The organism is Mucispirillum schaedleri ASF457 (genome assembly GCF_000487995.2).
GTDB lineage: Bacteria > Chrysiogenota > Deferribacteres > Deferribacterales > Mucispirillaceae > Mucispirillum > Mucispirillum schaedleri.
Window position 1 is genome coordinate 555,001 of record NZ_CP097562.1, and the last position, 57,671, is coordinate 612,671.

The 57,671-nt window shown below is 31.6% G+C and carries 47 protein-coding genes and 1 rRNA gene (2 of these 48 only partly in view); 23 read left to right on the forward strand and 25 right to left on the reverse strand.

The window, feature by feature from the left end; genetic code table 11:
• Positions 1 to 482: ribosomal RNA gene (locus tag N508_RS02680) — 16S ribosomal RNA — on the reverse strand (it extends 1,067 nt beyond the left edge of the window).
• A gap of 413 nt (positions 483 to 895) precedes the next feature.
• Between N508_RS02680 and ileS the strand changes: the two genes are divergently transcribed.
• The 11 genes from ileS (at position 896) to putP (ending at position 15,919) form a co-directional block, all read left to right on the forward strand.
• The gene (ileS, locus tag N508_RS02685) at positions 896 to 3,685 is read left to right on the forward strand and encodes an isoleucine--tRNA ligase (RefSeq protein WP_023274855.1); all 2,790 of its coding nucleotides are present in this window, start codon (positions 896 to 898) and stop codon (positions 3,683 to 3,685) included.
• A complete protein-coding gene (gene lspA, locus N508_RS02690; protein ID WP_023274856.1) occupies positions 3,686 to 4,210 on the forward strand; it encodes a signal peptidase II in 525 nt (174 codons plus the stop codon). It begins immediately after the preceding gene.
• Position 4,211: 1 nt separating this feature from the next.
• On the forward strand, positions 4,212 to 6,713 hold the full coding sequence (locus tag N508_RS02695; RefSeq protein ID WP_076653963.1) for a BspA family leucine-rich repeat surface protein: 2,502 nt from the start codon (positions 4,212 to 4,214) through the stop codon (positions 6,711 to 6,713).
• Between the two features lie 386 nt (positions 6,714 to 7,099).
• Complete coding sequence (gene purH / locus N508_RS02700) at positions 7,100 to 8,662, forward strand: bifunctional phosphoribosylaminoimidazolecarboxamide formyltransferase/IMP cyclohydrolase (protein ID WP_023274858.1); 1,563 nt, start codon at positions 7,100 to 7,102, stop codon at positions 8,660 to 8,662.
• Positions 8,663 to 8,680: 18 nt separating this feature from the next.
• Entirely contained in the window at positions 8,681 to 9,958 is a 1,278-nt protein-coding gene (purD, locus tag N508_RS02705; RefSeq protein ID WP_023274859.1) for a phosphoribosylamine--glycine ligase, read from the forward strand.
• A gap of 6 nt (positions 9,959 to 9,964) precedes the next feature.
• On the forward strand, positions 9,965 to 10,465 hold the full coding sequence (gene purE / locus N508_RS02710) for a 5-(carboxyamino)imidazole ribonucleotide mutase (protein WP_347342709.1): 501 nt from the start codon (positions 9,965 to 9,967) through the stop codon (positions 10,463 to 10,465).
• Positions 10,465 to 11,037, forward strand: coding sequence for an L-threonylcarbamoyladenylate synthase (locus N508_RS02715; protein ID WP_023274861.1), 573 nt, complete (start codon positions 10,465 to 10,467; stop codon positions 11,035 to 11,037). The genes purE and N508_RS02715 overlap by 1 nt, the downstream gene beginning before the upstream one ends.
• Positions 11,038 to 11,213: 176 nt before the next feature.
• Positions 11,214 to 12,152, forward strand: a complete 939-nt coding sequence (locus tag N508_RS02720) for a DDE-type integrase/transposase/recombinase (protein ID WP_023274862.1) — start codon at positions 11,214 to 11,216, stop codon at positions 12,150 to 12,152.
• Between the two features lie 150 nt (positions 12,153 to 12,302).
• Positions 12,303 to 12,665, forward strand: a complete 363-nt coding sequence (locus N508_RS02725) for a cytochrome c3 family protein (protein WP_023274863.1) — start codon at positions 12,303 to 12,305, stop codon at positions 12,663 to 12,665.
• A 660-nt stretch (positions 12,666 to 13,325) separates the two neighbouring features.
• The gene (locus N508_RS02730) at positions 13,326 to 14,264 is read left to right on the forward strand and encodes a DDE-type integrase/transposase/recombinase (RefSeq protein ID WP_023274864.1); all 939 of its coding nucleotides are present in this window, start codon (positions 13,326 to 13,328) and stop codon (positions 14,262 to 14,264) included.
• A gap of 143 nt (positions 14,265 to 14,407) precedes the next feature.
• The gene (gene putP / locus N508_RS02735) at positions 14,408 to 15,919 is read left to right on the forward strand and encodes a sodium/proline symporter PutP (protein ID WP_023274865.1); all 1,512 of its coding nucleotides are present in this window, start codon (positions 14,408 to 14,410) and stop codon (positions 15,917 to 15,919) included.
• A gap of 545 nt (positions 15,920 to 16,464) precedes the next feature.
• Here putP and N508_RS02740 read toward each other — a convergent pair.
• From N508_RS02740 to alaS, 3 genes are all read right to left on the reverse strand, one after another.
• Positions 16,465 to 17,697: a M16 family metallopeptidase gene (locus N508_RS02740; RefSeq protein ID WP_023274866.1), complete on the reverse strand. Its 1,233-nt coding sequence runs from the start codon at positions 17,695 to 17,697 to the stop codon at positions 16,465 to 16,467.
• A 98-nt stretch (positions 17,698 to 17,795) separates the two neighbouring features.
• The gene (locus N508_RS02745) at positions 17,796 to 18,272 is read right to left on the reverse strand and encodes a chemotaxis protein CheX (protein ID WP_023274867.1); all 477 of its coding nucleotides are present in this window, start codon (positions 18,270 to 18,272) and stop codon (positions 17,796 to 17,798) included.
• Between the two features lie 99 nt (positions 18,273 to 18,371).
• The gene (gene alaS, locus N508_RS02750; RefSeq protein ID WP_040636557.1) at positions 18,372 to 20,996 is read right to left on the reverse strand and encodes an alanine--tRNA ligase; all 2,625 of its coding nucleotides are present in this window, start codon (positions 20,994 to 20,996) and stop codon (positions 18,372 to 18,374) included.
• Between the two features lie 416 nt (positions 20,997 to 21,412).
• Between alaS and N508_RS02755 the strand changes: the two genes are divergently transcribed.
• Entirely contained in the window at positions 21,413 to 21,787 is a 375-nt protein-coding gene (locus N508_RS02755) for a helix-turn-helix domain-containing protein (protein WP_023274869.1), read from the forward strand.
• Positions 21,788 to 21,840: 53 nt separating this feature from the next.
• Here N508_RS02755 and pckA read toward each other — a convergent pair whose 3' ends face one another.
• Positions 21,841 to 23,445 (reverse strand): phosphoenolpyruvate carboxykinase (ATP), encoded by a 1,605-nt coding sequence (gene pckA / locus N508_RS02760; RefSeq protein WP_023274870.1) that lies wholly within the window; start codon positions 23,443 to 23,445, stop codon positions 21,841 to 21,843.
• 224 nt (positions 23,446 to 23,669) lie between these two features.
• Positions 23,670 to 24,554, reverse strand: coding sequence for an AraC family transcriptional regulator (locus N508_RS02765; protein WP_023274871.1), 885 nt, complete (start codon positions 24,552 to 24,554; stop codon positions 23,670 to 23,672).
• A gap of 159 nt (positions 24,555 to 24,713) precedes the next feature.
• Here N508_RS02765 and N508_RS02770 point away from each other — a divergent pair, with 159 nt between their 5' ends.
• Positions 24,714 to 25,661: a DUF362 domain-containing protein gene (locus N508_RS02770; RefSeq protein WP_023274872.1), complete on the forward strand. Its 948-nt coding sequence runs from the start codon at positions 24,714 to 24,716 to the stop codon at positions 25,659 to 25,661.
• Between the two features lie 75 nt (positions 25,662 to 25,736).
• Here N508_RS02770 and N508_RS02775 read toward each other — a convergent pair whose 3' ends face one another.
• Positions 25,737 to 27,122, reverse strand: a complete 1,386-nt coding sequence (locus N508_RS02775) for an anaerobic C4-dicarboxylate transporter (protein ID WP_023274873.1) — start codon at positions 27,120 to 27,122, stop codon at positions 25,737 to 25,739.
• Positions 27,123 to 27,542: 420 nt separating this feature from the next.
• Here N508_RS02775 and N508_RS02780 point away from each other — a divergent pair, with 420 nt between their 5' ends.
• Positions 27,543 to 27,965 (forward strand): Hsp20/alpha crystallin family protein, encoded by a 423-nt coding sequence (locus N508_RS02780; RefSeq protein ID WP_023274874.1) that lies wholly within the window; start codon positions 27,543 to 27,545, stop codon positions 27,963 to 27,965.
• Between the two features lie 81 nt (positions 27,966 to 28,046).
• Here N508_RS02780 and N508_RS02785 read toward each other — a convergent pair whose 3' ends face one another.
• The gene (locus N508_RS02785) at positions 28,047 to 29,075 is read right to left on the reverse strand and encodes a lysozyme inhibitor LprI family protein (RefSeq protein ID WP_023274875.1); all 1,029 of its coding nucleotides are present in this window, start codon (positions 29,073 to 29,075) and stop codon (positions 28,047 to 28,049) included.
• Positions 29,076 to 29,264: 189 nt separating this feature from the next.
• Between N508_RS02785 and N508_RS02790 the strand changes: the two genes are divergently transcribed.
• On the forward strand, positions 29,265 to 30,527 hold the full coding sequence (locus tag N508_RS02790; protein WP_251930649.1) for a response regulator: 1,263 nt from the start codon (positions 29,265 to 29,267) through the stop codon (positions 30,525 to 30,527).
• Positions 30,528 to 30,952: 425 nt separating this feature from the next.
• Here the strand turns inward: N508_RS02790 and N508_RS02795 are convergent, their stop codons facing one another.
• The 4 genes from N508_RS02795 to N508_RS02810 form a co-directional block, all read right to left on the reverse strand.
• Positions 30,953 to 31,243, reverse strand: coding sequence for a hypothetical protein (locus N508_RS02795; RefSeq protein ID WP_023274877.1), 291 nt, complete (start codon positions 31,241 to 31,243; stop codon positions 30,953 to 30,955).
• Positions 31,244 to 31,303: 60 nt separating this feature from the next.
• Positions 31,304 to 31,723, reverse strand: a complete 420-nt coding sequence (locus tag N508_RS02800; protein WP_023274878.1) for a C-GCAxxG-C-C family protein — start codon at positions 31,721 to 31,723, stop codon at positions 31,304 to 31,306.
• A gap of 116 nt (positions 31,724 to 31,839) precedes the next feature.
• On the reverse strand, positions 31,840 to 33,279 hold the full coding sequence (locus tag N508_RS02805) for an alanine/glycine:cation symporter family protein (protein WP_023274879.1): 1,440 nt from the start codon (positions 33,277 to 33,279) through the stop codon (positions 31,840 to 31,842).
• A gap of 90 nt (positions 33,280 to 33,369) precedes the next feature.
• Positions 33,370 to 34,734 (reverse strand): flippase, encoded by a 1,365-nt coding sequence (locus tag N508_RS02810; protein WP_347342705.1) that lies wholly within the window; start codon positions 34,732 to 34,734, stop codon positions 33,370 to 33,372.
• A gap of 95 nt (positions 34,735 to 34,829) precedes the next feature.
• Between N508_RS02810 and N508_RS02815 the strand changes: the two genes are divergently transcribed.
• From N508_RS02815 to N508_RS02830, 4 genes are all read left to right on the forward strand, one after another.
• Positions 34,830 to 35,963, forward strand: a complete 1,134-nt coding sequence (locus N508_RS02815; RefSeq protein WP_023274881.1) for a DegT/DnrJ/EryC1/StrS family aminotransferase — start codon at positions 34,830 to 34,832, stop codon at positions 35,961 to 35,963.
• A 529-nt stretch (positions 35,964 to 36,492) separates the two neighbouring features.
• On the forward strand, positions 36,493 to 37,953 hold the full coding sequence (gene glgA, locus N508_RS02820) for a glycogen synthase GlgA (protein ID WP_023274882.1): 1,461 nt from the start codon (positions 36,493 to 36,495) through the stop codon (positions 37,951 to 37,953).
• A gap of 67 nt (positions 37,954 to 38,020) precedes the next feature.
• Positions 38,021 to 40,399, forward strand: a complete 2,379-nt coding sequence (locus tag N508_RS02825; protein WP_023274883.1) for a hypothetical protein — start codon at positions 38,021 to 38,023, stop codon at positions 40,397 to 40,399.
• 227 nt (positions 40,400 to 40,626) lie between these two features.
• Positions 40,627 to 41,187 (forward strand): hypothetical protein, encoded by a 561-nt coding sequence (locus tag N508_RS02830; protein WP_023274884.1) that lies wholly within the window; start codon positions 40,627 to 40,629, stop codon positions 41,185 to 41,187.
• A gap of 548 nt (positions 41,188 to 41,735) precedes the next feature.
• Here N508_RS02830 and N508_RS02835 read toward each other — a convergent pair.
• From N508_RS02835 to N508_RS02855, 5 genes are all read right to left on the reverse strand, one after another.
• Positions 41,736 to 43,526, reverse strand: coding sequence for a WD40 repeat domain-containing protein (locus N508_RS02835; protein WP_023274885.1), 1,791 nt, complete (start codon positions 43,524 to 43,526; stop codon positions 41,736 to 41,738).
• Positions 43,471 to 44,019, reverse strand: coding sequence for a YqiA/YcfP family alpha/beta fold hydrolase (locus tag N508_RS02840; protein WP_023274886.1), 549 nt, complete (start codon positions 44,017 to 44,019; stop codon positions 43,471 to 43,473). Before N508_RS02840 ends, N508_RS02835 begins: the two co-directional genes overlap by 56 nt.
• Before the next feature lie 10 nt (positions 44,020 to 44,029).
• Positions 44,030 to 45,259 (reverse strand): M20 family metallo-hydrolase, encoded by a 1,230-nt coding sequence (locus N508_RS02845; RefSeq protein WP_023274887.1) that lies wholly within the window; start codon positions 45,257 to 45,259, stop codon positions 44,030 to 44,032.
• Positions 45,256 to 45,945: a nickel pincer cofactor biosynthesis protein LarB gene (larB, locus tag N508_RS02850; protein WP_023274888.1), complete on the reverse strand. Its 690-nt coding sequence runs from the start codon at positions 45,943 to 45,945 to the stop codon at positions 45,256 to 45,258. Before larB ends, N508_RS02845 begins: the two co-directional genes overlap by 4 nt.
• A 161-nt stretch (positions 45,946 to 46,106) precedes the next feature.
• Positions 46,107 to 46,991, reverse strand: a complete 885-nt coding sequence (locus tag N508_RS02855; protein ID WP_179077821.1) for an IS30 family transposase — start codon at positions 46,989 to 46,991, stop codon at positions 46,107 to 46,109.
• Between the two features lie 369 nt (positions 46,992 to 47,360).
• Between N508_RS02855 and mnmA the strand changes: the two genes are divergently transcribed.
• From mnmA to N508_RS02875, 4 genes are read left to right on the forward strand one after another with little or no spacing between them, the layout of a single operon-like run.
• The gene (gene mnmA / locus N508_RS02860) at positions 47,361 to 48,419 is read left to right on the forward strand and encodes a tRNA 2-thiouridine(34) synthase MnmA (RefSeq protein ID WP_023274892.1); all 1,059 of its coding nucleotides are present in this window, start codon (positions 47,361 to 47,363) and stop codon (positions 48,417 to 48,419) included.
• Between the two features lie 24 nt (positions 48,420 to 48,443).
• A complete protein-coding gene (locus N508_RS02865; protein ID WP_023274893.1) occupies positions 48,444 to 48,935 on the forward strand; it encodes a YajQ family cyclic di-GMP-binding protein in 492 nt (163 codons plus the stop codon).
• Positions 48,936 to 48,946: 11 nt separating this feature from the next.
• Positions 48,947 to 49,735 carry an EFR1 family ferrodoxin gene (locus N508_RS02870; RefSeq protein WP_023274894.1) on the forward strand — a complete coding sequence of 263 codons (789 nt, stop codon included), beginning with the start codon at positions 48,947 to 48,949 and terminating at the stop codon, positions 49,733 to 49,735.
• Entirely contained in the window at positions 49,716 to 50,297 is a 582-nt protein-coding gene (locus N508_RS02875) for a hypothetical protein (RefSeq protein WP_023274895.1), read from the forward strand. The genes N508_RS02870 and N508_RS02875 overlap by 20 nt, the downstream gene beginning before the upstream one ends.
• 366 nt (positions 50,298 to 50,663) lie before the next feature.
• Here the strand turns inward: N508_RS02875 and lpxB are convergent, their stop codons facing one another.
• From lpxB to N508_RS02915, 8 genes are all read right to left on the reverse strand, one after another.
• Positions 50,664 to 51,782, reverse strand: coding sequence for a lipid-A-disaccharide synthase (gene lpxB / locus N508_RS02880; protein WP_023274896.1), 1,119 nt, complete (start codon positions 51,780 to 51,782; stop codon positions 50,664 to 50,666).
• 18 nt (positions 51,783 to 51,800) lie between these two features.
• Positions 51,801 to 52,781: a hypothetical protein gene (locus N508_RS02885; RefSeq protein WP_040636491.1), complete on the reverse strand. Its 981-nt coding sequence runs from the start codon at positions 52,779 to 52,781 to the stop codon at positions 51,801 to 51,803.
• Positions 52,782 to 52,785: 4 nt separating this feature from the next.
• Positions 52,786 to 53,814: a pilus assembly protein PilM gene (gene pilM / locus N508_RS02890; protein ID WP_023274898.1), complete on the reverse strand. Its 1,029-nt coding sequence runs from the start codon at positions 53,812 to 53,814 to the stop codon at positions 52,786 to 52,788.
• 27 nt (positions 53,815 to 53,841) lie between these two features.
• A complete protein-coding gene (gene hisI, locus N508_RS02895) occupies positions 53,842 to 54,162 on the reverse strand; it encodes a phosphoribosyl-AMP cyclohydrolase (protein WP_023274899.1) in 321 nt (106 codons plus the stop codon).
• A gap of 16 nt (positions 54,163 to 54,178) precedes the next feature.
• A complete protein-coding gene (hypE, locus tag N508_RS02900) occupies positions 54,179 to 55,171 on the reverse strand; it encodes a hydrogenase expression/formation protein HypE (RefSeq protein WP_023274900.1) in 993 nt (330 codons plus the stop codon).
• Between the two features lie 7 nt (positions 55,172 to 55,178).
• On the reverse strand, positions 55,179 to 56,264 hold the full coding sequence (gene hypD / locus N508_RS02905) for a hydrogenase formation protein HypD (RefSeq protein ID WP_023274901.1): 1,086 nt from the start codon (positions 56,262 to 56,264) through the stop codon (positions 55,179 to 55,181).
• On the reverse strand, positions 56,242 to 56,475 hold the full coding sequence (locus tag N508_RS02910; protein WP_023274902.1) for a HypC/HybG/HupF family hydrogenase formation chaperone: 234 nt from the start codon (positions 56,473 to 56,475) through the stop codon (positions 56,242 to 56,244). Before N508_RS02910 ends, hypD begins: the two co-directional genes overlap by 23 nt.
• A 374-nt stretch (positions 56,476 to 56,849) precedes the next feature.
• Positions 56,850 to 57,671, reverse strand: partial view of a DDE-type integrase/transposase/recombinase gene (locus tag N508_RS02915; RefSeq protein ID WP_023274864.1) — the 3' portion only. Its footprint extends 117 nt past the window's final position; 822 of the gene's 939 nt are visible here — the last part of the coding sequence; the start codon falls outside the window, past its right edge; it ends in the stop codon at positions 56,850 to 56,852.

The window sequence follows — 57,671 nt, forward strand, 5'->3', positions numbered from 1 at the left end:
AATACATACACAGTTACTTATAGGCATTTTCTTCCCTGTCGAAAGAACTTTACGACCCGAAGGCCTTCGTCATTCACGCGGCGTCGCTGCGTCACTCTTACGAGCATTGCGCAAAATTCCCCACTGCTGCCTCCCGTAGGAGTCTGGGCCGTGTCTCAGTCCCAGTGTGGCCGGCCACCCTCTCAGGCCGGCTACCCATCGTCGCCTTGGTAGGCCATTACCCTACCAACTAGCTAATGGGACGCGAGTCCATCTTTCAGCGTCAGGTCTCCCCAACTTTTCCTATATAAACATGCACTTATATAACTCATCCGGCATTAGCTCACCTTTCGGTAAGTTGTTCCAGTCTAAAAGGCAGGTCACTCACGTGTTACTCACCCGTGCGCCGGTTTAATCATCCCCGAAGAGACTTTCTCCCTGACTTGCATGTGTTAAGCACGCCGCCAGCGTTCGTTCTGAGCCAGGATCAAACTCTCCATACAAATTATTGTATTCCAAAAAAATTCTTACCTAACTAATTACTTAAGCTGTCTATCACAATTTAACCTATTCTATTGTCAATACATAATCCCTTAAATATAAACAGGGTCACATAACCTAATACTTTTTTTCATTATTGTCAAGAACTTTTTTAAATAAGTTACTCAAAACTTTATATAAAAATTCTTAAAACAATATTAAAGCCACATCTTTCTATATTAAACCAAGAATATCAGCAGCTTCTGTATCAAGGGAAAGTATATATAACAAAACTTTTTTATATTGTCAATATATTTTTTTACATCATTTTAAAATTTTTGGATGACATATAAAAAGCCTTGATTATAATATAATAAAATGGTAAAAATATACTTCTATAATTTTACCTTTGTTATTGTTTTAAGGAGAATATATAATGACAAATTACAAAAATACTCTTAATTTACCTAAGACAGAGTTTCCTATGAAAGCAAACCTTGCTGAACAGGAACCTAAAAGACTGCAAAAATGGGAAGAAAATAATGTATATGATAAAATACAGCACTCAAGAAATGGATGTCCTGAATACATTCTGCATGATGGTCCTCCTTATGCTAATGGTAGTATTCATATTGGAACAGCTTTAAATAAAATATTAAAAGACTTCATCATAAAAATCAAAACTGGACAGGGTTTTAAATCACCTTATGTTCCCGGTTGGGACTGCCATGGTCTGCCAATTGAGCTAAAAGTTGACCAAGAGTTAGGTGAAAAGAAAAAAGATATGACTGTTGCACAAATCCGTAAAGTATGCAGAAACTATGCAGGCAAATATATTGATATACAGAGAACTGATTTTAAAAGGCTTGGTATTTTTGGTGTATGGGATAAACCATATATCACTATGGATTTTGAATATGAAGCAACAACTCTTGCTGAACTTTATAAATGTTATAAAAAAGGCGAAGTATATAAAGGGTCTAAGCCTGTTTACTGGTGCCATTCATGTGTTACTGCCCTTGCAGAAGCAGAAGTTGAGTATGCTGACCACACATCTACATCTGTTTTTGTAAAATTTCCACTTGATGATAATGCAAAAAATAAGCTTGGTATCAGCGGTGAAATATCTGCTGTTATATGGACCACTACCCCATGGACTCTGCCTGCCAATGTGGCAATAGCTGTAAACAGAGATTATGAATATTCCATTATTAAGATAAATGAAACAGAAAACAGTAACTTATCAACAGGTGAATATATTATAGCTGCAAAAGAAATGCTTGAAAATTTAGCGGAAACATTCAAAATCGCAGGATATGATGAAGTAAAAACAGTTAAAGGTTCAGAGCTTGAATATCTTAATGCACGCCACCCATTTTATGAAAGAAACTCTGTGATAGTTTTAGCTGACTATGTTACTCTTGACGCTGGCACTGGTCTTGTCCATACTGCACCAGGACATGGACAGGACGACTATGAAACAGGACTTCGTTATAATTTAGATATATTATCTCCAGTTGATGATAATGGTATATTAAGAAATGTTGGTATATTTGACGGAATGAATATTAATAAAGCTAATAAAGAAATAGTTGCATATATGCAGAAACATGGCTCACTGCTTGCTCAAAATGATATATCTCACTCATATCCACACTGCTGGAGATGTAAAAAACCTGTTATTTTCCGTGCAACTCCACAATGGTTTATTTCTATGAGTGAAAACAGCCTAAGAGAACGCACTCTTGATGCTGTAAAAAATAAAGTCAAATGGATACCTTCATGGGGACAGAACAGGATTCAATCTATGATTGAAAACCGCCCTGACTGGTGTATTTCCCGTCAAAGATTATGGGGTGTACCTATTGCATTTATTACATGCCATGACTGCGGTGAAATAATATTTAATGATGAAATAGAAAAGACAACAGTAGAAGCATTTGAAAAAGAAGGTGCTGATGCATGGTTTGAACATGATGAAGCATTTTTCTTAAATGGTATAACAAAATGTCATAAATGTGGCTCTACACATCTTAAAAAAGAAAAAGATATTCTTGATGTATGGTTTGATTCAGGAACAAGCCATGCAGCAGTATGCGAAAAACGCCCAGAACTTGGCAAACGAGCTAATATGTATTTAGAAGGAAGCGACCAGCATAGAGGCTGGTTCCAAAGCTCTATTTTAGAAAGTATGGCAACAAGAGGTGTGCCACCATTTGATGAAGTATTAACTCATGGGTTTGTTGTAGACGGCAATGGAAGAAAAATGTCTAAATCCCTTGGCAACACTATTGCTCCAATGGATATTATTAATAAATACGGCACAGAAATATTAAGGCTGTGGGTTGCCGCAGAAGATTATACTGAAGATGTGCGTATTTCTGAAGATATAATTAAACGCATTACTGAAAGCTATAGAAAAATCCGTAATACTGCAAGATACATATTAGGCAACTTAAATGATTTTGACCCTGATAAAGATATGCTTGAATATGATAAACTTATGGAGCTTGATAAAAACATATTAGGCAGATGGCAGCTTGTGAAAGCAAAAATATATGAATCATATAATATATACCAGTTCCATGGCTTTTATCATGGGTTTTTAAACTTCTGTATTAATGATTTATCATCATTTTATTTAGATATAATCAAAGACAGAGCTTATTCGTCTAAAAATCATTCTTATGAAAGACGCTCTGCACAAACTGCCATGTTTACTTTAATCAAAGAAACAGCTGTTGTAATTAATCCAGTTTTAAGTTTTACTGCTGATGAAATATGGGAATATCTGCCAAAATGGAATGATAAAAAAGAATTTGTATTTGAAGAATTTTTCCCAAAAGTAGAAGATTATAAAATTGACTATAAGTGGGGAATTATAACTAATGTTCGCAAAGAAGTTAATAAAGCATTAGAAATTGCCCGTGCTGATAAAGTCATAGGTCATCCGCTTGATGCAGAAGTTATCATTTCTGTTAGTGAAGATATGGCAAAACATTTAACAGTAGATGAAGGTCTTGAAAGAATGTTTATTGTTTCAAAAGCTGTAGTTGTTACTGGAAATATTGAAAATGCTTATGTGTCAGAAGACGGGCAGATAAAAGTATTAGTGCAGCCATGCAGTGCACCAAAATGTGCCAGATGCTGGACTCATTCTGATACTGTTGGTAAAGATGAAACTCATATAGAAGTATGCCAAAGATGTGCGGAGGCTTTAAAATAGATGAGTTTTAATGCTAAACTTAAAAATATATGGCAAGAAATTGTTAATAAAAAAAAATATCTGCTGTTTTTTACTCTGCTTCCATTAGCAGCAGATATTATAACAAAAAATATTATTAAATCAACAATGGAGCTTTACAGTGCAGTGCCTGTAATTGATGGGTTTTTTAACATAGTATATGTTTTAAATCCGGGAGCTGCTTTCAGCTTTCTTCATGATATGAATGAAAACTACAGGCAGTTATTTTTTGTAACTGTAACAATAATTGCAATATTCATAATACTTTATATTTTTGCATTAGAAAAATCAAAGGCAGGTAATACAGGATTTGCTCTTATTTTAAGCGGTGCAGCAGGCAATTTAATTGACAGGATATATATGGGAAAAGTTGTAGATTTTCTTGACTTTTACTATTCATCATACCATTTTCCAGCATTTAATTTGGCAGACAGCTGTATTACTATTGGGGTATCATTAATTATTATAGATATGCTTTTTATTAATAAAAAGAAATGGGAAAAATAAAATGCAAAATACACAAAATGAATTCATAATATATAAAGAAATTCAAAAAAACACTATGCTTAAATGGCTTTTTGATAGTAAAATTAAGCATACTACAGAAGATGAGTTTTTTAAAGAATGGCAGGAATATGTAAAAAATGAGAATATGGAAAGGGTATATCTATTAGAACCTTTAGAAGCTAAAAGCGTAAAAAACCTGCATTGGAGAGATAGGCTGACAATGGCACAATTCATATTCCTTCATCCTGTATATTTTTCTTATGAATATTATGAGTTTATTTTGCAATTTATTCACGATAAAAAATATTTAAATATCCTGCTTTATCTTTTGTGTATAAGTAAAAAAAACCAATTAGAAGAAGTAAAAAAGTTATTTTTGCTTTTAGCGGATAAGGGTGCAAATTTAAATACTTTATTTTATTATAAAATGTCATACGACCACAAATTTGAACCACTTGTTTTTAATCTCGTTTCTGATTATGAATATCGAGACAAAAAGCAAAAGCCTAAGCAGCTTGAGGTTTTACGCTTTCTTTTAGAAATTGGAGCTGACCCTAATATAAAAAATATTGAAGGAATGAATTTATTACACTATGCAGTAGATACTGATAGTAGTTTTGCACAAGTAGTCATAGAGAGCGGTAAGATAAAAGACATCAATGAAAGGGTTGATAAATACAGAACAGACATGTATCGTGATGAAACAGCATTACATATTGCGGTTTTTGATAAACAATTAAGCACTGTAAAAGCACTCATTAATGCAGGAGCTGATGTTAATGCTATCAATAAGTGGGGAAAAACGCCACTAGAAATGAGTGAAAGCCAAAGCATAAGCAAAATCATTCAAAAAGCAGGTGGAAAAACTCTTGTAGAGCTTTTAGAAAGCGAAGAAAAAGCAAAAAATTGTAAAAATTCTATATGGGAAGAAAGTGAAAAAATAGGTAAAAACAAAAGAAAAAACGAAATCATATTTCAACAAAATGCAATCTACTATGATACAATCCATAATGAACCTCTTTGGAAGATTTTTATAGAAGTAAGCGACGAATATCTTGAAAAATTAAGTCCAATTTATTATATCTATACCAAGAAAGATTTAGAAAAACTAAAAAGCGGTGATAAATACAAGCCAAACAAAAGAGATGAGTTAAAGGCTTTAGTAAAAGATGAAAGTATAAATTTAAAAGATATTGATATAAGTCTAATTACAGATATGAGTTTTGTTTTTTCTGATAGTGAAAGGAAAGATTTTAGCGGAATAGAAGATTGGGATATGAGTAAAGTTACTAATACAAACTATATGTTTTACAATGCTAAAAACTTTAACCATCCATTAAACAAGTGGGATATGAGTAATGTTAGCAGTATGAAAGGTATGTTTTACGAAGCCCAGTCTTTTAACCAACCCCTAGATAAATGGGATACAAGCAATGTTACAAATATGAGTAAAATGTTTCATAAAGCTTTATCATTTAACAAGCCTATAGAAAACTGGGATGTATCCAATGTTAGAGATATGGGCGGTATGTTTGGTGAAACAGATGTATTTAACCAGCCATTAAATAAATGGGATACAAGCAATGTTACAAATATGAGTAAAATGTTTCATAAAGCTTTATCATTTAACGAGCCTATAGAAAACTGGGATGTATCCAATGTTAGAGATATGGGCGGTATGTTTGGTGAAACAGATGTATTTAACCAGCCATTAAATAAATGGGATACAAGCAATGTTACAAATATGAGTGAAATGTTTTATAAGGCTAAAAAATTTAATCAGCCTTTAGAAAACTGGAATGTATCCAATGTTAGAAATATGTATGGTATGTTTTATGAAACTTTATCATTTAATCAACCATTAGCTAAATGGGATATAAAAAGTGTTGAAAATATGAAATTTATGTTTTCTTATGCTAAATCATTTAATCAAAATCTTGATACTTGGGATCTCTCTAAAGTGAAAAATAAAGAATTTATTGCTGATAGAAAAAAAGTAAAGCTTAACATTCCTATTCCTACAAAACAAAGCAGTGCAAATGAAAAGCTTTTAAAAGCAATTCTTCGTTCAAATGTGGATAACTTCCATAAAGCAATTAAAGCGGGAGCAAATATTAATGAACCTATTGAAGTGATAGAAGATTATGACGACTGTGAAGAATATGAGGGATGCAGTTTTCTAGCTGTAGCACTTGATAAGGCACTTTATCATCTCACTTACTTTAATCATGGCAAAAGAGGGAAATTTAATAAAGAAAAATATGAAAAAAAATATGCAAAAGCTTTTGAGATTTTAAATACTTTAAAATCTATAAATCCTGATGAGAGTGGTATAGAATGTAGTGCAGCTGATAGACTAGACTCTATCATAGAAACAAGAGAGATGGAGCTTTATGATGACCCTGCCGCATATGGGTATGCAGATTTTGAAGATAAAATGAGTAAAGATGAATGGTTAGCATGTGACCCTGTAAAAGAATATTTGGAAAGTTTTGAGTTTTAATGCAGAGTTACCCAAATAAGCCATATAATCAATACAGCAAGAGAATTGAGCCTGTTTCCATGTCATACTGAAAGTGATAAGGCGAAGTATCTAAAAGAGAAGATAATTTAAATATATTATACATTACTGCAACAATATATAATTTAGATTTTTCGCATGTAAAATCAGGCTCAAAATGACTTATATGAAAAAATTTTAGAGTAAGTCCAGATATAATATAAAAAATAATTATATGTTTTATAAAAACTTAAATAACTGCTTCAATTATCACAATAGTTTTTAGATTTTACAATTAAAGTAATACTGTCTAATCTGTTATTGCAATTTATATTATAATAATATAAGATATTTCTGATTTATTTTTAAATATTTATAGAGGGTAAAAAATGCTAAATAAACCAAATTACGCCTTATTAAGCGTATCAGACAAAACAGGTATTGTAGAATTTGCTCGTGGCTTACATGACCTTGGTATTAAATTGCTATCTACTGGCGGCACTGCAAAAGCTATTAAAGAAGCTGGTATACCAGTTACAGAGGTTTCTGAATTTACTGGCTCACCAGAAATTTTTGATGGCAGAGTAAAAACACTTCACCCAAAAGTTCATGGTGGCATATTAAATATTAGAGATAATGATGCTCATCAAAAAACAGCAAAAGAAATGGATATTAAAAATATTGATATTGTAGCTGTAAACCTCTACCCTTTTGAAAAAGTAGCAGGAAATCCATCATCTACATTAGAAGAAATTATTGAAAATATAGATATAGGTGGTCCTGCAATGGTAAGAAGTGCAGCAAAAAACCATGCTTATGTTACAATTGTAGTTCACCCTCACGATTATAAAAAGATATTACAGGAAATTAAAGAGCAAGGCTCTACATCTATTGAAACAAGGCGTGTTTTAGCTGCAAAGGCATACAGCCACACTGCATTATATGATACTGTAATTTCAAACTATTTAGGCAGAAAATTTCAGCTTAGATTTAGAGAAGAATTTACTGTTGGCGGTAGACTTATACAAACTATGAGATATGGTGAAAACCCACACCAAGACTCTGCATTTTATAAAGAACCTTTAATGAGCGAAACTGGTGTATGCTATGCCCAGCAGCAACATGGTAAAGAGCTTTCATTTAATAATATAGTAGATTTAAACTCTGCAGAAGAATTATTAAAAGAATTTAAACGCCCTGCATGTGTTATTATCAAACATAACAACCCTTGCGGTGTTGCTGAAGCTGATACATTAAGCGAAGCATACGATAAAGCTCTTGCATGCGATCCTGTTAGTGCTTTTGGTGGTATTTTTGGTTTAAACAGAGAAGTTGATGAAGATGTAGCTAAAAAAATAGCAGAAATATTCGTTGAAGTAGCAGCTGCGCCATCTTTTAGTGAAAAAGCTGTAGAGATACTTTCTAAAAAACCAAGTATCCGTATTATGATTATGGAAGAAATTGACGGCAGAAGTTCAGAATATGATGTAAAAAAAGTTACAGGAGGCTATCTTCTGCAGGATAGAGATTTACATTCATTTGATGATTTTAAATCACTGCCATGCCCTACTAAACGCAAACCAACTGATGAAGAATTACAGTCATTAGAATTTGCATGGAAAGTTGCAAAACATGTTAAATCTAATGCTATTGTATATGTTAAAGGAAGTGCTGCTATTGGTGTTGGTGCTGGTCAAATGAGCCGTATAGATTCTACAAAAATTGCATATATGAAAGCTGAGCAGGCTTTTGGTAAAGATGCAGTGAAAGGTGCTGTTATGTCAAGCGATGCATTCTTCCCATTTAGAGATAATATAGATGCAGCTGCAGCTTATGGAATAACTGCTATTGTTTCCCCTGGCGGCTCTGTAAGAGATGAAGAAGTTATTCAGGCAGCAAACGAGCATAATATTGCAATGATTTTTACAGGCATACGCCATTTCAGACATTAATATGACAGGTGTAAAAAAATGAAAATACTTGTAATTGGTTCAGGTGGCAGAGAACATGCAATAGTGTGGAAATTAAGCCAGGACGACAGAGTAGAAAAAATATATGCAGCACCCGGAAACGGTGGAACTGCATGCGAAAATAAATGCGAAAATGTAAACATAAAAATTAATGACTTTAATGCATTAATTAAGTTTGTTAAAGAAAACCATATTGATTTAACAGTTGTTGGACCAGAAGACCCTTTATCAAACGGTATTGTAGATGCTTTTGAAAAAGACGGGCTTTTAATATTTGGACCTAATAAAGCAGCCGCACAAATGGAAGCTTCAAAAGCTTTTGCAAAAGATGTAATGAAAAATGCAGGTATTGCAACTGCTGACTATAAAGAATTTACAAACTATGATGAGGCTGCAGCTTATGTTAATAAAAAAGGTGCTCCAATTGTTGTAAAGGCAGACGGACTGGCAGCTGGTAAAGGTGTAACTGTTGCTGCAACAATAGAAGAAGCACTGAATGCCTTAAAAGAAATATTTGTAGATAAAATATTTGGTGCGGAAAATAATGTTGTTGTAATAGAAGATTATATGGATGGCGAAGAAGCTACATACCTTGCTTTTACAGATGGAAAAAATATTATTCCCCTTTCTGTAAGTCAAGACCATAAAAGAGTTTATGATGATGATAAAGGTCCAAATACAGGTGGTATGGGAGCATATACACCCGCTCCAATTTGCGACAACAAAAAAATGGAGCATGTAACTAATAAAATAGCTTATCCAATGATTAAAGAGCTTGAAAGGCGTGGCATTATATATAAAGGTGTAATCTATGCAGGTCTTATGATTAATGGTGACAGTATAAAAGTTGTTGAATTTAACTGCAGATTTGGTGACCCTGAATGTCAGGTAGTGCTTTCCCGTATTGAAAGTGGCTTTGTAGATGCTCTCACTGCTTCTGCTAAAGGCAGCCTTGATGGTGTAAAAGTTATAAATAAAGATATGACTGCTGCATGTGTTATATTAATTTCAGGCGGCTATCCTAAAGATTATAAATCAGGGTATGAAATATCCGGTATAGCTGATGCTGATAAAATAGAAAATATAAAAGTTTTTCATGCAGGGACAAAAGCAGATAATGACAGGATTTTAACAAGCGGCGGCAGAGTGCTCTGCGTTACTGCTATCAGCAAAGATTTAAAATCAACTATTGATAAGGCTTATGAAGGTGTTGCAAAAATATCTTTTAAAGATATGGCTTTTAGGAAAGATATTGGTAAAAAAGGACTAAATAAATAGGAGAATATCATGGCAAAAGTTGGATTAATAATGGGTAGTAAATCTGATTTTGATATTGTAAAAGAAAGTATTGATACATTAAAGTTTTTTGGTGTGGAATGTGATGTAATAGTTTCATCTGCTCACAGAACACCAGAGCAAACTATAGAATGGACAAAATCAGCAAAAGCAAAAGGAATATCTGTTATTATTGCTTTTGCAGGTGCAGCAGCTCATTTAGCTGGTGTAGTTGCTTCAAAAACTAACCTGCCAGTTGTTGCAGTGCCTATTGCTTCCACAACTTTAGGGGGGTTAGACAGTCTGCTTTCTTCTGTGCAGATGCCCGGTGGAATACCTGTTGCTACTATGGCAATAGGCAAAGCTGGTGCTAAAAATGCAGCTATTTATGCCTGCCAGATTATTGCATTACATGATACATTGCTTTATGAAAAATTAGAGCTTTATAGAAAAGAAATGGCTGATAAAATAGCAAAAGATAATGAAACTCTTAAATCTTTAATTGATTAATGTTAGTTTTAAAAGAAAATATTGATAATCTGGCAGAAGTGTTTAATATCTCTGCCAGAGAAAACATACCTTTAATTTTCCCAACTGATACAATATATGGTATTGGTGCTTCTATATCTAGTATATTAGCAAATCAAGAAATATATAAAATAAAAAAAAGACCAGAACATAAACCTTTTCCAATACTTGCAGGCAGTTTTGAACAGGCAGAATTAATTGCTGATTTTAAAAGCTTAAACAGCACTAATTACAAATTTATATGCGAAAATTATAATAAATATATAACTTTTATTATTAAAGCAAATGAAAGCCTGCCAGATATTTTTAAAAAAGATAATAAAGTGGCTGTCCGAATACCAAATAAAAAGATATTATGCAAATCACTATTACTGCATGGGTTTCCAGTAAGTGCAACAAGTGTAAATGAAAGCGGGCAGAATTTTTTAAACAATATTTCATATATTATTAGAGATTTTGATAAAATAAAATTATTTATTGAAGGCTGCACTATACAAAATATCAGTTCATCAATATACGATATAAGTGGTGAAAATATAGTAAAAATAAGATAATTGTGCAGCTATTGTTGTTTTTTAAAACAATAAAACATTATTTATAAATTAATCTTTTAAAATATTAAATCTTGTAAGATTATGAGACATATGTTACAAAAATAAGTATAAAAAATACCTCTTAGTATATAGTATAAAATTAAGCAAAAAACTAAACTAAACTAAGAGGTATCACAATGAATAAAGTGATAATAACAGAAGAAATGCGATTTCGTCAACGGTTATGTGAGTATGCATTAAAAAAAGGAGCAACGAAAGCAGCCCGCAAATATCAAGTGAACCGTATGTTTGTATACAGGCATTTAAAGAAATATGATGGAACAGTTCAGAGTTTATCTTTTAAAAGTCGTAGACCAAGAAACAGTCCAAATAAGCATAGTAAAGAAGAGCTTGATTTAATATTTAACACATATGCCGAGCATGGTTTGTATGGTAATGCGGAGGTATATGTCAGACTTCTAGAAATTGGTTATAATCGTAGTTTTGGCAGTATGTGTATGCAGATAAGGAAGAAAGGCTTAAAGTCATTAAACAAGTCAAAAAAGAGCTATACAAGATATGAACCAATAACAGGTCAGTATATAGGCGACAAGGTTCAGATAGATATAAAATATGTTCCACAGGAATGTATAATGTTTTCCAGCTATGGTAAAAAATATTATCAGATAACAGCGATAGATGAATACAGCAGAATGAGAGTATTAGAAATAGTAGAAGAAAAAAGCACATTTGAAACAGGTAAGTTTTTAGACGAACTGGAAAGTAAATTTGGCTTTCCACTAAAAACAATTCAAGTGGATAATGGCTATGAGTTTGTAAATGATAAGGAAGTTACAAACAAGAAAAGCTATTTTGAAGAGACAGCTGAAAAGAAAGGATATACTATTAAACGAATAAGACCTTATTCACCTTGGCAGAATGGAAAGGTGGAAAGAAGTCATAGAGAGGATGGAAAAATTTTATATGCAAATAATAAATTCTATTCCAAAGATGAATTAATTAAGGCTCTTAAACAGCATGAAGATAGATATAATAATACTGCTAAAACATGCTTAAATTTTAAATCTCCATATGAGATTGTTATTGAAAATAAATTATTGCTTGATTTATATTAAGTTAAGATTTATTTTTTACTAAAAGTGTAACATTTGTCCTGTTAGTTAAGAAATTAATCTTTTAAAATATTAAATCTATGATTGACATATATTATGAAAAAGAGTATATATAATTAATGTGTAATATACTAAAGGAAAAGGAGATTGATTATGAAAAAAGTTATCTTACTGACTATGGCTGCTCTTTTTGCATTTGCTGCTCTTGCTTATGCTCAAACAGTTCCAGCTGACAAACTTCAAATTAAACTTAATGAAGCTTGGAATGTTAAACCACAAACTCAAAAAGGTGTTCTCTATAACCATGAGCCACACATTAAAGCATTAAACAATAAATGCGATTCTTGTCACAGTTCACCACAAGGTGCTACAAAAATACAAGTACAAGGTGAAATTAAAGGTGCTAATGCTAACAACGGAGCACACAAATTCTGCTGGACTTGCCATGATAACACACCAAAACCTAATAAAACTCCTGGCAAAACTTGTACAAAATGTCATACACTGCCTAAATAAGTGATTTTAAATTAATTTTTTAATATAAAACCTGCTTTAATGAGCAGGTTTTTTTATGATTATCAATATTATACTATCATATAAAAAGGTATTTAATAAAATATTTATTCAGCATATATATAATGTCTTAATAAATTTGCAATTTGTATTAAATTATTATAACCCCCTATACAGCAGAAATTAATTTTTATACTACTGTAAGAAAATATATCTTGTATTTTTATTCTTTTTTGTTAGATAATTCTCTATATTTCAAGCTCAATATTGACACACTGTTTTCACACTATAAGTCATTTTGAGCCTGATTTTAAAGGAGAAAAATCTAAATTATTCTTTTATTACAGCAGTGCATAATATATTAAATTATATTATTTTTAGATACTTTGCCTTTTAGGCTCAGGACGAACCGTCTGAAAGTAAGCAAACTAATAACCATCCTATAAAATTATTTAATTATAAATAGGCTGATGATATATTTTATGAGAACTTAAAAATATTATTAATACATAACTATCACATTTTTAGAAGTTGCCAGTTTATAAGTCAGAATAAAAATGTAAGAGTATAAGACATATGTTACAAAAATAAGTACAAAAAAATACCTCTTAGTATATAGTATAAAATTAAGCAAAAAACTAAACTAAACTAAGAGGTATCACAATGAATAAAGTGATAATAACAGAAGAAATGCGATTTCGTCAACGGTTATGTGAGTATGCATTAAAAAAAGGAGCAACGAAAGCAGCCCGCAAATATCAAGTGAACCGAATGTTTGTATACAGGCATTTAAAGAAATATGATGGAACAGTTCAGAGTTTATCTTTTAAAAGTCGTAGACCAAGAAACAGTCCAAATAAGCATAGTAAGGAAGAGCTTGATTTAATATTTAACACATATGCCGAGCATGGTTTGTATGGTAATGCGGAGGTATATGTCAGACTTCTAGAAATTGGTTATAATCGTAGTTTTGGCAGTATGTGTATGCAGATAAGGAAGAAAGGCTTAAAGTCATTAAACAAGTCAAAAAAGAGCTATACAAGATATGAACCAATAACAGGTCAGTATATAGGCGACAAGGTTCAGATAGATATAAAATATGTTCCACAGGAATGTATAATGTTTTCCAGCTATGGTAAAAAATATTATCAGATAACAGCGATAGATGAATACAGCAGAATGAGAGTATTAGAAATAGTAGAAGAAAAAAGCACATTTGAAACAGGTAAGTTTTTAGACGAACTGGAAAGTAAATTTGGCTTTCCACTAAAAACAATTCAAGTGGATAATGGCTATGAGTTTGTAAATGATAAGGAAGTTACAAACAAGAAAAGCTATTTTGAAGAGACAGCTGAAAAGAAAGGATATACTATTAAACGAATAAGACCTTATTCACCTTGGCAGAATGGAAAGGTGGAAAGAAGTCATAGAGAGGATGGAAAAATTTTATATGCAAATAATAAATTCTATTCCAAAGATGAATTAATTAAGGCTCTTAAAAAGCATGAAGATAGATATAATAATACTGCTAAAACATGCTTAAATTTTAAATCTCCATATGAGATTGTTATTGAAAATAAATTATTGCTTGATTTATATTAAATTAAGATTTATTTTTTATTAAAAATGTAACATTTGTCCTGTTAGTTAAGAGCCAGTTTATAAGTCAGAATAAAAATTTGTTTACATAATCAATAAAATTATGATAGTATTATAGCTTAATCATAAATAAACTGGAGTTTTTAATGAATAACTGGATGACTTATGCTGCATTTATACTATACTTTTTAATACTAATATTTATGGGTATTCATTTTTATTTTAAATCCCGTAAACTAGAAGACTATTTATTAGGCGGCAGAGGTATGGGCAGCTGGGTAACAGCACTTTCTGCACAAGCAAGTGATATGAGTGGATGGCTTTTAATGGGACTTCCCGGAGCAATTTATCTTGCTGGTATGAACCAAATATGGATAGCTGTCGGACTTATTATTGGAACATTCTTAAACTGGATTTTTGTTGCTGCAAGGCTTAGACTTTATACTGGTGAAACTGGCTCAATGACATTATCATCTTTCCTTGGCAAAAGGTTTAATGACCCTACAAATTCTTTAAGGCTTATATCTTCAGTTATTACATTATTATTTTTTACTGTTTATGCTGCTTCTGGTCTTGTTAGTGCAGGTAAACTGTTTGAATCTATGTTTAATATAGATTATACAACAGCAGTAGTGCTTGGTATGGCTGTAATGATATTTTATACACTTTTAGGTGGATTTTTAGCAGTATGCTGGACAGATTTATTTCAAGCACTGCTTATGGTGTTTGCAATAGTAGTTCTTCCTTTTATTGCATACAACAGCATTGACCCAGATACAATGACAAAAGCATTTGCTGCAAAAGATGGCACATTTAATCCTATCCCACAAGGAGCAGCCATTGCAGTAATATTATCTATCATTTCAAGTGCTGCATGGGGGCTTGGATATTTTGGACAGCCGCATATACTTGTTAGATTTATGAGTGTAAAAAATATTAAACTTCTTCCACGCTCTATAACTATCGCTATGGTTTGGGTTTTCATTTCACTTACGGGTGCTGTTATTATTGGTCTTTTAGGAATACCTTTATACAAAGAGCTGCCAACTGGTGATGAAGAAAAAGTGCTTATTTATATGATAAGAGATTTTGTGTCTCCTTATTTTATTGGTGTGCTTCTAGCTGCAATTTTAGCAGCAATTATGTCTACTATTTCATCTCAGATGCTTGTATGCTCATCAACATTAACAGAAGATATTTATGCTAATGTTATTAAGCCAAAAGCAAGCAGTAAAGAGCTTTTGTTTGTAAGCAGGATATTTGTACTTATAATATCAATTATTGCACTTATTCTTTCTTTTGATAAGTCAAGCAATATATTCCAGCTTGTAACATTTGCATGGGGAGGATTTGGTGCAGCATTTGGACCAGTTGTGCTTATGGCTCTTTATTCAAGAAAAGCAACATGGTATTCTGCTCTTGCTGGCATGGTTGTAGGAACAATAGTTATGCTTACATGGTATTTTACTGGATTAAATAAATATATGTATGAAATTGTGCCGAGTTTTTTAGCAAATATTGTTGTAATGTTTATAATCAATTATTTTAAACCAAATACTAATAAAGATATAGATGATGAATATAATAGAGTTCAACAGTATTTAAAAGATGGATATACTCCACCAAATAAAGATGGTGAAGCTGACTGCTGCAATTAAAGAAACAAATTTTTAAGATGCCTAGACTTACCAAAAAAAATTATACAAAGCTATATAAGCAGGCAGGCAAATCAAGTTTAAATTATATCTTTACTTGCAGCAAATATTGTAAGATAATTTAAGCTAAATTAGGTTTTATATAAAGCGTGATGTATAAGCGAAGTATCTTAAAAATAAATACTCTAAATATGTTATACTCTATTGCAATATGAATAATTTAGATTTTTCGCCTGTAAAATCAGGCTCAAAATGACTGCTGTATAAAATTTTTAGATAACTCTAAACTGTTACCTTTTAAATACCCATTACACTTGATACATTTTATCTTTGGTGAAATTAATAATAAGTGTATATGGTTATAACCATTATTCTTTTTAAATATCTATTATACTTTTCTTGACATTTATTATAGATTATTTTTCTTCTATGTTTAGATGTAAAGATTATTTGATACAAGCATAGCCATTTGCTCTATGTGATAAACTATATTACATAAAAAAGGCGGTATAATTACCGCCTTAATAATGTTTATATCAAACCATATATTATTCATTTGATGTAATGCCAAAATACATTGGACCACTTGTCATTTTTTTTGCAGCAGCAACAATATCTGCTTTTGTAACTTTATCTATACCATTTTCATAATTTAAATGATAATCTTTAAAATCAAGCACATAAGCATAACCTATATTTTGAGCAAGAGAAGAAACATTTTCTTCTTCAAAAATATTTTTACTTTTCAGCCTGTTTTTTGCTTTTTCTATACGGCTTTCTTCTATATTGCCAGAAGCAATGTTATTTATAATCTCCATAGCTTCATTTCTAAATTTTTCACCATTGCCGCGAGGCACAACAGCCATTGCTCCAAAAAGACCATTATAGTGATTAAAAAGCCCGATGTCTGTAACATAAATTGCTGTGTTATTTTTATTTTTTATAATCTCATTTAAAAGAGAATATTCACCACCTGAAAGCACTTCTGCAAAAACTTCTTCTGCATATACTGTATTTATATCTTGAGCTCCTGTAGGAAAAGAAAATACAGCATAATCTACATTTACATCTGCTTTAAAATTTTTATCTATTGATTTTGTAAATGTAACTTTATTTTCTCCCTGATATAGCTTACCAGCAGGCACATCTCTTGTCTGGTTAAAATATTTTGCAGCTAAATCAAGAGCCTGTTTCTTTTCAATATCACCAACAATAACTAATGTCATATTCTGCGGATGATAAAAGCTGTTATAATAATCAACTATTTCCTGCCTTGTAAAAGCACTTACAGTTTCAGAAGAGCCAATTACCTGCCTTGCATAAGGTGTTCCTTCAAATAACGATGCCTGTAAATCCTGCCACATTTTATAAGATGGGTCATCATACTTTCTATTAATTTCCTGTAATACAACTGGCTTTTCCCTGTCTATCTCTGACTGCAAAAGAAGTGCATTAAATACCATATCACTTACTACTTCATAAGCTGCTTCTGCTTCATCTGCAGGTATTGTTACATAATAATTAGTAACATCAAGGCTTGTAAAAGCATTATTATATCCACCCTTAGCATCAAGATATTCATCTATTTCACCAGATTTGAATTTTTTAGTGCCATTAAAAAGCATATGCTCTAAAAAGTGAGATATACCTGACAACTTGTCGTTTTCATTAACAGAACCTGTTTTTATCCAGCATTGAACAGATACAACTTTAACACCCGGCACCTTTTCATATAATACAGTCAAGCCATTATCAAGTTTTGTTTCAATAGGTGCACTCATTACATTCTCCGAAAAAATAAATATTAAAAAAAGAGCGGTTGTTATCACCGCTCTATATCTATTATTAAAACATTTCATTAAATTACTCTTTTATATGATTAGTCCGCATCTGGACGAGGTTTTAATGCTACTTCAATAACAAATTCCTGCTCACCAACTTTAAATTTAACACCAATACATACAACATTACTTGGCCTGTTAATAGTGTGGTTTTTACCAGTGATAACATTAGGAATACCTATGTTATATTTATAACCCTGCTCAGCAAACACCCTTTTAGAACCGCCAGCAATCATATTAACAAACTCACCAATTGCATCTACAACATCTTTGCTCATATTTTTTTTAGGCTCACCAAGAAAACCAGACACAATGTCTAATGCAAGCTTTTCAGGAAAGCTCACCACAACAAATCCTGACATTTTACCAGCTATGCCAATAACTCCAGAAATATCGTATGCCATTTTATCATCTTGTTTAATATATACTTCGCCTTTTTTGGCTTCAATACCCGCCATTGTAGAAAGAACATTCAATGTTGCGGTAATGAAAGGGTTAATCATTTCAGCTTTCATCACAATCTCCTAATAATTATCTTTGCATTAATAAATCAATATATAATATTACATTAAATATGTCTACAAAAAAACATATTTTTTTTTATTTTTTTTAGACTATATCAAATCATATATTTTATCCAGTGCTTCTGGAAGCTTATCAATATGCTTTGTGCCAGCTTGAGCCATATCAGCTTTACCGCCGCCAGAGCCACCTGCTGCTGCTGCAATTTCTTTAACTATAGCTCCAGCATTATATTTATCTGTTAAATCTTTTGACACACCGCATATAATTACTGCCTTATCTTCATCAGTCTCTGCACCAATTACAATAATACAGCTGCCTAATTTATCCCTGCCTGCATCAATCACTTCTCTCATTAAAGGGATATTAGACTTTTCAAATAATATTCGTGCAACTTTTATTCCATTAATTTCTTTCACATTTTTAAATATAGTATCTGTAATTTTTGGAACAATACGCTCCCCTGCTGCTTTTACTCTCTTTTCAAGTGCTTTATTGTTTTTAAGTATATCAGCAACTCTTTCGGCTGCTTCTGCAGGCTGACATTTTAAAACAGTAAGCACTTGTTTCATACTTTTATCCATGTCTGAAAGATATTTAAATGCCTTATGGCTTGTAACAGCTTCTATTCGTCTCACACCTTGTGCAACGCTTGATTCTGAAAGTATTTTAAAAAGTCCAATTACACCAGTTCTATCCACATGGCAGCCGCCGCAAAGCTCTTTTGAATAGTTTGCAATCTGCACAACACGCACTTCTTCTCCATATTTTTCTCCAAATAGTGCAGTTGCTCCTTCCTGCATAGCATCTTCAAGTGTTTCTATTCTTTTATGAACTGGATAGTTAGCTGTAACAGCTCTATTTACTTCCATCTCAATTTCATCTATCTGCTCAATTGTTAAAGCCTGATAATGAGTAAAGTCAAAACGCAGTCTTTCATCATTAACAAGAGAGCCTGCCTGCCTTGCATGGTCTCCAATGATTTTTTGCAAAGCTTTATGTAAAAGGTGTGTGGCAGTATGATTATATTCTGTATACTGTCTAATAGTTTCATCAACTTCAACTTTTACATTATCCTGCTCTTTAAAAAAGCCTTTTAATACTTTACCCCTGTGGATAATCATATCGTTTAATTTTAAAGTGTTTTCTATTTTAAAAAGACTGCCTTCACTGCCAGAAATTATGCCTTTATCCCCTGCCTGACCACCGCCTTCTGGATAGCTTGTAGTAACATCAAGGATAATGTCAACATTATCCCCGTCCTGCACTTCATATACTCTTTTATCATTTGATACCATAGCTAGAATTTTACCGCTTGCAATAAGCCCTGCATAGCCGCCAAATTCTGTAACAATATGACCACTTAATTCCTTTAAAGCATCAGAAGTGCCGCATGCAGCAATACCAAGTGATGATGCTTTTGCACGCACCTGCTGCTGTTCCATCATTTTATCAAAGCCTGCCATATCAAGAGAGTAGCCTGCATCTGCTACTATATCTTCAAGTAAGTCTACAGGAAATCCATAAGTATCATAAAGTTTAAAAATATCTTCTCCGTCAATAATTTTTGATGATTTATATTTTTCAAGCAGTTCTTCTTCAATAATTTTCATACCTGTTGCAAGAGTTTTTCCAAAACTTTTTTCTTCTGTTTCAACAGTTTTTGTGATAAATGATTTTTTATCTGTAAGCTCAACATAATGGTCTTTCATAAAATCTACCACATACCCGCATACATTATAGAAAAATTCATGCTCTAAACCAAGCATTTTACCATGACGCATAGCCCTTCTCATAATTTTTCTTAATGTATACCCTCTTTTTTCATTAGAAGGCAGAACACCATCACCAATTAAAAATGTTGTGCTTCTTGAATGGTCTGCTATAACTCTCAAAGATATATCTGTCTGCTCGTCTTTGCCATATTCTACACCAGCAAGGCGTGCAGTATAATCTATAATAGGTCTGATTAAATCAGTTTCATAGTTGCTTTGCTTATTCTGCATTATAGCTGCAATTCTTTCTAAACCCATGCCAGTATCTATAGATGGTTTTGGAAGTGGAGAAAGATTACCTTTTTCATCTCTGTTAAACTGCATAAATACTAAATTCCAAAGCTCTAAATGCCTGTCACAGTCGCAGTCTGGGTTACAGTCTGGTCTTCCGCAGCCAACACTTTCCCCTTGGTCTATAAATATTTCAGAACATGGACCACATGGACCAGTATCGCCCATCTGCCAAAAGTTATCTTTTGCACCTTTTCTGTAAATTTTATCAGATGAAAGCCCTGCAACTTCCTGCCATAAATTAAATGCTTCATCATCATCCTGATATACTGTTACAAATAATTTTTCTACAGGCAGTTCTAATTCTTTTGTTAAAAATGTCCATGCAAAATTAATTGCATCTCTTTTAAAATAATCACCAAAAGAAAAGTTGCCAAGCATTTCAAAAAATGTATGATGCCGTGCAGTTCTACCCACATTTTCCAAGTCATTATGTTTACCACCTGCTCGCACTACTTTCTGGCATGATGCAGCTCTTTTATAGTTTCTTGTTTCCTTGCCAAGAAAAATATCTTTAAACTGGTTCATACCTGCATTTGCAAAAAGCAGTGTTGGGTCATCATGTGGCACAAGACTTGATGATAAAACAACTGTATGGCTGTTATCTGCAAAATACTTTAAAAATGCAGCTCTTATCTGGCTGCCTGTCATCTTTTTCATATATAGTCTCCATAATTATCATAACATAATTATATATCATTAAACAGCGATTAGTATTTTATTATATTTTTATATAAATGTGTAGCATAATTTACAGAAAATGCAAGTAAAAGATACTGCTGTATAAATATTTGACAGTATCTCAATAAAATTGCAGTATTTGTATTAATAAGATTATACTTATTTCTTACAATTAATATTTTGAACTTTTTAAAACACTATATGTTTTTAGATATTTCGCTTAAAAGCTCAGTATTGACATACAGTTTTCACATTATATGTCAAATACTTATCACATAAAAGAATACTAAACTATAAGTTTATATAATTCTACTGTAAATCGGTTGATTTATTATTATAATTAAGATGTAATATATCATAATCAAAATATAAATGGAGATTAAAATATGAAAAAAAGTTTAGGAAGTATTTTAACAGAATTACGGAAACAAAACAATATGACACAAGCTGATTTAGCAGAAAAAATGTGTGTTACAGATAAAGCTGTTTCAAAATGGGAGAGAGATATTTCATGCCCTAATATAGAAACAATACAAAAACTTGCTGATTTTTTTAACATACCTGTAAATGAATTATTAAGTGCAAAAAGCAGCAGTAAAAAAAATAATATAATAACCCTTATATTTAATGCTGTTGCACTTGCAATGGGAATATCTGTATTAGTATTAATGATAATGGATAGTATAGATATTAAAAATGCTGTAATAATGCTTGCAGCTGGGTTGGGAGCATTAAGCATTAATCTTTTAAAAAGTAAATAAGGCGTGCATTTTTGCACGCCTTATTATTTATATAAAATTGTGTAATTTTATACTTATGCTTTTGGAGCACCTTTTAAAACTTCACTTGTCATATCATTTTCAGGATATTTTTTGAAGTTTTCAATAAATTTAGATGCTAACTCTTTAAGAGCTGCATTATATTCTGCTTGGTCTTTCCAGCCTTTAGATGGGTCTAATATTTCTGGATTAACACCCGGAATTGCATTAGGAATACCAAATCCAAATACTGGACAATCATGGAAACCACCTTTATCAACTTCACCATCTAATATAGCATTAACAATAGCCCTTGTATCTTTAATAGAGAAACGCTGACCAACACCATATTTACCACCAAAAAGACCAGTGTTAACAAGATAAGCATTAACACCATTAGCTTTCATTTTTTCAGCTAAAATTTTAGCATAGAAGAATGGGTGGAATACCATAAAAGGCTCGCCAAAGCATGTAGAGAAAGTAGCTGTTGGCTCTTTAACACCTTTTTCAGTGCCTGCAACTTTTGCAGTATAACCAGAAACGAAGTGATACATAGCCTGATTTAAGTTAAGTTTTGCAACTGGTGGAAGAACACCAAATGCATCATAAGTTAAGAAAATAATATTTTTTGGCTGTCCGCCTTTATTATCTGGAGAAATTCTTGGCATTTGAGAAAGTGGATAAGAAGAACGAGTATTTTCAGTTAATTTATCACTGTCTAAATCAACTTCTCTAGTAATTGTATCATAAACAACATTTTCTAATATTGTGCCGTAAGAATGAGTAGTTCTGTAAATATCTGGCTCCATTTCTTTAGAAAGTTTAATAACTTTCGCATAACAGCCGCCTTCTATATTGAATACACCTTTGTCATTCCAGCCGTGTTCATCATCACCAATAAGAACGCGTTTAGGGTCAGAAGAAAGTGTAGTTTTACCAGTGCCTGAAAGACCAAAGAAAATAGCAGTATCGCCTTTTTCACCAATGTTTGCAGAGCAGTGCATACTCATAATTCCTTGTTTTGGCAGATAGTAGTTCATAACAGTAAATACTGATTTTTTAAGCTCACCAGCATACTGAGTGCCGCCTATTAAAACTACTTTTTTAGCAAAGTTTAACATAATAACTGTGCTTGAACGAGTGCCGTGTTTTGCTGTATCTGCTTGGAAATTAGGAAGATATATAACTGTAAAATCAGCTTGAAAACCTTGTAATTTAGCTAAATCTTTTTCGCATATAAACATATTGCGTGCAAACATATTATGCCATGCAAATTCGCCAATAACACGAACTTTTAAACGGCATGATTCATCTGCACCAGCATATAGTTCTTGAACAAATAACTCTTTGCCATCGCAAAAAGCCATCATATCATTATAAAGAGTGTTAAACTGTGCTTCGTTTGCTTCTTTAGCAGCTGAAGAATCCCAGTTTACATCTTTTTCAGAAGTAGCTTCTCTAACAACATATTTATCTTGAGCAGAACGCCCTGTATGTGCACCAGTTTCAAAAACCATTGCACCGCCTTTTACCACATGACCTTCACCGCGTTTGATAGCCTCTTCATAAAGAGCTTCTGTCGGCATATTTAAATAGATTGCTTTTGGATTATTAATCCCATAGGATTTTAAGTAGTCTGTTGAAGCATTGTAGCTGCTCATAGTGTCATCCTCCAATATAGTGACTGAATTTATATTTATAAACAGTCCTAATTTCATTATAAAAAGTAGTATAGTATATTATTGAAATAAGGTCAACAATATTAAGTAAAAAAAGAAAAATTTTTCTTAAATAACAAGACAAAATTACAAAAACAAGAATTACTAATAAATTAAGCTAAACTAAGCTGGACTTACCCAAAATTTTTGAAATACAGTCCGCACTGTTACTGTTTATTTTTTGGTGTTACACTAAACATTCTTTTATATTCTCTTGTAAACTGGCTTATGCTTTCATACCCTACTTTAAAAGCTGCTTCAGAAACAGTAGCATTTTCATACTTAATAATGCGAGAAGCTTCCAAAAGCCTTAAAGACTTCTGATACTGTATAGGGCTTAATGTTGTAACCATTTTAAAATGGCGGTGAAATGTAGCTGGCGACATATTTACCATTTCTGCTAAATCATTTATGCTGTAATGATTATTATAATTTTCTTTTAAATAATTAATAATTTTTAATATTTTATTATTCTGGCTTGAAGTAATTGCAAAAGAAATAAGTTTTTCCCTTAATTCAGTTTTCAGTAGAAAATAATACATTTCTTTAAGCATAAGCGGCGATAATACTTTTATATCATTATATGACTTATTCAATAAATCAGCAAGCCTTATAAAGCTGTCAATAATATCATTACCAGCTTCTATTTTGCCAAGGCTTGAATATGCATGGGTCATAGATGATATATCCACATTATCAAGTGAATATATAACTTCTGTCATAAGCTGCATATTAACTGCAAATACCATAGCAATATAAGGAATTTCCTTAGATGCTTTTAATACATAGCTGGAGCATGGCATTGGAGTGCCTTGAAATACTATCTGACCTTGTTTATAATCTATTATTTCACTGCCTGCAGAATATCTTTTTTCTCCCTGAACAGAAAAGATTAATAAAGGCTGCTGTAAACATACTTCTGACTGAAATGGAGCATCACGCTTCACAATCAAAAGACCATCAATATTTGTAGTATAAGACTTAGATTCAGGCATTAATGGAAGCAGTTTATCTAATAATTTATATTTATTTTTTTCAAAGTAGCTGTTCAATGTATCCTCGTTTTATTATTATTTAGTATATATTATTTATTATGAAAGTCCACCCATTAATAGAATTATGCAAAAAAATAACAGTATTGTATCTTTTTTATAGTATATTCATATATTATATTATACTATAAAATGAAAGTATATATTCAGGGGGCTTGTATGGCAGACATTTCAAGAAGAAATATATTAAAAGCAGGTCTTATTACACCGGCAGTGTTATCCAGCATTACAGTTGATGATTTATTTGCACAGGAAAATACATCTACTGTATACATGACTAAAGATTTAAGTCCTGAAGGTCTTAAAAGAATATATTCATATATTAATAAGGAAATCACTGGAAAAGTAGCAGTAAAACTGCACACAGGTGAGCCACATGGTCCAAATATTATACCACCAGTATGGGTTAAAGATTTTTTAACTGTTATAAAAAATCCAACAATTGTAGAATGTAATGTGCTTTATCCAAGTCCAAGACAAAACACAAAAGGTCATTTAGAAACACTTAAAACTAATGGCTGGACATTTGCACCTGTTGATATTATGGATGCAGATGGGGAAGTAAACCTGCCTGTAAAAGGTGGAAAACATTTTAAAAATATTGCATTTGGCAAAAATATATTAAACTATAACTCTATGGTAGTGCTTACCCACTTTAAAGGTCATGCAATGGGCGGCTTTGGCGGCTCATTAAAAAACATTTCCATAGGCTGTGCTTCTGGCAAAACTGGAAAATCTCAGCTCCATGAAGGAATGTGGGGTGCAACTGGTAAAAAATTTATGGAAAATATGGTTGAAGGCGGCAAAGCAGTTATAGACCATTTTGGAAAAAAAATAGTGTTTATAAATGTTATGAGAAATATGAGTATAGACTGCGACTGTGCAGGCACATCAGCTGCAAAACCAACAGTGCCAGATTACGGCATACTTGCTTCTACTGATATTTTAGCACTTGATAAAGCATGTGTAGATATTATTTATAATATGGAACATAATGCAGGTAAAGATTTAATAGAAAGAATAAAATCTCGTCATGGACTTCGTCAGCTGACTTACATGAAAGAAATGAAAATGGGAAATGATAATTATAAAATAGTAGAAATATAAGTATCTTGAATATTAATTAAATCAGCTTATAAAAATACTGCAAAAGCGGAAGTTTTAAAAACTTCCGCTTATCTTTTACTGTGGTGCAGCTGTAACAGCAGGAACACTTCCAAATAAATCTATTGCAAATGGAGCAACTAAAAATCCAAGAGCAACAGAAAGCACTATCATCAAAACACCTGTTACTAAAAATGAGTGGTTAAATATATATTTACCAATTCTAGTTGAACCGGTATCATCCATTTGAACTGCCCCTAATAATGTAGGATATGTAGGAAGTATAAATAATGCAGAAACTGCAGCAAATGAAGCAACAATTATATATACATCACCATTATTTTCAGGAGTAATGCCAAGTGCTATAATAACAGCTGGAATAATTGCTTTTGCTGTTGCTGCCTGTGAATATAAAAGCATAGCAGCAAACATCAATGCAACTGCAAGCATAAATGGATAAGTCCCAACAACATCCTGTGCTATTTCAGTAATACCCTCAATATGTCCCCTTACAAAAGTATCGCCAAGCCATGCAACACCTAAAACACATATTGCTGCTGTCATACCTGAACGGAATGTGCTTGTATCTACTAATTTTGAAACATCAAGTTTACATGCAATTGTTATAATTGTAGCAATAGCAAGCATAAAGCTGATAATCGCATGGTCTCTTTTCATAATAACAGGGTCAATCCATTTTAAAGCATCACTTATTGCACTTGCATAAATAACAACTGCAATAACACCTAACAGGAAAATTAATACAGAAAGTTTTGCCCCTTTTGGAAGCTCTTTATCTTGAACTGAAGCATGTGTTTTTTTAATAAGACCAGCAGCAAGTCTTTCTTGATATACAGGGTCATCAGAAAGTTTTAAATGAGTAAACTTATTAACAATAAATGCTGCTATCATACAGCCTAAATAAGTAGTAGGAATACATATGGATAATAAAAGCGGATAGCTTACACCAAGCGGCTCAAGCACACCACTTAAAAATATAACAGCAGCACTTACAGGAGAAGCTGTTATAGCAATTTGAGAAGAAACAACTGCCAGTGCCAGTGGAGCTGAAGGTTTAATATTCTGCTCTTTTGCAACTTCAACGATAACTGGTATCATAGAAAAAGCAGTATGCCCTGTTCCCGCAAATAAAGTTAAAAGATATGTAACTGTTGGTGCAAGATAGTTTATCTTTTTAGGGTTTTTTCTTAATGCTCTTTCTGCAATCTGAACAAGATAATCAAGCCCCCCAGCAACCTGCATAGCAGTAATTGCAGCAATAACTGACATAATAATTAAAATAACATCCCATGGAATAACACCCGGAGACATACCAAGACCAAGGGACAGCACAACAACACCCAAACCCCCTGCATAACCTATGGCTATACCACCAAGGCGAACACCTAAAAATATAGCAGCCAATAGAACTATAAACTGCAAAACTAACATAAAAGTATCCATAAAACACCTTTTAAAGATAAATTTTTTTAAATTATAAAATAAAGTTATATTTTATAATTATTTTTATGTTGTAACATAATTGAAATATTTGTCAACATATTTTTCAAAGCATTTTTTTACATATTTTTATATATTTTCACATTGTGTAATAATATAAAATATTTTAATTATTTAAACACAACTTTAAAAATTAAATTTTAATGTATTTACAAAAACTATTATCCAAAAATATAATATAGACATATTTTATATAAATGTTAATATTTATAAAGTAATCAACATATTTCTTGTTTAATATAAATAATTTAAGCTTTTTATAAAAAAATAGCACTCACCACTTGACAGTGCTAATAATTTTTATATATTTAGCTTTATAAATCATAAAGCTAGAAACACATTATATATAATAAGGAGAAAAATATGTTACCAGTAATTTTTAACAACCAGCTTTTTAGAGATTTACTCAATAATGATTTTACAAAAGATATGGAGAAAGTATTTCGCAGAAACGAATGTGATTTAATGAAAACAGATATTAAAGAAAATGACAGTAGTTTTGAAATCCATATCGATTTACCCGGCTTTAAGAAAGAAGAAATCAATGCGGAATTAAAAGACGGCTACTTAACAGTAAGCACAAGTAAAAATTTGGAAAACAACTCTGAAGATGGTAAATTCATTTTAAGAGAGAGATACAGCAGTAATTGTTCAAGAAGCTTTTATGTAGGCGATGCAGTATCTGAAAACGATATACATGCTGCTTTTGAAAATGGAATTTTAACAATATCCATACCTAAAAAAGAACCAGAAGAAGCACCTAAAAAAATGATTAATATTAAATAATATTAAATCATATACTAACACTCAAACAAAAAAGCCTTTTTGACACTCTCAAAAAGGCTTTTATTTTATATTAAAATAGATTTATCTGCATATAAAACTGCCATCTTTATCTGCTAAATTATACTTTTCTAAAAGATATACTGTATAATAAAGTAAACTTGAAAGCCTGTTATTCATACTATCATATACACCTGAATAATAAAACATTATCTCATCATAATATTTACCAAACACAGCTTTTACTACATCACTTAAAGCAAGCCCTTTTTCATAATCTCCAGTATATTTTATACCCTGCATAGAAAGCATATAATAAGACATAAATAAATCTCTGCCTAATATCCTTAAATTCCCATTATTTGCAGCAATAGTCATAGGAAGAAACATTATACCAAGAGAATATGCTTTTTTAATCTCCATTTCTTCTAAAGCAGTAAAATTTTCTTTATTTGAACGGTATATTTTATTACGATACTGTATAAAATCATCTGCAATTTTTCCAATTTTTTTGACCGATTCTTTATCTGATAAATTTTTTGCTTTTGCCATATAACATTCTTTCATAGAATAAAAAAGCCTGTCCATATAAGATATTTCATTATTTAAACATACTGCTTTTTCTATTGGAAATTCTGCCCTGCTGCAGTCAAAAGACGGCTTATATGTTTTTTGAAACTTTAATTCTTTAAACTCTTTGCCATAAGAGAAAATAGAAACAACATCACCTTTCTTATTTATAATACTGTCATAATATGATAAAAACGAAAAGCATTCACTTTCCTTTATCTTTTTTATTGTTTTATCATTAAAAATAATCTGCTTTTCATTAACAGGTATAAAAAAAGATATATCATCACTTTTATAACTAATACCATCAAGCTGCCCTTTATTATCTAATACTGCTTCTCCATTAAGGGAAAGTTTTTCATTGCTTTGTTTATAAGAAACAAAAAGCTGATGATTCATACCATATTTTTCTGTGTTTGATTTATCATAACTTGTTTTTAAAAGAAATATGTCCGTAGAATAACATTTTGATACAGGCTCAGAAAATACTATATATGGTATAAAGAAACACATAAAAATTATAGAAATATATACTCTAAACATAATATTCCCCACATTTATATATTTATATTAAATTATTAAAAATACAATGTCAAATATTAATTTATTATATTATCCTGATTTTAAAATCTAAAATATTTTACTTACATTTTATAAATACTCTTTTATTATTTGTAAAAGTGTGATAGAGTATATATCTTGTAAATATAACTCGTGGAGTATCATAAAAGCATGGAGCAAAAGGAAAAAAAGACTAAAATCCTTGCTGTTGATGATGACCCTGTTATTCGTGGTCTCATTAAATCTATCTTTTTGAACAGCAAATTTGATGTTAATGAAGCTGACAGTGGAGAAATGGCTCTTGAAATCCTGCCTGATATTATGCCTGATATAATTCTGCTTGATATAATTATGAGCGGTATGGATGGCTTTGAAGTTTTAAAATCTATACGAAGCAATGAAAAATTAAAATATATACGCATTATTCTGCTTTCTTCTAAAAATAATATAGATGAAAGGTTAAAAGGCTATGACCTTGGCACTGATGACTATATGACAAAACCTTTTGTTGGAAATGAGCTGCTTGCAAAAGTAAATGTATTTGCAAAGTTGAAACATTCTGAAGAACGCAATTTATCATTAACAGAGCTTGTTAATAGTGAAATCAAAAAACGCATGGAAAAAGAAAAATATATTCAAGACCAGAAAAGACTTATTTCTATGAGTGATATGATTATCTCTATTGCCCACTACTGGCGGCAGCCTTTAAATGCTCTTGGAATTACTGTGCAGGATATATATGATGCTTACACCCATAATGAACTTACAGAAGATTATCTTAAAGAAAGTGTAGACCAGTCAATGCGTCATATTGCTTTTATGTCTAGTATAATTGATTCTTTCCAAAGTATTATTGATGCAAAAAATGATAATGTTTCAGAAACTGTGCATATACCAGCACTTCTTAGGGAAGCCTTAGTTTCTATTAAAGATATGCTTGACCTTTCAGATGTAAAATGCACTATTAATGGTTTAGATTATCTTAAATATGCAGATATTTCTACAATTGATTTAATTGTAGAAACAGAGCATGCTGCATTAAAGCAGATTATAACAAAAATAGTTATTACTATTAATCATCTTATACAAAATTATCAGGAAATGTGTGTTGATAATAAATTTCATGGTCTTATTAAAATTAAACTATATACCACAGTGGAAAAAATAATTATTCAGGTGCAGGGAAATGGTGTGCAGTTAAATGATAATGAAATATCTCATTTTTTTGACCCATATTATGCTCTTGGAGAAAACAGATTTGATAACAAAAGCTTAGGTCTGTTTTTTACAAAAATGCTTGTGGAACAGCACTGCAATGGGAAGCTTTTTATTAAAAAAGAAAACGATGTAAGTATTTTTCAACTTGAAATTCCGTATTCCCCCCCCCAATCATCAAGCAGCATGATTATTGATACTATTAACCATAACATATAAAAACAATGATAAATAAAATATCAAGGCTTTTCAAAAGGTTTATGTAAATAAAGATTACTAGACTTACTAAAAAAAGTTGCATAACAGTAATATAATGAACTTATAAAGTAAATTAGGTCATACTGAACCTTATCAAAGACGAAGTATCTAAAAATCTAGATAACTTAAACACATTATACACTGCTGCAATATATGTAATTTAGATTTTTCGCCTTTAAAAAATCAGGCTCAAAATGACTGTAGCGGGGATAAGTCCAACACTATTATTTGACTTGCTAATTAACAGCAAAATATATTTTTTAACTAATTATTATAATACATTTTTATACAGTATCTAAATATTTTTTTACAATATTTAGATATTAAAACAAAAAATTCATAACTATAATAATATAAATAAATTTTAAAAAATACTCTATTTTATATTATTTGTCTGTAATATAGTCATCATTAATATAATTATCATAGGAAAGAGTTTCTACAAGATTTTCCACTTTATCAAGAGCAGCATATATTGCAGCATTATCTTGAAGAGAAAAGTCATCAGTTGCAAACTCTGTATTATCCATCATAATTTTTAATTCTTCCACAGACCGCTGCAAAGATAATAAATTCCCTTGAGCTTTTGCCATCAGCTCAACTGCATCTAAAAGAACATCAAATTCATCTGATTCTAAAATAGTATAAGCATCTGTATTAATATCTTTTGTTTCCATAATATCTCCCTGTAATAAATACATTACACTATACTTTTTAGCAAAAACAATGCCATAATATTAACTTTCACCTTCTCTAAAAATTAAATTATTAACAATATATACAGCAGTTTCTATACAGCCATCACAGCTTTTTAAAACTTTGCCTGTTCCAACCCCTTTTATCTCTTTGCAGCTCATAGAACCAACAAGGTCTATAAATTGATTATTTATCTGTGATACAAGACGGTATGTTTTTGTTTTTGTGCGGGTTTCTGCATCTTTTCCACCGCTGTTGCATATTCCTGCAATGATAACTGCTGCTGTTAATGCACCACAGCTGCCCTGCAGATTACCCATACCAGCACCAAAACCTTCGCTTATTTTAAATAAAACATCTTCATCAATATTTAATTTATCTGCAAAGGCAAGACATACTGACTGGCAGCAGTTATTGCCCTGCTTGTGTAACTTTAATGCTTTTTCTGTAATTTTATCCATACTTACGCTCTTATCTTTTTAAAATAATGTTTTTTATAACATTATAAATATATTTTTTCAATAAAAAAGCCTGCAAATTTGGCTTTACAGGCTTATAAATATATAAAATAAAAATATTATTTTACAGAGTCAGCATCACTTCCATCCCATTGAGTTACTGCATCAGTTTCTATTTCAGGAATATCACCTTTTATGTAAACTGGTATTTTTTCTTGATTCCATTGTGATATGTAATTATTTAATAAAGCTGTAACAGGTTTATAAAGCATAACAAGCACAATAATATTGATTAATGCCATAAAGCCCATTAAAAAGTCACCTAAATTCCATATTGTAGTAAGATTTGCAATAGAACCGCCTAAAACAAGCATCAATGTCATTACAACAACTATGTAGTATGATAATTTACTGTCTTTTATAGCAGTTACACCTGTCTGAATATAGAAAAAATTACCTAAAATTGAGCTGAATGCAAATAATACCACACATAAAGTAATAAATAATGAGCCAAACTGACCAAAATGAGTATTCATTGCATACTGCATAAGGTTAATCCCTTTTAATTCACCTATTTTAGCCATAGCTTCTGGAGAAAGTAAAAGAATAAAACCTGAAACTGAGCAGATTATTAATGTATCAGTAAATACTGAAAACATTTGAATAAAACCTTGACGAGCTGGGTGAGTTGTTGTAGCAGCTGCTGCTGCATGTGGAGCACCCCCCATACCTGCTTCATTTGAGAAAAGACCTCTTCTTAAACCAGTTGCCATTGTATGCCCTATTGCACCACCAAAAGCAGCTTCTGGCATAAATGCCTGAGTAATGATTACATAAAATACATGTGGAATCATTGTAATATTCATTAAAATAACCACTAAACCAAACAGTATAAATGGAATAGCCATAACAGGCACAATATATGTGCATGCTTTAATAATGGCTGTTCGTCCCGGGCTTAATAATATAAATGCTATGATAATTGATAATACAATACCTGTAATGCTTGGGTCTAAATTATAAGAACTTAATGCCCCAGCAATAGTATTTGCCTGCACACCATTAAATGCTGTATAAGTTAATATCATAATTACTGCAAATATTAAAGATAATACAGGAAGTTTTAATTTACTGCGTATGTAAAAAGATGCACCTCCAACATACTGCCCAAGAGAATTTTTCTCTTTATAAAGCTGTGCAAGAGTTCCTTCTGCAAATGCTAATGCAGAGCCAAATAATGCCATCATCCACATCCAAAATAATGCACCAGGACCGCCCACAGATATTGCCACCATAATACCTGCCATATTACCTGTGCCAACACGGCTTGCTGTGCTGATTGCATAACTTGCAAAACCAGATGTTCCGCCACCATGATGCTTAGCAAATAACAAACTACCTGCATGAAATACATACTTAAATTGTGAGCCTTTAAGTAAAACTGTAAATAATATTGCTACAACAATAAATACATAAAACACTATATTATTAAAAAGTATTTCTGTGCCTGTTGTAAGAAACTTATCAATAGATGCTATTAATGTTGACTGTGCTTCCATCTTTCCTCCAATTAAAATAATAGAATAGAATACATAATTTGCCGCTGCTTTGTCAAATAAAATCAGAAAATTTATAATAAAAATTAATATTTAAGGATTATTTGGTTCTTTTTTTAATAAATTAAGAATATATATAAATGGTAAAAATATGCTAGATAATTTTATAAAAAATAAATGTTTTGTATCTTTAAAAAATAAGTCTATTAAGAAAAAAGAAATAAATGATGATATTAAAACAGCAGCACTAAACCCTTTTAAATAATAAAGGCTGCCTAAAATATAATTTAAAATGATAATAAGTATAAATGACAAAACACTTCTAAATAACAAATGCTTTAACTTATTTTCTATTATAAAACATTTACTTGATATTACATAAAAAGATATAAATGGAACAGACCATATTGTTAAAGCTAAAACTATACTAGACTGAATATATTTTTCTCCATAAAGGATTTTTATAATAAATGGAGATAATAATGCAGCAAATAATGCCATTAAAATCAAAGGAATTGTTGTAACATAAAAAAGAGTTTTTATTCGTTCCTTATATTCTTCTTCACTTATTTGCTTTGCCTTAACTATTGCAGGAAAAAAAGCTGTCATTAAAACAGCAGGCACCATATACCATATCTCTGTAAGCCTTGCAGCAGCACTGTAAATACCTGATGCATAATCAGAATACATACTACTGATAAAAATAACAGTAATTTTTTGGTAAAATGTGTAAAAAAACACTGCTGCAAATAATGGAACAGCACTTTTTAATATATATTTTATATAAAATATATCTATATACCAGCCTGATACCGTATAATTTTTATATTTATACATTAGTATAACTGTTAAATAAAGCACTGCATAGTCAATAAAAACTGCAAATGCAAAATATATAACTGGAGCTTTAAATATTATTAATATTACTTTTAATAAAGATGATAAACTATAGCTTATCATTCTTGCAATAGATGTATATTTTGCCTGAGCATTTATTAAAAAAATACATGAAAAAACAGAAAATGGCTGAAATAAAACGGCTCCAGCTATTATTAATACAGAATAAAGTTTATCGCCATTATAATTTATTAAGCAGTATATGACTGTAATGCTGTAAACTATAAAAGCCACTGCAAATTTAATAAAAAGTGCTGAGCCCTGAATGCCGCCCTGTTTTTCTGCATGCTGCATCATATCTTTCATAATAATATCATCAATACCAAGAGATACAATAATAACAGAAACTGCATATACAGCTGTTGCAAAAGCAATAATGCCATACATTTCAGGACCTAAATATCTGGCAACTGCAATGCCTACAATAAGTGAAGCAGTAAGAGAAAAAATATAATCTCCCATCTGCCACGAAAAATTAGACAGATATTTTTTTAAACCTTCGCTTGATAATCCAGATTGTAAATATATATTATTTAGTATCTTTTTTATATCACACCTAATAAATTAATATTTTTAGCAATTTTACATTTTATACTATTGAAAAGCAAGCTAATATATGATAGTCTAAAACATTAATGAAAAATAAGGGGTGAATTATGAACAGGCAGATTCCGTTTGCAGATTTAAAATCACAATATAATGCTTATAAAGAAGAATTAGATAAAGCAGTTCTTGATGTTATGGGTTCATCTATGTATATCATGGGTCCAGAAGTTGAAAAATTAGAAAAAAACTTAGCAAATTATGTTGGTTCAAAATATGCATTAAGTGTTTCTTCTGGCACTGATGCACTTTTACTTGCTCTTATGGCTTATGATATAAAAGCAGGTGATGAAGTTATCACTACACCATTTACATTTATTGCAACAGCAGAAGTTATTGCATTAGTTGGTGCAAAACCAGTATTTGCAGATATTGATGAAAAAACATATAATCTTGATGTAGAAAAAGTAAAACCACTTATTAATGAAAGAACAAAGGCTATTATTCCTGTATCATTATACGGACTTCCTGCTGATATGGATAAATTTTATGAACTTGTAAAAGGCACTAATATTAAACTTATAGAAGATGCCTGCCAAAGCTTTGGTGCTGTAGATAATGGTAAATACAGCTGCAACTATAATAGTTTAGGCTGCACAAGTTTCTTCCCATCTAAACCACTTGGCTGCTATGGTGATGGTGGTGCGGTATTTACTAATGATGACAAAGAAGCAGAAATGATTGCAAGCCTTAGAAACCATGGGCAGATTGCAAGATATAAACATAAATATATTGGAATAAACGGCAGGCTTGATGCTGTGCAGGCAGCTGTTCTTAATGTTAAACTTGCACATTTTAAAGAAGAAATTGCTGCAAGAATAAAAATAGGCAGCGATTACACTGCAAAAATTAAAGCTGCATATAAAGGCGATATTTCTGACATAATTACTCCATATATACCTGAAGGTAAAGTCAGTGTATATGCACAGTATTCTATTAGAGTAAAAAACAGAGAAGAAGTTGCTAAAAAACTTAATGAGCAGGGTATCCCTACAGCTATTCACTACCCTATTCCTTTACATATACAGGAATGTTATGCAGGCTGCGGATTTAAAGAAGGCGATTTGCCAATCAGTGAAAAAGTTTCAAAAGAAATTATGAGCCTTCCAATGAGTGCATTTTTAAAAGCTGATGACCAGGATTATATTGTAGAAGCTTTATGCAAAGCAGTTTTGGAAACAAAATAATCTAATTTATTTATAAATTTCACTTATTATAAATATATGAGCAGGTGCTTAATATGCCTGCTCTTTATCTCTCATAACATAGATAGTTACTTCGGTTATTTCATTCTCTCAGGAATACATATTTTTATTTTAGGTAAAATCTAAAAACGATTGCAAAAAAATGAATAAATAAAAAAGTGGTTGTTAAAACTCTTTAAAAGAAATATTATTTTTTAGCCAAAAAAATAAATGTGAAGTAATGAGAATAATAAACTTATATATGAGTTTATTAAAAAGAAAACTGATATTAAAAACTTTTCAACTGCTTATATAAAAAAATACAAGACTGGATGAATAATTATGCTGGAAAATTATTTAATTATAAATCGGCTAATGATATTTTTTTATGAGAACTTAAACAACTGCTTAAACTTTCGCAATTGTTTTTAGATTTTATATTTTACCAAAAAATTAATGTATAGCCTTGTAATATAAAAATATATATGGTATCTTAATAAACATAATACTATGTTTACTTTCAGGGGGTAATATGAGTAAAATTAAAGTTTTATTTGTTGCAAGTGAAATAGAGCCTTATGCAAAAACAGGTGGTCTTGCAGATGTTTCTTCTGCACTGCCAAAAGCATTAGCTGGTAAAGGGATTGAAGTAAAATCTGTTATGCCCCTTTACTCAAAAGTAAATAGAGAAAAATATAAACTTAAAAAAGTTATGGATATGGCTTGTGTTCATATGGGAAACTGTGAAGAATGGTTTAGTGTTTATCATACTAATGAGCCTTATGGCAATGATGTATATTTCATAGAATTTAGCAAATATTTTGACAGACCGGGCATATATCATGAAAGTTTTGGAGAATATTCTGATAATCCTTACAGATATGCTTTTTTCTGCCGTGCTGCTATGCAGCTTGCAAAAGATTTAAACTTTCAGCCAGATATTATACACACTAACGACTGGCAGACTGGATTTATACCATATTATTTAAAATGCGGTGAAGACGCTTTTTTCTGGGGCACTCGCTCAGTGATTACTATACACAATATTGGTTATCAGGGCAGCTTTGATACAAGTGTAGTTGATTATGCAAAAATATATCCACAGGATTTTAATGCAGGTGCTTTTGAATCCTTTGGCAGATTAAATATTTTAAAAGGCGGTATCGCTTTTGCCGATAAAATAACAACTGTAAGCCCTACTTATGCCCATGAAATAATGGGTCCCATAGGCTCTGGTGGTCTTCATGACCTTCTTCGCAGCCGCTCTGCTGATTTATGCGGTATATTAAACGGTATTGATACAAATGTATGGAATCCTAAAACTGATAAATTAATACCGAAACAATATGATATTAAAACATATAAAACTGGTAAAAAAGCAAATAAAAAAGCACTGCAAAAAATGTTTGATTTAAATGATGCTCCAAATGTGCCACTTTTTGGTTTTATTGGCAGGTTTGCTTCACAAAAAGGACTTGGTCTTTTAGCAGGTGCTGTAGAAAGAGCAGTTAGTTCTATGGTATGTCAAGTGGTTATACTTGGCTCTGGTGATGAAGATGCACAGTGGTATTTTGGCGGGCTTCCTGCAAGGTATCCCGGCATAATAGGTGCATACATTGGCTATGATGAAACACGCTCCCACTTAATAGAAGCAGGAAGTGATTTCTTCCTTATGCCTTCCCTTTATGAGCCATGCGGTTTAAACCAGCTTTACAGTCAAGTATATGGCACACTGCCTATTGTGCGTGCAACTGGCGGGCTTGATGACACTATTGACCAGTATGATGAATATAATGGCACAGGAACAGGCTTTAAATTTTATGATATTGACCCACAGGCTCTTTATAACACTATGGGCTGGGCAGTTTCTACTTATTTTGACAGACCAAAACATATTGATAATATGATAACACAGGCTATGAAAAAAGATTATTCATGGTCTATCCCTGCTGACTTATATATAGGTATATATAAAGAACTTTCTGGCAAATAAATGTAAATATTTCCCTGCCTTTATTCAGGCAGGGTTTTATTATATATAGTATATGGAGTAAATGCTTATGCTCTTTAAAAGCAATGGCAAATTTATAGATGATGTAACAGACAGTTTTAACAGGTTTGGTTTACAGACAAAACTGGCAGAAAAAGGGGTATCTAAAAACACTCAGAAATTTGAAATGTATGATTCTATACATGATTCTGGGTATGTTGCTGTAGCAGTTGATAAACCTTTTGGTAAAAATGCTGCAAAAGAATGGGATAACTTAATAGAGAAAGACCTTATTCCTACACTTATAAATGAAAATAATGCAAATACTAACCCTGCATCTGCCTTAATAGTGCCTTCAAACGATATAGATATGGTAGAACAGCTTTTAAAGCAAAAAGGGCTTTCACCTACTGTATATCAGCTTTTTCCGGGCTATGTAGTAGCAGGAATAAACAAAAAAGATACATCTAAAATAGTAAATGAATATCTGGAAAAACATAAAGAAAATAAAAAAGAAGAGAATGAAACAGCAGAAGAAAAGCAAACAGAAATGCCATCTGCTGATATAAAAGAAACAAAAAAAAAAGAATTGCCTGTTAAAGAAACAGATAAAAATAAAGATACTGCAAAACAAAAAGAAGATATGCTTGCAAATCTTTCTAATATGAAAGAAACTAATAGCAATAGTTCAGATATAAAGCAAAATAAAAACAATAAAGCAGCTGATACTAAAAAAGAAACACCATCACACAAACCATTATCTACTGCTAAAAAATTAGCAGCAGCTGCACTTTTAGGCACAACTTTAGGGCTTGCTGCAATAAGTGCACCTGATATTAAAGATAAAATAGATGACTATATGATGAGCCCTGAAGAAAAAACAGAAAGAAAAGTATTAGACAATGCAGCAAAAAAATACTTTGAAGATATAAAAAACGGGTTTCCAGAAGATAATGAACTTTTAAAAATAATAGCAGAGAATCCACAGCTGGCTCAAGAATATATTAATGAACTTGCAAATACTCCAGTGCAGACTTATGCTTTAAGAAACAAAGCAGCTGACCCAAATATTTTACGAGAAAAAGCATCATCTGATGATGAAGCAGTCCGTGCTGCTGTTGCAGAAAACCCAAATACTCCACCAGATGTTTTAGAACACCTTGCAAAAGATAAATCAAATAATGTGCTTAAAGCTCTTGCTAAAAATCCATCTGTTTCTAAAAATATGATGGAAGATTTAAGCAATTATTCAGGACTACACAGTGATATGCTTGAGAACCCCGCCATTACACCAGAAATTATGCGAAAAATATCCGCAGGTAAAAACAGGGACTGCGATTTTAATAAAAAATATATGTCAAATCCATGCTTATCTATTGAAGAAATACTTTATAATGTGAATAACCCAGATGAATGTGTCCGTATGGGGCTTGCTGCAAATCCAAAAACACCACCCAAAGCTATTGCAGCTTTATCTGAAGATAAAAATCCCCTTGTAAAAAATACTGCATATAAACACCCTAATATGCCACAGGAAAAATTAAATAAACTTTTCCCAGAAAGATGGGTGCCAGAACCTGATAATATTATAAAAGAAGCAGAAAGAATGGCAGCTCTTGAAAATCCTAACATTAGCTCAGAAATTAAAGAAAAAGCAATGTTAATGGCACCAGAAAAATATGCAAAAGCAATAGCATCAAATAAAAATGCAGGTGCTTCAATGATTAAAAACCTGAAAAATATGGCTCAGGGTAAAAAAGGACTGGAAAATTTAATCTATTCTGCAAATGATATAAAAAATAATCCTGAAAAAATAGCTGATATTAAAAACCAGATGGATAATAATAAAGAAAATGCAGATAAACCTGTTAGGAGAATGATAAACAAAGACTTTGTTAATAATGTTTATGACCCATATAAATTAATAGAAGATATGAGAAAAATGCCATCAAAAAAGGCAAAATATAATACAAAAAAAGATAATGCAGGCACACAGAATAATAATTCTGAAAAATTAGCAGGATATGAAAATATTGTGCCTGATGTTGATAAGACGCCAACAATATTAGATAAATTTGGCAATGCTCCAGAATATTTTTCTTCCATGCCGCTTCCACCATTAAATAAAGGGGATATTTCATATAACCCTGATGCAGAAAAAGCTGCACTGAAAACTGCTGATGATATTATTACTGACCTTATGAGTGATGTGCTTCCAGATATTGAAAAATCTATTAAAGCAAGTTCATATACTCCAAGAAATAATAAATCAGGAAATAATGGACTAAGCAATGCAAATGCCGCAAATAATGCAGCAGACAGTGTGCCATCCCTTGCTGATAAAGTAAATAATAAATCAAATATGGAAAATAAATACTTAACAGGCAGGCAGAATGATATGTATGAAAATGCCTGTAAAAAGATTGACGGATTACACAAGATGTTTTAATATAAGATATAATTTATGATACTGTTTTAAATAAGTCCATCTAGATACTTCGCCTTATCACTCTCAGTATGACATAATATTAGTAATTTTGTCATTTGAAAGCACTTTTTATGCCTGCTTTCATTTTGAGAATAGCGAAGAATTTAATGTGATAATAATATAGTTAAAATTACGGACTTATAAAACATTATAAATTTATGGAGCGACAGGGCAGCCTGAAATAAGTTATGAGTGAAAAAGATATTTATACAAAGCAGTCATTTATAAACCTGATTGCAAGAACAATGCGTTCTATGGAACTGAAAATATTAGTAAGCGGTATAGATTACAGCTCGCCGCTTCCTCATCTTGTGGCAGTTTATCCAGATATTGAAAAATATTACCTTATAGAACCTATAAGTATGGAATGTTTTAGTAAAGAAAGCCCAAGACTTTATAAACAGGATGAACATAAAGATGTAAGGCAGTATTGCTGCCGTCTTTTTAAAGATAACTATGCAAAAGCCTCAGCAGTCGCTTCCATACTATGTGATTTATCTGCAGGTGTTGAAATGTTTACATATAAACTTGTTGGCACTTATGAGCTTATATCTATGGCAAAATATGCCTGTCTTGCTGTGCCATGTAGTATGGAAAATACAACATGCGAAGCTCTTGATTATTTAAAACTGGAATACAGACCATTAAATGTGCTTGATAAGTTTACATTAATATTAATAGATAAAGTGCAGACTGAAAAACTGCCTGAAATTAAAAAGTTCATTAAATTTATTTTAAATAATAAGTAAATATACTTATCCAAAATTTTATATTGCAGTCATTTTCAGCTTGATTTTAAAGGCTAAAAATCTAAATTATATTATTACAGCAGTATATAATATTTTTAAAACTATCTAGCTTGTTAGATACTTCGCTATATTTCAAACTTAGTATTGACACCACTGTTTTCACACTATAAGTCATTTTGAGCCTGATTTTAAAGGCGAAAAATCTAGATTATATATATTGCAGCAGAGTGTAATATATTTAAAGTATCTAGTTGTTTAGATACTTCGCTTAAAAATCAAGCTCAGTATAACAAGGAAAGAAGCAGGGTGCTTCGTCTTTAGTGAGCAATAGCCGAATTTGCTTTGGCAAAGCGTAGTTTTTCAAATTCAAGGGGAGTGTTTTTTTCACTACACTTCGCTTGGGAGTATAGAAAACGGCTTGCCATTAATATGGGCAATACCCCGTTTTTGCGATGCAAGCATTTCCAGACCGAATAGGAAGGAAACAGAAATGCGTAGCTGGACTGAATTTGAAAATAAAGAATAAATTTGATAAGTTTCCATTACCTTTACTCTAGACTAACGGGTTTTTCCTGCATATAGTTTTCAAAATCAGCAGAATAATACTTTATTATTTCTTTATTTAAATACTCTGTGCCTTTTTCATGGAGTGTTTTATTATCCATAACCAAATGTATAAAATGCTGTCCTGCTGGAGATAACCATGTATCAACTGTAAAAATTTTACTGTCTAAACTATTAACTGCTTTTGCTGCTGACTGCCAAAGTATCCGTTTTTTAGCTTCAATATTATCAACAGCAGATATTTCTTTTTCGTGGACTAAATCACTTAAAGCCTGCCTTACTATACTATTTTTAAGCTGAGATTTTGCTGCAAGCAATGCTTCCTGCTCATTATTGCCACTGCCTACTGCATTATTTTTAGGAAGATTTTTCCTGTTAGCTACCCAGTTAGGAATTTTAGCCGCCATTAATTCTTCAATATCTTTTACTTTTGGTGCAGCTGGTGACGATATTTCACTCATCTCTTTTGCTGGTGTGATTTTATCATCTATCTTAACATCTGCCACCTGCCCCACTGCTTTTATTTCAGGAACGGTGAGAATGCCATCTTTAAAAGAAATCTGTGGACTTTTTACTTGTGCAGGCTCATTAACTTTTGGAGCAGGCACATTATATATTTCATCAACTTTATCTATCTGAACTTTTCCAATATCCATGCGTTCTGGGCTGTATACCCCTGCAACCATTGCAGCAATGGGAGCACATATTTTATCTCTGTTATATTCCTGCTTTTCCATAGTGGAGCCTGCAGCTGCAGCAATAAATGATGCTGAAATATTTGTGCCATAAACAGCATCAGGCGGATAAAAATTAACTACACCAAGACTATCCACCGCTATTGTGCCAATATGAATATTCTGCTTTAAATCATATATTTTTATAAAATTGAAACCGCTGAAAGCTGCAAAATTTGCACCATCGCTCTTTATTATACCACCATTTACCCCATCAAGAGCAATAACAGGACGCATAGCTGGATAATCATAAACAGTAAAACCAATATCTGTCATTACTTCCAGCCTGCTTGAAAAATTTTCTACAAAAACAGATATAATTTTACCATTTAATATTTTCTCCATAGCAAAATCATCTTTTGATATACTGTATAATCCAGTATTAGATGCTGCTAAAAATTTACCTGTTTTTTCATCAAATATCATAGATGTTACATGGTTTGAAAGAGTAATATTTTTTTGCAGTTTGCCTGAAAATGTCCATACAGAAAGCCTGCCGTTTTTTTCTACAACATATAAAAGATTTGATTCTATATCTGGATAAATTGCTGCAACACCGCCTGTAAATTCTTTTACATACTGTTTTACAAGCCCTTCTTTTTTAAACTGATAAAGACCAACTGTAATACCATCACTGGCTGCAACAAACTGCCCCATATCTGACTGAGATATAAGATATACACTTCTTAAAAAATCATCAAAAGACTGAACAAGCCTGCCATCCTGCATATTATATACATATAAACTGCTGCCCCCTGCAACTGCATAGGAAGAAATATATTCAGAAATTATCATCTGCCTTATGCTTTTATCTACAGAAAAACTCATTAGCTGCTGACAGTTTCGTAGATTAACCTGAATAATTTGTTTATTCTTATTTACATCTGCAAGAATATTTAGTGAAGCAGCAAGTGATAAAAATTCACCGCTTAATATTCGGCTTGCTGAAAATGAATTGCTGCATAATATTAAAAAAAGTATTGCACTACTTGTTATTTTTAATATATTTTTCAAAAACATTCTTAAAACCAGTAAATTCATGACCTGATGCGGTATCTGTATCAAACTCAATATATTCTTTTACACCTTTGTAAAAATAAGGTTTTGTTAAAGCATTATGATTTATAAGCGGGTCATCTGTTACCCATACAGAAATATTATCTTTATTATAATATTCATAAGCATATAAAGAAAGTTTCTGTGCAATAATAACAGTAGAAACTGGCACTTTCTCTGTAACTTTTGGCACAATAACCATTGGCATTAAAGCAGGGTTTAAAAGTATTGCTTTACAGCCTGCTTTTGTAGCAACATAAAGAGCAAATAAGCCGCCAAGAGAACTGCCTGCAATACATACTTCGTCATTACTATTTTTTATTTCATCTATCAATTTATCAAATAAATCAGATACTTCCTCTGCTGATACATTAAAATCTGGTGCGGATATATTTTCTGCTCCCAAAATTTCACGCATTGCTTCTGCTTTGCATGCACTTGGTGAGCTGCCATATCCATGAAAATAATAATATTTCATATAACACATCCTACTTTGCTAAAGTTTTTAATGTTTGATATAAAAGGCTGGCACCCTGCTCTATATCTTCTTTTAATATCTCTTCATTCTGGTGGTGGCTTACACCACTGTCATTTTTTACAAATATCATACCACACTCAGTAATTTCTGCCATATTCATTGTATCATGACCAGCACCACTGATTGTATGCATATAAGGAATATTTAACTCATGACATGATTTTTCTATAATATCAGAAACATAATTATTTAACATACAAGGTTTCTCTGAAGACATTAACTCTATTTCACATGATACCTTATATCTAAGAGCAATTTTTGAAGATTCTGCTCTTATTAAACCAAAAAATTCATCTATTGTTTTACTGTTTATACCCCTTATATCAATATACATAATTGCTGTGCCTGGCACTACATTCATAGCAGAAGGAAAAATATCAAGCTTTCCAACAGTTGCAATAGCATTTCTTTCATCATAAGCAAGTGATAAGTTACGAACAGCAAGCACAAGTTCACTGGCTATAACAAGAGCATCTTTCCTATACCGCATAGCAGTAGAGCCAGAATGAGCTGCTTCCCCATGAATAATCACTTTAACTCTTAATGGAGCAGCAATACCATCTACCACAGCTACAGGCTTATTTTCATATTTCATTTTTTCACTTTGGTCTATATGCAGCTCAACAAATGCTTTATACTTATCCTTTTCTACAACACTTTTATGAATATCATAAAAATTATAGCCTGCTTTTTTCATAGCTTCTACAAGGGTTATGCCATTATTATCAACACTTTGCTCCCACTGCACAAAATTATCCAGCTTTCCTGCCATAATTTTGCTTCCCATAGTAGCATGACCAAAACTGCTTGATTCTTCTGCCTGAAAAACAATTAATTCTAACGGATGGCATATTGGAATATTTTTTTCTTTTATTGTTTTAATAGATGCTAAACTTGAAACAACACCTAAAACACCATCATATTTACCACCGTTTGGAACAGTATCAATATGTGAACCTGTGCCGATTACCTGCCCCACTGCTCCAGCAGGCTTATATAATGCAAACATATTGCCAAAAGTATCTTCTCTATACTCTAATCCTATATCATCTATCAGCTTTTTAAGATAAGCTCTTGCCTGCATATCACTTTGTGAAAAAGCATGCCTTGTAATGCCATTTAATGTCATACCTATCTGGCTTATTTTATCTATTACATCTAAAATCCATACTGTATTCATCGGCTGCCACTTCCTTTTACTGCCAGCATATTTATTAAATGTGCCTGATTTGCTGCCCCAAAACCATTATCTATGTTTACTACACTCACTCCTGATGCACATGAGTTAAGCATACCAAGCAGTGCGGCAATGCCGCCAAGATTTGCCCCATATCCAACAGATGTAGGCACAGCTATAACAGGAATAGAAACAAGCCCTGCAATTACAGATGGCAAAGCTCCTTCCATACCTGCAACAGCAATAATACAGTTTGAGCTTCTAAGAATATCCATATTATCCATAAGCCTGTGAATACCTGCAACACCTACATCATAAAGCCTTATAACTTTACTTCCAAATGCTTCTAAAATAACTGCCGCTTCTTCAGCAACAGGAATATCTGATGTGCCACCAGTTGCAATACATACCTGCCCTTCAAGCCCTTTTTTTATATCATTATAGATAACGATTTTTGCTATTTCAATATATTCTGCTTCTGGCACAAGAGAAATAATGGCTTCTGCCATTTCTTTTGATGCACGGGTACATACTGCTGCATTACCATTTTCTTTAATTCTCTTAAATATAGCTGCTGCATGCTCACATGTTTTGCCAGCACCAAATATAACTTCTGGATAACCCTGCCTTTTCTGCCTGTCATGGTCAATTTTAGCAAAGCCTATATCTTCATAACCTTTATTATTCATACACTATAAATATATTTTATTACCAAAAAAGGCAATAAAATATTTAAAAAATATTTTACCTTATATTATTCTGATAAAACAGCATTGCATTATTTTTTTATATAATTTGTAACATATATATTATTAGTTAATATATAATGCTTTTCATTTGTATGTAAAATCTAAAAACGATTGCAACATTTTAAGCAGTTGTTTAAGTTCTCATAAAATATATCATTAGCCGATTTATAATTAAATAATTTTCTAGGATAATTATTCATCCAGTCTTGTATTTTTTTAATATAAGCAGCTGAAAAGTTTTTAATATCAGTTTTCTTTTTAATAAATTTCCTTATAAGTTTATTATTATTCTCATTACTTCCCCTCTCCCAAGAGCAATAAGGGTGAGCATAATAAATAGTTGTTCGTTTAGATACTTTATCATACACTGATTTTTCTAAACCTGCCATATCTAAAAATTCTACACCATTATCTACTGTTATGCTCTTAAATATTAAGCTGAATTTATCTTTATACTTTCTTTCTAACTTATCTAATGCTGCTATTATACTTTTCTGTGTTTTATTTCTTAATTTGATTATTATTTCAAACCGTGATACTCGTTCTGTAAGCACCAGTAAGGCTGATTTACTGCCTTGTTTGCCCACCACTGTATCCATCTCCCAATTGCCATATAGTCGCTCTTTCAGTTCAAATGGTCGTTCGTCTATACTTCTGCCGCGTGTATTATTATAGGCTGTTCGTGGATTACTTTTACATTGTTTAGTATATTTTCTATATTCTATACTTTCTAATAGTCCTAATGATATATAGTTATATATTGTTTGGGTACTTATTGTTGATATACACTGATGCCTTAACTCTCCAGATATAACATCTGGGGAATACTTCTCATCTAACTTACTCTGTATATAGTCTAATAAGCCATATTCAATGTTATATTGTAATTTCCTACCTGTTTTACTCATTAAACCTTGCCTTATATTTAGAGAATAGTATGCACTATATTCTTTCCTTACACTCAAGTCACTGTTGAGAAATTCCACTGTCCCTCGCTTTATTTCTCGGTATATCGTGCTTTTAGACCTGCATAATATCTACGCTATTTCCAACACACTAACTTTGGATTTCAACAGACCTTCTAATTTATAACACTCAAATGCATTTAAGTGTTTATTTTTACGATTTTTTGGTGTAGTATCCATTTGTGGTTGTTACCTCTCTTACTCTATTTTTTGGCTAAAAAATATTATTTTATTTAAAGAGTTTTAACAACCACTTTTTTATTTATTCACTTTTTCGCAATCGTTTTTAGATTTTACCTGCTTTTCATTTGTAATAATTTATAATTGATTATAATTAAAAAATAATATATAATAGTGCAAATAATATATATAATAAAAAAACGGGTTATAATGATATATTTAAATGAATTAGGTATAGAAAAAGGAAGCAGAGTTATAGTTGCAATGTCTGGAGGTGTAGACAGCTCTGTAACAGCATTAATGGCACAAGAAGCAGGGCTGACAACTATCGGTATAACTATGCAGATGTTTGATAATAAAAATGAATTTTGGCATGATGCAAAAAATATGGCAGAATTTTTAGGTATAGAATGGCATTTAGCAGATTATACAGAATATTTTATACCAGATGTTATAGGATATTTTATTAGAGAGTATAAAATGGGCAGAACACCAAACCCATGCTCTAAATGTAACAAAGTTGCAAAAACAAAATATCTTTTTGACCAGATGCAGAAACATAACTGCCAGTATATTTTAACAGGTCATTATGCAAAAACAAAACTTATCGGAGAGCAGTATTATATACAAAAGGCAGATTATGCTGAAAAAGACCAGTCATACTATCTTTCTATGATAGAGCCATTTCATATAAATCTGCTTAAATTTCCACTTGGAAAAATGAAAAAAACACAGACAAGGGAAATAGCTGCAAAATATAACCTGCCTGTTGCAGAAAAAAAAGATTCGCAGGAAGCATGTTTTTTAGAAGATAAAGATTACAGAGAATTTTTAAAGCCATATATAAAAAATGTCCGCAAAGGCAGTTTTATATTAAATGGTAAAGTAATTGGTGAAAATAAAGGAATATACAACTATACACCGGGACAAAGGCGTGGGCTTGAAATAAGCTATAAAGAGCCTTTATATGTTAAATCTATTGACAGTAAAACTGGTGATGTATACCTTGGTGTAAAAAAAGAAGTATTTTTTAAAGGTGTGGCTTTAAAAGACTGCCAGTTTTTTCCAGATACACCATATATGGGAAAATACACAGCAAAACTCAGATACAGAATGAAAGATGAAAATTGTCTCATTGAAAGACTGCCTGAAAATAAAGCCAATCTTCTTTTTGATAACTTCCAGTTTGCACCTGCTGCAGGGCAGACGGCTGCAATATATGATGGAGATATAATTATTGGAAGCGGCGTTATAGACTATACTTTTTAAATAAATGGGTGGGGGTAAATATAAATGGCTTCGTTTGATACTGTAAGTGAAGTAAATATGCAGGAACTTGACAATGCTGTAAATAACTTAAAAAAAGAGTTAAACACTAGATTTGATTTTAAAGGCTCTAATACAGAAGTAGAATTAAATAAAAAAGATAAGCTGATTAAAATAATTACTACTGATGATATGAAAATGAATATGCTTAGAGAGATGCTTATTTCTGCTGCTACAAAAAGAAGCGTAGATGCTAGATGCCTTGAATTTGGAGAAGTGGAAAAAGCAGGCGGCTCTATGCTTAGGCGTGAAGTGAAAATTAAAGAAGGTATTGATAAAGATACTGCCAAAAAAATTACAACAGCAGTTAAAGAAAGCAAACTAAAAGTGCAGGCTTCAATTATGGATGATAAAGTAAGAATACAAGGCAAAAAAATAGATGACCTGCAGGCTGTTATACAAATATTAAAATGTTTGGATTTACCACTGCCTTTACAATTTATAAATATGAAAAGTTAATGGATTAGTGTATGATTTTTTATTTTTCAGGCTCTGGGAATAGTTATTATGCAGCAAATGTTATTGCTGAAAAGCTTGATACTCCGCTTATTTCTATGGCGAAATGTTTGCAATCCAGCAAACTGGATTTTGATGCAAGACATGATAAATACTGCGGATTTGTTTTCCCTGTGCATTTTTGGGGTGTGCCATATCTGGTTACTGAATTTATTAAAAATATAAATATGAAATTAACAAGTGATACCTATGTATTTGCTGTTTATACCTGCGGTGGCGGTGCAGGAAACACTTCTAAAATGATTGAAAAATTATTAAAAAAATCTGGTATTACTCTATCAAGTGTTTTTTCTATTAAACAGATAGATATATTTGTCCCATTATTTAAAATACCACCTAAAGATAAACAGGAAGAAGTTATTTTAAAATCAAATATAGAGCTTGAAAATATAATAAAGCATATTCAAAACTTAGATAAAGGGGATTATGATGAGAATAAAGGCACTCTGCCTTTCCTTGCTACTTCCATTTTATATCCTTTTTATTCATATTATAGAAACACATATAAATTTAGAGTATCTGATTTATGCACAGCATGCAAAAAATGTGAAAGTATATGCCCATTAAAAATTATAGAAATTAAAGATAACAAGCCTATATGGAAACAGAAGAAATGCACTCTGTGTTTTGCCTGCATGCATATATGCCCAGCACAAGCTATAAACTATGGAAATGTGCTTTTCTTCTTTGACAGTAAAAATAAAGGCAGATATAGAAACCCCTATGCACCTAAAAGCTATTAGGATACTTACTCTTATAATATTTATAATAATTGCTTCCTGTTCAGAAGAAACTAATCAGGATAATCATCATAATATACAGGATAACACCACTAAAACTGAATATGATTTTATCTATAATGAGCCTTGTGTTTTATATTCTATTGTCGGATGTTATAATGCTGAAACTGTTAAAAAAAATATAATGAAAAATAATATTACTTTATATTTTGATAATGTGCGAAATGAAGAAGTATATTTATTAATACCAGAAAGTGATGAAAATAAAAAAGATGGTGTAAGCTTTATTATATCTAATGCAAAAACTAAATGCAGCCCACTTGCAAATTGCACCATAACTTTTAATATGCTTATAAAAGAACAAAGTCCACTTAATAGTAACTTTACAATCTATCTGCCTGTTGCACTTTTAAATCAGCAGGAAATGATTACTTTTATAAACATGAATTCAGAAGAAAAATATAAACCATTTGCTATGAAATATTTAACAAATAGAATATATATTAAGTTTAAAATTACAGGGACAGTGGATATATCCAAAAATTTTGTATATCAGTCATTTTGAGCCTGATTATTTACAGGCGAAAAATCTAAATTATAAATATTACAGCAGTGCATAATATATTTAAATTATATTTTTTCAGATACTTCTCCTTTAAGGCTCAGTATAACATAGTAGCAGGCTCAGGACGAGTTTTAGTAGCTGTAGATGAACTTGTTTCAGCAGAATGTGGTTTAAAAAATACAAGGATGTATTTTTTAATAAAAGGTAAATTAATATACTTCTCTTTATCAATCTCAGTATAACAAGGAAGAGGCTGTATATGACCTAATTTACTTTAACTTTTATTGCTGTATTCATCACAGATAAAAGTATCATTAACCTGTTTTGCCTGACTGCTTATATTTATCACATACTCTATCATAACATTTATTTTTGCAATATTTCTGCAATTTTTTCTGCTGCTGTTTTTGATGGTGTTTTACCTTCAAAAACAGCTGATATTTTTGCAAGTTCTTCATTTATTGCATCTATATTTGATAATGCTTTATTATATGCTTCAATAACAAGCTCTTTTTTTGCACTGCCTTCACCTACACAGTGGACTTCAGGCAAAAGCTCATATCCAGCTATTATATTTGGCAGTCCAATAGTTCTTAAGTTTGAAAGTTTCTTTGCTAAAAACACATTTATTTTAGAAGCACTGTATACAATAATCATAGGTTTTTTCATTATAGCAGTTTCAAGAGTTACAGTTCCAGAACATGCCCATATAAAATCACTGTATTTCATTATATCATACTGAGCTTTTGGAAGTATTTTAATATTATTCTTTTCAGGAACAAACTGTTTTATTAATTCATCGCTTATATTATCTGCTTTGCTTATTACAAAATCTATATCATCATACTCCAAAGCTGCATCAATAAAAGCAGACATAAGTGAAGATATTTCTCTTTTTCTACTGCCGGGAAGTATACCAACAATCTTCCTATTGCCTGAAAAAGATAATGTTTTCAAAAATTCATTTTTATTTGAAAAATTAAATTTAAAATTATCTATTACAGGGTTACCTACATATACAGCATTAACATTTTCTTTTTTAAAATATTCCATTTCAAAAGGTAATATTGAAATAGTTAAATTGCAGTATTCTTTTAATGTGAATATTCTGCTGTAATGCCATATCCAGAATTGAGGTGCTATGAAATATATTACTGGTATATTATATTTTTTCAATTTTTTTGCAAACCGCAGATTAAACCCCGGATAATCTATTAATATAACAGCATCAGGTTTTTCTTCTGCAACAGCATTTTCAAGAGTAGAAAACATATTAAAAATAAAAGGAAGTTTTTTAAACACTTCAACAAACCCAATAATTGCCATATCTGAATCAGTAAAATATTGTTTTTGTCCTAATGATTTTAAATTTATACCGCCAGTGCCTGAAAATTCTGCATTTGGATATATTTTTAAAAGCTCCCTTGCTAAATTTGCACCATGAACATCACCTGATGCTTCTCCTGCTACTATAAAAAATTTCATATTATTCCCCAGTAGATTTTATCTGCCTGCATATATTATTATATTATTATCCACTTTATCAATAGATATAAACTGTTCTTTTACCATTGTGCCTGCATAAAGCCTTATTTCTGTAACTTCTGATTTAGAAGTAATTATAACCTGTTTAAAAACTGAGCCTTTTAAGAATTTACTGTATGGTATGTTCTGCAAAGGTTCATACCTGCCCTTTAAAATAATAGTTGTATAATATGGTGTTATATTTGATGCTGTTATATCTATATTTTCTGAAAATTCCAGCTTAATTTTTCGTGTTTTTAATGTTTTTTCTTCATTAATATCTGTTAAATACATTTGACTATCATTATTGTCATTAGAAATAATAATATTTTTGCCATTGCTGTATAAATTATGGTTTTTATAATTTAAAAAATAACGCACTCTTTTAGGAAAGCTCAGAGAAACAGGTGCTGAAACTGAAAAACATTTATTACTGTGAATATAATTTTGCTTTAAAGAAATATTATAAATATCTATATATTTCCTGCCGTTATATAAAACTCCGTTATAAAAAACAACTGCTCCATTGCTTTTTATAACTGTTTTATCATTACTGCACACTGTTTCTTCAATATATTCTGCTTTTTTTTCAGGTATATTTAATGAAACATTCTGCTTATATGTAAAAGAACTGCCATTTTTATTTTGAGTAAGGCTGCCCTTTGATGCAAAAAATAAAAAAATTTCTTTATCATTTTTCTTAATTACTGGCAGATTTTTTTTTGCTTTCTTTTCTACAAGCGGAGTAAATGCAGCAAATGAACCATTTTCAACTTCTATTTTCCAAATATTTTCAGGCATTTTTTTTATAGTATATTTACAGCCGTTATCCTGCATAGAAAGATTAATATTATCATTATTTTTACTTACTAAAAGTGATGATGAAATACACCCACTTTCCTGCTTTACTGCACAAGATGACATCATGAATGCTATGCAGAAATATAAAACAAACTTCATATAATTAATACACCAGCCCATGCAGAGCAAGCCCTAATACTACAGAATAGCTGTATTTATCTTTCTGCTGCACTTTGCCTGTATTTTCTGGAAGCACAATAAATTCCCAAGGGTTAAGGTATTCAACAGGCACACCATATTTTTCACGCAGAGATTTTTCAAGCCCAAAAGTCTGGCATGCACCACCTGAAAGATATATATGATTAGGCAGAGAGCCGCCCCGTAAAAGATAAAACTTTAATACATAATCAATTTCCTGAATATATTCTATAGAAAAAATTCTATCTAATGTAGTGCGGACTTTTTCAGGCTCAGAATATTCTTCTGGATTTATTTTAATTTTTTCAGCTGTTGCATTATCTACATCTAAATCATGCTTAATAAGGTCTGTAAAATATTTACCACCACGGCTTACTTCCCTGCAGTAATCAAAAAAACCATTTTTCATAAGTATAACAAATGAGCCTATATAACCCACATGTAAAATAAGCTGTATTTCTGAATTATTTGTTTTTTTAAGAGCTCTAAAAAGACGGACTATTGACATAGCTTCTGATTCTATAGCATAAGTCTGTAATTTTGCTGATTCTATTACAGAGACAAAATCTGTTATAATATCTTTTTTCGCAGCAGTCATAACTATACTTGTATGGTTATATAAGTCCTGAGACGGCAGAGTTTCAAAATCCATACACATTTCTTCAGGCTCAACACAGGCATACTGGTCTGCTATCCAGCGAAATTCTTTTAAATCACCTAAACTGTCATTATTTACAAGCATTTTACGCACAAGCACTGATGGACCTTTTAAGGCAACAGCTACTGTTCTAACAGGAAAAGAAGCATCTATTGTTTCTAATATTCTGTTTACAAGCTCACCATAATCATTAATTATACCATTTTCTGTAACAACACCTTCAAAAGTATTATTACGGAATCTATCAACAACAAATCCTGTTTTTGTGGGACTTAATGATACTGCTTTAATTGTATTTGCACCAATATCAAGCCCTATATGGTATTTATCAGACATTTAAAGTATACTCTCCATATATTTAATCTATTTTATAAGCTCCCTGAAAAAACAGCTTTTTTCACCAGTATGGCATGCTGCTCCTGTTTGATGAACTATATATAAAAGGCAATCTTCATCACAGTCTACCATTACTTTTACTATTTTCTGCAAATGCCCAGAAGTTTCCCCTTTTTTCCATAAAGATTTTCTGCTTCTTGAATAGTAATAAGCATATCCTTCTTTTAATGTAAGCTCTAATGCTTCCTTATCTGCATAAGCCTGCATAAGCACTTCTTTTGTATCTGCATCCTGCACAATAACAGGCACTAAGCCTGCACCCTTTTCAAAATCAATAATAATATTCATAATATTTTTAACTGCCTTAACAAATTCTAGGTAAAAGTTCACCCGGTGGCAAATCTATGTGGCGTTTGCCACCTGAAATCGTTTTTAATATAACTTTGTTATCACCAGTAACTTCCCCTATCACTGCAGCTCTTTCCCCTTCTTTAACGGACTTTAAAACAGCAAGCACTTTCTCGCAGTCATCAGCACCGCATATTATAACAGCAGCACCCTCATTTGCAACACTTAATGGGTCAAACCCTAATGTATCACATAATTCTGCCACATCCTGCCTTAATGGTATTTTTTCTTCATCTATTAAAAAACCTTTTCCACTTTGTTCTGCTATTTCATTTAAAACAGCAGCTAAACCGCCCCTTGTAGCATCTCTTCCAAATTTAATATTGTAAGGATAAACAGCTTTCATCATATTATTTAAACAGGCACAGTCGCTTTCAATATTTCCTGCAAACCCAAACTGACCTCTTTCAAGCATTACTGCCATACCATGACGGGCAATATCTGATGTTACAATAACTTTATCACCTGCTTTTACAGCAGAAAAGTCATTTAAGTTTTTAATAACTTTCCCCAGCCCGCATGTATTAATGATGACACCATCTATACCGCCACGCTCTACCACCTTTGTATCGCCGCAGACTACTTTTACACCAGCTTTTTTTGCTTCATGTGCTGCACTCTGCACTATTTTTTCTAATTTTTCATAGCTGTATCCCTCTACAACAACAAGAGCAAAGGAAATATATAAAGGCTCTGCACCGCTGACAGCTAAATCATTAACAGTGCCGCATATAGAAAGCTTGCCAATATCTCCACCACTAAAAAACTCTGGACGGATAACAAAAGAGTCTGTTGTAAAAGCAGAATTAGTGCTTGTTTCTATATGAGAAGAATCACCTAGATTATTTAATATATCATTATCAAAATATTTCAATATAATATCTTTTATAAAATTAGCGGTCTGCCTGCCACCACCGCCAATGGAAAGTGTTACTATTTTATCATCCATAATACACCTATCTTAAAAATTTGTAATAAGCTGCACATGTTCCTTCACCAGAAACCATACATGGACCAACAGGGTCTTCTGGAGTGCATCGTTTTGCAAAAAGAGGACAGTCCTGCGGCTTGATTTTGCCAGTTAAAACCTGCCCGCATTTACAGCCTTTTATCTCTGTAATATTTTTAGGCTTTAAATCAAAGCGTTTTAAGGCATCATATTCAATATATTCCTGCCTTATTGCAAGTCCGCTTTTTTTAAGCTCGCCAAGTCCACGCCAGAAAGCATCACTTTCATAAAATACTTTTGCAAGTATTTCCCTTGCATTTGCATTGCCAATATCTGGCACAACACGCCTGTATTTATTTACTATATGAAAGTTTTTATTATTTGCCTGTTTTACTATTTCATACACTGCATCAAGCATTTCAACAGGCTCAAACCCAGCCACAACAGCTGCTTTGCCTGCTTTTATTAAAGGCTCATATAACTGCACACCTGTTACTGCTGTGACATGACCGGGACACAAAAACCCATCTAAATACATATCTTTATCGCTTAATATTAAGTCAAAAGCTGCAGGCATTGTTTTACAGAAAGATAAAACAGATAAATTTTTTAAACCTTTTTCTTTTGCTTCCATAATTAAAGCAGCAATAGTTGGTGCTGTTGTTTCAAAACCAATCCCTAAAAATGTATAATGTTTATCAGGGTTATCTTCTGCCAGCTTTAAAGTATCAAGTGGAGAATATACCACATTTACATCTGCTCCACGGGCTCTTTTATCAATAAGAGTTTCTCCATTGCTTCCGGGAATACGGAGCAAATCACCAAAACTTGCAACAGATACACCACAATCAAGCAGCTCAAAAAATAAATCAATCTCTCCCTGACTTGTAACACATACAGGACACCCCGGACCTGAAATCAGTTCCACATTTTCAGGCAGCATACTTTTAAGCCCAGAGCGGGCAATAGCCATAGTATGAGTGCCGCATACTTCCATTATTTTATATGTTTTATGAGTATCTGCTTCCTTTTTTATAGACTGACTTACTTTTAAAGCAGTTTCTTTATCTCTAAAAGGAATGTTTGGATTCATCTGTATAGTCCAGTAAAAATTCTAATGTTTCTTTTGCTTCTTTTTCGTCTATTTTAGAAATAGCAAACCCTGCATGAACAACAACCCAGTCACCTGCTTTTACATCATCACCTAAAAAGATAGTGGAAATCTCCCTTTTAGTGCCAGCAACATCAACAGTTGCCACATGCACATCTAATTTTTCAATTAATCCCGGAAACCCTAAGCACATAATCACTCCCTTTATCTATTATTTGATTTTCCTTTAATTACTTCTGCCAGTTTAATAAAAATACCAATTATTACACCAGATAAAAAGCCGCCAAAATGCATCCAGTATGCAACATTTGATATACTTATAAACCTGTTTTTAATACCAATATATTCCTGAAAAGAATGAAGGTATTTATTTAAATTAAAAAACTGCTCACTATACCATAATAAAAGCTGAAATATTAAAAACAGTAAAATAATAATAACTGCAGGTATATTTCTTATTATTGCATATATTAATAAAAATATAAATGTTTTTATTTTTGAAAACGGGAAAAATATTCTTAACTAACAGGACAAATGTTACACTTTTAGTAAAAAATAAATCTTAACTTAATATAAATCAAGCAATAATTTATTTTCAATAACAATCTCATATGGAGATTTAAAATTTAAGCATGTTTTAGCAGTATTATTATATCTATCTTCATGCTTTTTAAGAGCCTTAATTAATTCATCTTTGGAATAGAATTTATTATTTGCATATAAAATTTTTCCATCCTCTCTATGACTTCTTTCCACCTTTCCATTCTGCCAAGGTGAATAAGGTCTTATTCGTTTAATAGTATATCCTTTCTTTTCAGCTGTCTCTTCAAAATAGCTTTTCTTGTTTGTAACTTCCTTATCATTTACAAACTCATAGCCATTATCCACTTGAATTGTTTTTAGTGGAAAGCCAAATTTACTTTCCAGTTCGTCTAAAAACTTACCTGTTTCAAATGTGCTTTTTTCTTCTACTATTTCTAATACTCTCATTCTGCTGTATTCATCTATCGCTGTTATCTGATAATATTTTTTACCATAGCTGGAAAACATTATACATTCCTGTGGAACATATTTTATATCTATCTGAACCTTGTCGCCTATATACTGACCTGTTATTGGTTCATATCTTGTATAGCTCTTTTTTGACTTGTTTAATGACTTTAAGCCTTTCTTCCTTATCTGCATACACATACTGCCAAAACTACGATTATAACCAATTTCTAGAAGTCTGACATATACCTCCGCATTACCATACAAACCATGCTCGGCATATGTGTTAAATATTAAATCAAGCTCTTCTTTACTATGCTTATTTGGACTGTTTCTTGGTCTACGACTTTTAAAAGATAAACTCTGAACTGTTCCATCATATTTCTTTAAATGCCTGTA

What these genes read in the sequence shown, in the direction of transcription:
- ileS (WP_023274855.1), top strand. Translation starts at nt 896, where the DNA reads ATGACAAATTACAAAAATACTCTTAATTTACCTAAGACAGAGTTTCCT.
- lspA (WP_023274856.1), top strand. Translation starts at nt 3,686, where the DNA reads ATGAGTTTTAATGCTAAACTTAAAAATATATGGCAAGAAATTGTTAAT.
- N508_RS02695 (WP_076653963.1), top strand. Translation starts at nt 4,212, where the DNA reads ATGCAAAATACACAAAATGAATTCATAATATATAAAGAAATTCAAAAA.
- purH (WP_023274858.1), top strand. Translation starts at nt 7,100, where the DNA reads ATGCTAAATAAACCAAATTACGCCTTATTAAGCGTATCAGACAAAACA.
- purD (WP_023274859.1), top strand. Translation starts at nt 8,681, where the DNA reads ATGAAAATACTTGTAATTGGTTCAGGTGGCAGAGAACATGCAATAGTG.
- N508_RS02715 (WP_023274861.1), top strand. Translation starts at nt 10,465, where the DNA reads ATGTTAGTTTTAAAAGAAAATATTGATAATCTGGCAGAAGTGTTTAAT.
- N508_RS02720 (WP_023274862.1), top strand. Translation starts at nt 11,214, where the DNA reads ATGAATAAAGTGATAATAACAGAAGAAATGCGATTTCGTCAACGGTTA.
- N508_RS02725 (WP_023274863.1), top strand. Translation starts at nt 12,303, where the DNA reads ATGAAAAAAGTTATCTTACTGACTATGGCTGCTCTTTTTGCATTTGCT.
- N508_RS02730 (WP_023274864.1), top strand. Translation starts at nt 13,326, where the DNA reads ATGAATAAAGTGATAATAACAGAAGAAATGCGATTTCGTCAACGGTTA.
- putP (WP_023274865.1), top strand. Translation starts at nt 14,408, where the DNA reads ATGAATAACTGGATGACTTATGCTGCATTTATACTATACTTTTTAATA.
- N508_RS02740 (WP_023274866.1), bottom strand. Translation starts at nt 17,697, where the DNA reads ATGAGTGCACCTATTGAAACAAAACTTGATAATGGCTTGACTGTATTA.
- N508_RS02745 (WP_023274867.1), bottom strand. Translation starts at nt 18,272, where the DNA reads ATGAAAGCTGAAATGATTAACCCTTTCATTACCGCAACATTGAATGTT.
- alaS (WP_040636557.1), bottom strand. Translation starts at nt 20,996, where the DNA reads ATGACAGGCAGCCAGATAAGAGCTGCATTTTTAAAGTATTTTGCAGAT.
- N508_RS02755 (WP_023274869.1), top strand. Translation starts at nt 21,413, where the DNA reads ATGAAAAAAAGTTTAGGAAGTATTTTAACAGAATTACGGAAACAAAAC.
- pckA (WP_023274870.1), bottom strand. Translation starts at nt 23,445, where the DNA reads ATGAGCAGCTACAATGCTTCAACAGACTACTTAAAATCCTATGGGATT.
- N508_RS02770 (WP_023274872.1), top strand. Translation starts at nt 24,714, where the DNA reads ATGGCAGACATTTCAAGAAGAAATATATTAAAAGCAGGTCTTATTACA.
- N508_RS02775 (WP_023274873.1), bottom strand. Translation starts at nt 27,122, where the DNA reads ATGGATACTTTTATGTTAGTTTTGCAGTTTATAGTTCTATTGGCTGCT.
- N508_RS02780 (WP_023274874.1), top strand. Translation starts at nt 27,543, where the DNA reads ATGTTACCAGTAATTTTTAACAACCAGCTTTTTAGAGATTTACTCAAT.
- N508_RS02785 (WP_023274875.1), bottom strand. Translation starts at nt 29,075, where the DNA reads ATGTTTAGAGTATATATTTCTATAATTTTTATGTGTTTCTTTATACCA.
- N508_RS02790 (WP_251930649.1), top strand. Translation starts at nt 29,265, where the DNA reads ATGGAGCAAAAGGAAAAAAAGACTAAAATCCTTGCTGTTGATGATGAC.
- N508_RS02795 (WP_023274877.1), bottom strand. Translation starts at nt 31,243, where the DNA reads ATGGAAACAAAAGATATTAATACAGATGCTTATACTATTTTAGAATCA.
- N508_RS02800 (WP_023274878.1), bottom strand. Translation starts at nt 31,723, where the DNA reads ATGGATAAAATTACAGAAAAAGCATTAAAGTTACACAAGCAGGGCAAT.
- N508_RS02805 (WP_023274879.1), bottom strand. Translation starts at nt 33,279, where the DNA reads ATGGAAGCACAGTCAACATTAATAGCATCTATTGATAAGTTTCTTACA.
- N508_RS02815 (WP_023274881.1), top strand. Translation starts at nt 34,830, where the DNA reads ATGAACAGGCAGATTCCGTTTGCAGATTTAAAATCACAATATAATGCT.
- glgA (WP_023274882.1), top strand. Translation starts at nt 36,493, where the DNA reads ATGAGTAAAATTAAAGTTTTATTTGTTGCAAGTGAAATAGAGCCTTAT.
- N508_RS02825 (WP_023274883.1), top strand. Translation starts at nt 38,021, where the DNA reads ATGCTCTTTAAAAGCAATGGCAAATTTATAGATGATGTAACAGACAGT.
- N508_RS02830 (WP_023274884.1), top strand. Translation starts at nt 40,627, where the DNA reads ATGAGTGAAAAAGATATTTATACAAAGCAGTCATTTATAAACCTGATT.
- N508_RS02835 (WP_023274885.1), bottom strand. Translation starts at nt 43,526, where the DNA reads ATGAATTTACTGGTTTTAAGAATGTTTTTGAAAAATATATTAAAAATA.
- N508_RS02840 (WP_023274886.1), bottom strand. Translation starts at nt 44,019, where the DNA reads ATGAAATATTATTATTTTCATGGATATGGCAGCTCACCAAGTGCATGC.
- N508_RS02845 (WP_023274887.1), bottom strand. Translation starts at nt 45,259, where the DNA reads ATGAATACAGTATGGATTTTAGATGTAATAGATAAAATAAGCCAGATA.
- larB (WP_023274888.1), bottom strand. Translation starts at nt 45,945, where the DNA reads ATGAATAATAAAGGTTATGAAGATATAGGCTTTGCTAAAATTGACCAT.
- mnmA (WP_023274892.1), top strand. Translation starts at nt 47,361, where the DNA reads ATGATATATTTAAATGAATTAGGTATAGAAAAAGGAAGCAGAGTTATA.
- N508_RS02865 (WP_023274893.1), top strand. Translation starts at nt 48,444, where the DNA reads ATGGCTTCGTTTGATACTGTAAGTGAAGTAAATATGCAGGAACTTGAC.
- N508_RS02870 (WP_023274894.1), top strand. Translation starts at nt 48,947, where the DNA reads ATGATTTTTTATTTTTCAGGCTCTGGGAATAGTTATTATGCAGCAAAT.
- N508_RS02875 (WP_023274895.1), top strand. Translation starts at nt 49,716, where the DNA reads ATGCACCTAAAAGCTATTAGGATACTTACTCTTATAATATTTATAATA.
- lpxB (WP_023274896.1), bottom strand. Translation starts at nt 51,782, where the DNA reads ATGAAATTTTTTATAGTAGCAGGAGAAGCATCAGGTGATGTTCATGGT.
- N508_RS02885 (WP_040636491.1), bottom strand. Translation starts at nt 52,781, where the DNA reads ATGAAGTTTGTTTTATATTTCTGCATAGCATTCATGATGTCATCTTGT.
- pilM (WP_023274898.1), bottom strand. Translation starts at nt 53,814, where the DNA reads ATGTCTGATAAATACCATATAGGGCTTGATATTGGTGCAAATACAATT.
- hisI (WP_023274899.1), bottom strand. Translation starts at nt 54,162, where the DNA reads ATGAATATTATTATTGATTTTGAAAAGGGTGCAGGCTTAGTGCCTGTT.
- hypE (WP_023274900.1), bottom strand. Translation starts at nt 55,171, where the DNA reads ATGGATGATAAAATAGTAACACTTTCCATTGGCGGTGGTGGCAGGCAG.
- hypD (WP_023274901.1), bottom strand. Translation starts at nt 56,264, where the DNA reads ATGAATCCAAACATTCCTTTTAGAGATAAAGAAACTGCTTTAAAAGTA.
- N508_RS02910 (WP_023274902.1), bottom strand. Translation starts at nt 56,475, where the DNA reads ATGTGCTTAGGGTTTCCGGGATTAATTGAAAAATTAGATGTGCATGTG.